The sequence below is a fragment of the Myceligenerans pegani genome, from assembly GCF_014892515.1.
Classification (GTDB): domain Bacteria; phylum Actinomycetota; class Actinomycetes; order Actinomycetales; family Cellulomonadaceae; genus Myceligenerans; species Myceligenerans pegani.
The window spans coordinates 1-57671 of the sequence record NZ_JADBGR010000096.1 but is presented as its reverse complement, the minus strand read 5'-3'; the positions used below and the strand labels follow the sequence as shown (position 1 = coordinate 57671).

Genomic DNA, 57671 nt, shown 5'->3' with positions numbered 1-57671 from the left:
GAGTTCGTGCTGCCCGTGCACCGCAACCCGGTGGTCCGGGAGGCGGTCCTGCCGCACCTCGACGGCGCCGCGAACATCACCGTGACGGAACCCCTCGCCTACGGCGAGTTCACGCACCTGCTGTCGCTGTCGTCGCTCGTCCTCACGGACTCCGGCGGGCTCCAGGAGGAGGCGCCGTCGCTCGGCATCCCCGTGCTGGTGATGCGCGACAACACCGAGCGCCCCGAGGCCGTCGAGGCCGGTACGGCGCGCATCATCGGCACCGAACCGGAGCGCCTGGTGGCCGAGGTCGGTGCGCTCCTGACGGACGATACGCTGTACGCCGCCATGGCGCAGGCGGTCAACCCCTACGGGGACGGGCGCTCCGCACCCCGCGTCCTCGACGCGATCGCGCGCATGCTCGCTCCCCCGGTCCTCGCCGCACCGCCGGCGATCGCCGCCTCCGAGAGTTCCGTCGCTACTGCAGAGAGTTGGGCATGAACAGCAAGACGCGGGTCTTCATCTGGGGCTCGTGCGTGTCCCGGGACACGTTCGAGCACATGGATCCGAACCAGTACGAGCTGGTCGCCTACGTGGCGCGGCAGTCCGCGCTGAGCGCGACCACCCGGCCCGTGGAGCAGATCGCCGCACCCCAGCTGGCGTCGCGGTTCCAGCAGCGGATGGTCTCCGGGGACTTCGGCTCGAACCTGCGGCCCACCCTGGCCGAGCAGGCCGCCACCACGGACGTGCTCCTGGTGGATCTCACCGACGAGCGGCTGGGCGTGTACCTGCTTCCCGACGGGACCGTGGTGACGCGCTCCGTGGAACTCATCGAGTCCGGGATGGACCAGACCGTCGCCCAGAACGCGCAGCACCTTCCGTTCGGGACGCAGCAGCACTACGAGTACTGGTCGGGGGCGATCCAGGCGGCCGGCGACGCGATCCGGCAGACGATGCCGGGTGTGACGGTGGCGTTGCTCGACATCCCGTGGGCCGAGTGGAGCGAGTCGGGGCAACGGACCCCGGACTCGTTCGGAGTGACCGCGGCCCAGGCGAATCCGGTCTTCCGCCCGTACGTGGAGACCGCCGTGCAGGCCCTCGGGGCGCACCTGGTCTCGATCGACCCGTCACACGTCTCGTCCGGTCCGACGCACCCCTGGGGGGAGGCACCGTTCCACTACTCGGAGAACGTGTACGTGGAGGCGGTACGCAGCCTCACGGGCGCCGCGGGACGGGTCGTGTGGGGTCCGGGCGCCGCCGACGACCGCGGCGGGGACGCCGCCACAGCCCGGCCGACCAGCACACCCACCCGGGCTCAGGCCGTCGAGCCCCGCGCGCCGGGCAGCGAGCCGACAGCGGCCCCGAAGCAGCTCCAGCGGCTGCAAGGCGGGCCGAACTTCCTGCTCGCGGGCACCATGCGGAGCGCGACGACGTGGCTCCAGAAACAGCTCTCGTACCACCCGGACATCTTCGTCACCTCCGGGGGCAGGGCGAGCAACTTCTTCAACAACCAGAAGCGCGTCGAGGACCCGAAGGAGGTCGAAGCCTACCTCGCGGAGTTCGCGAAGGCGTCCGCGAGCTACCGCCGCGGCGAGCGGTCGACGATGTACTTCTGGGAGGGGCTCGGCGATCCGCGGTCGCCACGCCGCGCGGCGACCGCGGCCAACGTCGCGCAGATGGTCGATCCCAACGCCCCGATCGTGCTGTCGCTTCGCGACCCCGTGTCGCGCGCCGTCTCCGGGTACTGGGCCGCCGTGTCGAACGGTCAGCTCGATCTGTCCCGGACGATCTTCCGGGCACCGCCCTCGATGGGACTCATCGATCTCGGACACTACCGGCGTCATTACGAGAGCTGGGCGGCTGCCGTGGGACCCGAGCGCATCGACGTCGTGCTCTACGACGACATCGTGGACGACCCCCGCAAGACCGTGGCTCAGCTCCTGCGCGTTCTCGAGGTCGACGAGACCGCCGAGTTCTGGTCGAAGGCGACGCTCGAGAAGCGGGAGAACCACAAGCCGTGGACAGCGGCGATGAAGAAGTCCGGTCAGGTGTCGCCGCAGGAGATCGCGTTCCTCCTCGAACTCTACGAGGACGACATCGCCTTCATGGAACACCTGCTCGGCAGGCGCCTCGATGCCTGGCGCGACATCAAGAAGCTCGTCGCCGCGAACACGAAGTAGCCGCACGTCGATCGCGCCCCGGGGCCGGCGGGTTCCCGGGGCGCATCGACATCAGGCCTCGGGTAGCGAGTCGAAGTCGGGAACCCTGAACGAACCGACCTCTTCCGCCAGGACGTCGAGCTCGGCGAAGGACTTCACCGAATCGGCCGCGAGCAGACCCACGAGGTGCATCAGCGGCTGGACGTGCCCGGGCATCATCGTGTTCGCGTCGAACGACCACAGGCGCTCCATGTCGACGACGCCGTCGAGGACGGCGGGTGTCCTGCTCTCGATCGCGGTCCGGACCTCATCGAGCCTCACCTGGAGCTTCATCCCGATCGGGCGCCGTGCCAGCGGCTTGGTCCCTTCCGACCAGACGTAGGGCTCCGTCTGCGGCACCTCGGCGTCGGTGACGTCCCGCAGCTCAGGATCCCAGGTCTGCTCGGCGAACGGAATCTCCAGCAGGCGCTTGTCCGCCCGCCGGAGCATCTCGAAGTGGAACTCTTCCAGGGAGCGCGACCGGGGACCGGAGTTGTACGTGTACCGGAGCACTGCATCCGTCGGGAAGATGTAGGGGGCGAACGACGTCGAGTTGGCGATGTGCCAGGTCCGGGCGACCCAGCGCTTGAAGCGGAACTCGATCCGGTGCTTGGACGGAATCTGGTTGATGTCGTCGACGACCTCGAGCTGCGCGCCGTAGTAGTCGAGGAACTCGGCCTCGGAGCTCGCACGTGCCTCGTCGGTGAGGATCTTGCACACGTCCCAGTTCGCGAGGTGGACCCGGAACCAGTGCAGGAGCTCCTTGGAGGTCGCGAACGATCGCTTGCCCGCGATGTTCCGGAGCCCGCCCTCCTGCCCGCTGACCGAGATACCCGGGCGGGGCGTCCCGCCCGTGAGATCCATGGGACTCATCTCTCCCTCGGTGAGGAAGACGTGCCTCGGGTACCGCGGGGTCAGCGTGCGGGAGGCGGGCGCGCTCGGCGCCGTTGCGGCGTGCGTGACGCGGAACCGGTGCTTCGTCTCGAGGCCCAGGGCCCGGGCGACGTCGCCGGCGCTCGAGATCTCCGGGCTACCCTCGACGCCCCAGGTCAGAAGGCCGTCGATGTGGTCGGCGTGACCGGCAGCGTGCAGCATCGCGAGAACGAGCCGGCTGTCCTTTCCACCGGACAGCGGAACCTCCAGGGGGAAGCTGTCCGTCGAGCGGAAGACCCCGGTCAACGCGCGGAGCCGGTCGAACGCGTCGTCCCAGAACGCCGTGCGATCCGTCAGGTACTGCCGGCGCAACCCCTCGTCGAAGAAGAGGTCGTGGTCACGGCGGTGCACGACGGGACGCCCGCCGACGGGTCGGTACACCACCGCGCCCTGCTCGAGGACGTCCACCCCCTCGAACATCGAGTGCCGGTTCAGGGAGATGGACGCGCTGAGGACGGAACGCGCGAAGTCGGGACTCAGGTCGAACCTCGTCGAGAGCCGGCGGCCGTAGGCAGCGACCGACGCGCGGGACGCCAGGACGAACCTGCCGGCCTCGGAGGCGTGGTAGAGCGGCATCGATCCGGCGCTGTTCCGCCAGACGCGGAACTCGCCGTCCGGGCGGGCGCTGCACGCCGTGAACTCGCCGTCCAGGGAGTCGCCCGGATCGAAGCTCACGTCCGAGACGTTCAGCAAGGGCCGGGCCGTGTCCAGGTCGATGAGCCAGCCGTCGAAGAACCGCAGACCCTCGTCGCCCCGCAACACGCGATCGGCCGGCTTGATCGGCGGAGCGTCGCGGCCCCACAGCAGGACGGCCACCGCCCCGTCCTTCGCGTACCACGCGCGATAGTAGTTGCCGGGTGCGGGCAGCAGTGCCGCGACCTCCTTGCGGACGCGTTCCTCGGACTGCTTGAGCTCCGCGACTCCGTCACGGTCCCAGACGATCAGAAAATCAAGCACGGGCTCCTCCGAGATTGTCGTCGCGGCATCGGGACGCGATATCGGTCATGCCGGCCCCAGTACATCTCGGACCTGCGCGGACAGGTCGTCGTAGTATTCCGGGACGTAGTGATAGGGCGCCAACCCCCATTTGTGCCCGGCGTCCGCACGGCACGTCTCGGCGGCGGGCTGGACGAATCGACACCGCTCGCCCAGGGCGGATCCGAGCAGGTCGTACGCCCGAGCGAGCCACTCGTTGGGCCGACGCACGTACGCGGGCTCCTCAAGCGGTGTGCCGTCCGCGTCACGGGTGGCCCACATCGCGCGGTGAACGACGACGATCTGATCCGGCGGGAGCAGATCTGCGAGACGCCTGGCCGCGGCGGCGAACGGCCCAGCGGGATCGAGGTCGTCGCCGTCGTCGACCCGCACGAACTCGGACATGTCGATGCCGGAATCCTTCAGGTAAGGCGATCCGGTGACAAATCCGTGACGTGATCTGAGCAGGGGAAAGCGCTCGTCGATCAGGTCGATGACGATCGGATGGTCGACCCTGGGAAGCACCGACGCGACCCGCTTGGTGAGGTCGTCGCGGACCACTCGGCGCCGGAACCCGGACTCGAGCCTGAGGTCCGCCGCTCCGAGAGGCGTGGCCTCCGAAACGATGCTCCGGATCTTGGTACGCGAAAAGTAGTGCCGGGGCCTGGGCAGCGGGTCCGTACCGATCTCGCTGGCGTCACGCGTCACGCACGACCCGACGAGGCTGAAGACCGGGCTGTCACTCATGCGGGATCTCCCATCATGGTCTTCACCCGCGCGAGGAGCGCTTCCTCGCCGAAGCGACGCCTCACCGCGTCGACCGCACGACGGCTCTGCTCGGCATACGCGTCCTCGTCGGACCAGATGCGCTCGTAGAGGGACCGAGCGCCGTCCGGCTCGGTGTAGAGCGCCCCGTCCCCGAACGTGGACTCCATGTAGGGCGGCAGGATCACGACGAGCCCGGCCGCCATCGCCTCGAGCGTCGCCATGCCGAACGACTCGTACAGTTCCGCCCCGTGGAAGTACGCCCAGATATCGATCTCGTCCAGGAAATCGCGCACCTGCTTCGTGCCGTACGGATACACCGTCCAGCTGTCACCGAGCGGACCGCCCCGGCGCTTCCGCGCCCAGTCGGCCCCACCGAGCACGCGGATCTCGTACGACCCGTCCGTCGGGTAGACAAGCTCGAACGTCTCGCTCGCCGGCCACTTGTGCGCGTGGTCCCGCGAGTGACGGCCGAGCACGGGGGCCCTGGCTGGATCGCTCTTCCGGGAAGCTCCGACCTCGACCTGCGTGACGCCGCTCCAGTCCGACGCCGCGAGGTTCTCGGGTGCGACCAGGCCTGTCAGCAGGGTACGGATCAGCCCGGACTCGGGCGCCACACGGGGCCGAACGCCGAAGACGGCCTCGGCCGTGCCCTGCACCGTACGGATGTCATACGTCGAGCCGGTGCGGTCGGGCTCGAACGGCGCGTGGTTGACGATCACGACAGCGGCGTCCGTCGTGACACGGGACCGGACCGGCTCGGCGAACTGCATGGTCGTGGGGTGCCGGACGATCGTCAGGCCGGCCCGGACCTCGTCCAGAAGCGAGATGACGACGGCGCGCGGGTGTCCGGCGAGCTGGAGCGCCCGCGGGTGCAACAGGTTCTTCGTCCCGAGAATCGGCGACTCGATCTGGAGGAGCCCGACCCGGTAGCCGTGCCGCAACAGGATCTCGATCTCGTTGCAGGCAAGGGTGGAGTTGCCGCCGGCGAACCGGAAGTCGGTGGCGTACACGATGTCCACGTCGACGCGGCCCTGAGCGGCACGCGATCCCAGCATGTTCGTCGCGACGGCGAACGGGCGGTCGTCCCGGTCGTCCGGACCGACGAAGGGCGTGACCGACCGGCTCGCGCACTCCGCGTGCCACCGCCGGTAGGCATCCGCGTACCAGCGGCGGCGCGGATCGAGATACCCGCGGCTGATCTCGCCCGACGTCAGCGACGCCGCCCGCTCGCGCAGGAACGAGAGCGGTGCGGTGCCCACGCTCGGCACCCTGTGGCCGGACCAGAGCTGGATACGATCGATCATCTCGGCGTCGGCGCCCCGATTGACGACATCCCAGTACCCGATCTCGTCGAAGACCTCACGCCGGACCATCAATGACGAGTAGTTCCGCTGCGAGAACACCGGGTTGTCGTTGATCCGCGTGAACATCAGCGCGTCCGTCGCACGCGACAACAGCGACGTGTTGGCCGGGAGCTCCGGGTTCCGTTCGAGATGCGCCACCTGCATCTCGAGCTTGCGCGGGTGCGACCAGTCGTCGTCGTCGTGAACGGTGATGTACGCGCCCCTGGCGTGGGTGGACACCGCCACGTTGCGGGCCTTGTACGAACCGAGGTTCTCCGGGAGGTGATGCACGCGGATCCGGTCGTCCCTCGCCCTCCAGCCTCCGATCCGCTCCGCCGCGTCCGGCGACGACGCGTCGTCCATGATCAGAAGCTCGAAGTTCTCGTACGACTGCGCGAGCAGCGACTCGACGGCGGTCTCGATCCGGGGGCCAGGCTCGAAGGTCGGCATGATGACCGACACCAGCGGCCCTCCGGCGACGAGGCTCGCCGGCGCGCAGACGATTCTGTCGAACGGCGCGCCCGGACCCGGCGCGACAGAGATTCCCTCGAGGCCATCGGCGGCCATCGCGGAATTGACGTGCGCGAGCCACTCCGCGATCGCGACGCCGTCCTCGTCACCCGCCGCGGTGAACGGGTTGACGGCGTTGGCACGCAACAGGAACGGCTGTACGCGAGAGAGCCGGGCGGCACGAACAGGACGCATCCACCGTTCCAGATCTTCCGGGCGTCGCTGGGAAGCCAGCAGCTCCGGAAGGACGAGCCTGTCGAGCGGACGGACCCGGCTCATACCATGCCCCGTGAACAACGCCTCGAGCATGACGGACGCGTCGAACGTCTCCTGGACATCGCGTGCCTGGTTGGCGACGACCATGCAGAACCCGACGAACGGCCCGATCTCGACTCCCGCGAAGAACCGCTTCACGACACCGTCGTCGCCCAGAGCATGAAGCGTCTTCACCGTATGGATGAGGCCGCCCGCGTCGTGGAGACCACGTGTGGCGGCCCGGGCGAGGGTGTCCCAGGCCTGCCGGGTCCGGTTGCGGAGAGTGTAGGTCGTCAGGGTCGCGGTCCGTCCGCCGTACTCGGCATCGATGCCGATCCGGCCGAGATCTGGCGCAGAGCTCACCTGACACCGACCGTGCCGACGTTCGCGGCATCCTCGTCGCGGCTTCCGGTTCGCTCGAGCAGCGTCTCGAGGACGCTCTCGGTGTACCGCTGCCGCCGAGCCAGCCAGTCGAACTGGGCGGCGGTCCTCGCCACCTGGGCCTCGACGCTGCCGTCCAGGCCGGTCGGGGCTGCGGGCGCCCCCGGGCCTCGCAGTTCCTCGGCCTCGATGATGTCGTCGAGACGGCGGCCGAGAGCGTTCAGGTGCTCCCGCACCGTGGCGTACCGTTCCGATTCGGCGTCGCTCGTCTCGTCCAGTACCCGCCTGATCCGCTTCACGAGACCTTCCATCCCGGTCAGCGTCGCGGCGACGCCATCGGTCGTGTCGCTCGTGCCGTGACCCAGGCGGCGGAGCTCGGCCCCGCGCTGCTCCAGCCGGCGTAGCGCGGCGAACACCTCGCGGTTGTGCGCAAGACTCCTCGCCTGTGCGAGACGGATCGACGCGATCGCGCCGTACATGCCGAGACCCAGGACACCGAGTGCTGCGGGGAGGAAGCTCCGTGTCCCGAACGAGATCCCCACCAGGGTGGCGAAGGCGACGAGGACGACGATCGAGGACGCGACGAGAAGGCGTGGAAGACGCTTCATGATTTTCCCTTGAGGTCTGGGGCCGGAACGGGGGTCAGAGGGCGGCGACAGGTCGTTCACCGACGGCCTCGACCCGGTCGATGAACGCCTTGGCCGCGAAACGGGACTGCGCGAACTCGAGCGCGCGGGCGCTCTGGGCGGCGTAGGCCTCCGGATCGGCCCAGAGCCGGTCCAGGGTCTGCTGCACCTCGTCCGGCGCACAGTAGACCGCGCCGTCGCCGAAGGTCGGTTCCATGTACTCGGGGAGAACGACGACCAGCCCGGCGGCCATGGCCTCGGCGGTGGCCATCCCGAACGACTCGAAGAGTTCCGGCGCGTGGAAGTAGACCCAGAAGTCGAGCTCGTCCAGGAATTCGGCCACGTCCCGCGAACCGAACGGCCACACCGTCCAGTGCTCGGCCGGCTTGCCCAGTCGTTCCGCCGCCGACGCGGCGCCGCCGAGGACGCGCACGTCCCGGCTGCCGTCGATCGGGTACACCTGCTTGATGACCTCCCGCGACGGCCACTTCAGCGCCTGGTCCCGGCTGTGCCTGCCGATGACGAACGGCCGTCCCGGTTCGGCGTGCCGAAGGCGGCCGCCCTCCGACTGCACGATCCCGTTCCAGTCGAACGAGATCAGCTGACCCGGATCGACCATCTCGCCGAGCAGCTCCCGGATGAGGCCCGACTCCGGTGCGACCGAGGGCGTGACGCCGAAGACGGCGGCGGCGTTCGACACCGCCGTGGAGATGTCGTACACGGAGCCCGTGAGCCCCGTCTCGTACGGCGGGTGATTCGCCACCACCAGGACGCGCGCCGTGTCGATGGAGCTACGGACCGGGTTGACGTACTGGAGCACCGAGGGATGCCGGACGATCGACAGCGGTGCACGCACCTGGTCGAGCAACGAGAGCGCCTGGACGCGTCCGGCGCTCAGGAGCACGATGACGTCGGGATGAAGAACGTTCCTGGGTCCGAGCAGGGGCGAGTCCATCTGGACGAGGCCCACGCGATAGCCGTTGTCCACGAGTGCGGTGATCTCCCGGACGGCGACGGAGCTGTTGCCGCCGGGGAACCGGAAGTCCGTGGCGTAGACGACGTCGGTCTCGACGACGCCGAGCCGGTCCCTTCCGCCCAGGAGACCGACGGGAGCCGCGAACGGCCGATCGTCCCGCACGTCGGGACCGACCCACAAGGGCTCACCGGCGGCCAGGCGCTCGGCATGCGCCGCCCGGGTCAGCCGCTGGTACCACGTGCGACGAGGGTCGACATAGCCCTTGAAGATCTCGCCCGCGGTCAGCGACGCGGACCGGACCCTCAGGAAGGACGCCGGCGCGATCCCCACCGCCGGCACCGGCTCGCCGCTCCACGCGGCGATCCGGTCGCGCATCTCCGCGTCGGCGCTCCGGTTGACGACGTCCCAGTAGCCCAGGGTCTCCAGCACCGACCTCCGGATCATCAGCGACGAGAAGTTCGGCTGCGTGAAGACCGGGTTGTTGTTGATTCTCGTGAACATGAGGTCGGGCGTCGCACGGCTGAGCATCGACATGTTCGCCGGGACGTCCGGGTGCTCGAGAAGATGCTGGACCTGCCGCTCGATCTTCCGCGGGTGCGACCAGTCGTCGTCGTCGTGCACCGTGACGAATTCGCCCGAGGCGTAGGCCTCGAGTGCGACGTTGCGTGCCTTGTACGACCCTCGGTTCTCGGGCAGGTGAACCACCGTGACCCGGGGATCCTGCTCGGCGATGAGGTCCAGGCGCGCCGCTCCCTCCGGCGGCGAGCAGTCGTCCATCAGCAGGACTTCCAGGTTCCGGTACGACTGGTCCAGGACCGAGCGGATCGCCGTCTCGATCCGCTCGTCGGGGTCGAACGTCGGCATGATGACGGTGACGAGCGGACCGTCCGCCACGTCGGTCGACGCACGGCAGACGATGCGGTCCATCAGCGGACCATCACCGGGCCGGACGGCGATCGTCTCGAGCCCGTCGGCGCGGAACACCTCGTTGACCTGGGCGATCCAGTCGTCGGCCGCATCCGTCGCCGCGGCTTCGGGCGTCTCTGCCGCGCGCGACGTCCTGAGCGCGTTCGCGCGCAGGAGATTCCCCTGCACCGCGTCCACCGCGTCGAGGTCGAAGGTGCGAATCATCGAGCCGAGTTCCGCGGAGCGCCCGCTCTCCGCGAGCAGTTCCAGGAACACGAGCCTGTTGTGCCGGTCGAGAGCGGAGGCGTGGCGCCCCCTGACGACGGCCCGATAGAGGACGATCGCGTCGTGCCGATCGGTGGGGCGCAGTTCCTGCTGCGCGATCACCTTGGCCAGCGAAGCGAGCGGCCTGGGCGCCAGGCTCGACAGCAGGCTCTTCGCCCAGCGCACGTGGGGGCGCTTCAGTGCGAGTTTCACGGCGACCACGAGGGACGTCGCATCGAACCGGTGACCGCTGGCCGCACGTGCCAGGACGTCGCGAGCGCGCTCGGAGCGGTTCTGGAGCGCGAAGGTCTCGATCAGCCCTGGCCCTGCCGCGGCGACCCGCCGAGCGTACTCGTTGTCGGGGCCGAGCCGGTCGATCGTCCTCGATCCCTGGGCCGAACTGCCCGGGCCTCCACGCCTGACGATGTCCACCAGGGCGGAACTCCGCGCGTCCGCGGCACGGAGATAGCTGGTCTGCTTCCTCTGCTCGCCGCGCACGGCCCACAACACCCTGCGGTTCATCAGTCCCGTGGCGGCCACGCCGAGGGCGACGAGTCCCAGCAGGGGATCGGCCCAGTCACCGGACCTCAGCGCGGACGCCACGAGCGCGGCCAGCACCGCCGCGCTTCCGACGACGGCGAGCGCGCGCAGAACGAACTGTCTCATGATCTCCATTCACCCACCGGGTCGTACGTCTTCTGCCGAAGGCCCTTCCATGCGCGGTTGTCCGCGATCGCCCCGGCGATCCTCCGCGCGGCCGCGCGGGCGCCGTCGTCCGCGCTGACCTCGCTCAGCCGCGCCGTCATCCGCGACCGCTCGCCCGCCTCCGACAGCGTCCGGATCGCGGCGGCGATCTCGTCACGCCGACGGACCACCAGGCCGAGCCCGGCCTCGGCAGCCCTGGTTGCCCGGAGCTGCTGGTCGTCGGCGAGCATGTTCGCGTCCGCGACGTACACCGCGGGCTGGCCGTGCCGGAGATTCTCGTGCACCGTGTTGTAACCGGCGGACGTCACGCTGAACTCGAACGCATCGAGGAACACCGACATCGGGTACTCGCGCACCGTCCGGATGCCGTCGGGTCCACGGGTCTCCGCCGAGAGGGGAGAGCGAAAGACGACGGGCTCCCAGTCCGCGCCGAGCGCCGTGACAGCGTCCACCACGGCCCGTTCGAGGTCGCTCCGGCTGCCGAGCGCACCCGATCCGAGCTGGACGAGGACATGCTTCTTGCCCTCCTCGAGGCCCAGCTCGTCGATCGCCGTGGTGCGGGACAGCACCTCGCTCCGCCGGACCCCGACGATCGGTGCGACGACATGCAGCCCGGCATCCTCGTCGCCCAGGGGAGACGCCACATGGTCGGGCACGAGGGGGCGCTCGGCCGGAAGGATCACGGCCTGGGCCACGTCACGCCATGCGCGCAGCTGGTCGCGCGGGACGGCATCCTTCCAGAGCCCTCGGCACACCCAGACCAGCGGAATCCCGAACTCCGCGGTCGCCTCGTGGACCCCACGGAAGATCTGGATACCGTCGAACACGACCGCGGACGGAGAGATCCGTCGGAGCTGTTCGCGCATCACCGAGGCGAACCGCCGATTCCACTCCCCCCACGACAGCCCGGAGACAGCCTGACTCTCGACGTAGACGGTCGGCCGACCACGACGCGCGGCGATCTCGGCGGCGGTCGAGAGCGAGAGGAAATGGCTCTCGAAGTCCTCGTCTCCTGCTCGCGCTATCGCGAGCAATCGGGTCAGGTGCCCCATTCCGGAGCCGTTGCTCGTGACGAACAGGACTCTCGGTCTCTGTCCGTCCGGCGTCCCTGGTCGTTCGTTCCCGCCGACGCGTCGTTCGTTCCCGCCGACGCGTCGGTCGTCCCCGCCGGCATGGCGCGTCGCCACGGCGCTCGCCTCGGCCGCGGCCCTGCCCTGTTCGGCGACGGTCCTCAGCCGCTCGAGTGCCGTGTCCTGCTCCGCGAGTCGGCGTGCCACCGAGCGAACGACGCGTTGCGTCTCCAGGATGCGCTCGCGGTCGGATCCGACGCGCCGTATGGCGCGCGACTGGAACTCGGCGGACCACACCACGGCGACCGCGACGAAGAGCGCGCCGGCGCTCAACGCCGGAACGTCTCCCCCGATCAGCACGGTGACCAGGAGCGCGGCGAGCGCCGCGACGTAGATCACGTGGCGCCGTGCGAGCAGGCGCCGCACGAAGGGCGATACGCCGGTCACGCGGCACGACCCGACGTCATCCCGCGCGTGTCCACCAGACGCCGCCCACCGAGGCGGCCGAGCATCCCACGGAAGGCCGCGTGATCGACCAGCAGCACCTGCACGTCGCCGCTGTCCAGGGCCTCCTCGGCCGACACGAGCCGGACGTTGGCGAGATTCTGAAGCTCCTCCGGCAGCGCGTCCACGTGCGGCTCCACGACGAGCACGGTCGCCTGCGGGAACGTGGCCGCGGTCTCGGCGACGATCTCCACCGCCGGTGACTCACGCAGGTCGTCGATGTTCGCCTTGAACGCCAGGCCCCAGGCCGCGATCACGGGCGTCTCGACCCCGGCCACGGCGTCGAGCACCTTGTGCAGCACCCAGCGAGGCTTCCCGTCGTTCACCTCGCGGGCGGCCCGGATCAGCCGCGTGTCCCCGGGCGCCGCGTCGATGACGAACCACGGGTCCACGGCGATGCAGTGCCCGCCGACGCCCGGGCCGGGCTGCAGGATGTTCACGCGCGGGTGGTGGTTCGCGAGCCGGATCAGCTCCCACACGTCGACCCCGAGCCGGTCCGCGACGATCGAGAGCTCGTTCGCGAACGCGATGTTGACGTCGCGGAAGGAGTTCTCCACGAGCTTCGCGAGCTCGGCCGTGACGGCGTCGGTGAGGAGGATCTCGCCCTCGCAGAACGTCTGGTACAGGTCCCGCGCTCGCTCGGCCGCCTCGCGCGTGAGGCCGCCGACGATCCGGTCGTTGGTGACGAGCTCGGTCATGATCTTGCCGGGCAGCACCCGCTCCGGGCAGTGCGCCACGTGGATCGCGGGTCTCCCGTCGGCGCCGTCCAGCGAGAGGTCCGCACGCACCTCGAGGATCCACTCCGCCATCCGGCGCGTCGCCCCCGGCGGCGACGTCGACTCCAGGATCACGAGCTCACCGCCGCTCAGCTGCGGCGCCAGCGCCCGGGCGGCGGCCTCGATGTAGGTCAGGTCGGGCTCGTGATCCCCGCGGAAGGGGGTCGGGACGGCCACGATGAAGGCGTCGGCCCGCTCCGGCGCGGCGACCGCCCGCAGCTTCCCCGCGGAGACCACGCGGTCGACGTAGCCCGCCAGGTCGGGCTCCACGAACGGGACCTCGCCCCGGTTCACCGCCTCCACGGTGTCCGGGTTGATGTCCACGCCGGTCACCGACAGTCCGCCGTCCGCGAGGATCGCCGCGGTGGGCAGGCCGATGTAGCCGAGTCCGATGACCCCGACAGTGCTGAATCCCATGAGAACCTCAGAAGACGACGTGCTCGTCGGCACGCCCGTAGAACGTGACCTCGCCGCTCGCCTGCAGCTCGGTGTCGGACACACGCCAGGAATGACCGCCGGCGGCGGATCGCATCTGGACGAAGTTGAAGCGGTCGGTGGAGTACACCCGTCCCCCGGCGCTCGTCACGCGCTCCAGGAATCCGGTGTCCTCGCCCCGCGAGACCTCCGGGAAGCGCGCCCTCCGCGCCACGTCGGCGCCGGCCACGATGGTCGGGCCCATGACCCGGTCGGTGTACCGGTGCTCCCGGTCCGCGAACCGCAGGAGGGTCAGGTCCGGCCCGGACAGATACATGTAGTGCGCCTGCTTGCCCACGACGTCGGCGCGGGAGTAGTCGAGGGCGTACAGCTGGTCGGACAGGTAGTGGGGCCCGTACCGGTCGTCGTCGTCGATCTTCGCGACGACGTCGCCGTCCGCGACGTCGAGCAGCAGGTTGAGGCAGCCGCCCAGCGGGACGTCCGCGCCGGCCGTGACCAGCGTGAGGTTGTCCACCCCCGCGTCCTTCGCACGGGCCGCGATGTCGTCCTCGTCCATCTCGAAGCCGTGCGCGAGCAGCGCGATCTGCAGGTCCACCTCGCGCTGCGCGCCCAGGCCGGCGAGCACGTGGTCGAGCTGGTGGGGGCGGTTCGTGGACACGAGCGCGGTCACGCTCGGCCGCGGGGGCGTAGCCGACGGCGCGAGGCCGACGTCGTGCAGGACGGCCCGGGCCCGCGCCGAGTACGTGTGCTCACGCCAGATCCGCCGCTGCCCCTTGTGCACCGCGCGGTCCCGCAGTTCCTTCGAGTTCGCGAGTGCGCGGATCGTCGCGGACGCCTCCGCGCGGTCCTCCGCGACGAACACCTCGTCGCCGGGGAAGAACTTCCCCACCGCGGCGCTCGGGGCGGACACCACGGGCGTGCCGCAGGCGGTGATCTCGAAGATCCTGCGCGCGCACATGCTCGGGGAGTCCACCACCGAGTTCACGTTGAGGAAGACCTTGTACTCCCGGTACGCCGTCAGCATCCGGTCGTAGTCCAGCGAGCCCACCACGCGCTCGGCGAACGGCGACGGGAACTGGTACTTCTCGTCCCGGCCGCGGAACCGCGAGAAGATCTCGAGTCCGCGCTCCATTCTCGGCGACGCGTCGACGGCGGCGCCCAGCAGCATGTCCATCTGCTCGCGTCGCTCGGGGTACTTGTGCGCGAAGTACATCCCCGCGAACGCGACGTCCCGCTCCGGGCCGCGGCCGTGCAGCCGGACCGGGTTGTGAATGACCGGCTGGGCGGCGAACGGCAGCACGCCCACCCGGTCGTGGCCCAGCGCCTCGGCGTACGCCGGGACCCGGCCCACATCCGTCGTGTACACGCGGTCGAACAGCCGTGTCGCGTCCAGGAAATCGTCGAAATGGACGGGGTCTTCCTTGTTCCAGAAGACCGTCGGCACGCCGGCGTCCCGGCACGCGGAAACGAGCTCCACGAACGCCGGCCGGGGCGCCGAGGCACCCGTCAGGTGGTACTGCCACGCCCCGCCGTTGCCATTCCACGCCGACTCCACGAACAACAGATCCAGCCCGGCAGACAACTCCTCACGCCACGAATTCGGCGTCAGCACCACCTGCTGCCATTCGGGGCCGAACGCCCGCAACGAGAAATCATCGAGAATCACCCCGACACGCAAGGTGGCGACATCGGATCGTCGCGGCGCACGTGCCGTCGCGTCGGCGACCGGCCAGGGATCGAACGTCAGCCCGGCCCTCGTCCTCCGCGCGCCACCACGCCCCGCGAAGGGCAGTCGCTGTCGGCGCAGGTGGGTCCGGAGCTGTGCGATCCCGCCCTTGCGGAGGTGCCACAACGATCGCCGGAGCGCCGCGAAACCGCTCTCACCCTGCTGATTCGTCACGCCTGTCGCCTATGGTCCGGGGGATCTGGCACCCTCGAAACGGCACTGGGGGGCGGCCTATCGAGTCTCGGGATGCGTTCTTGCCGGATCGATGCTAACGGCCCGTCGATGGGCGACCGGCACATCCGCGGGTGAAATCGGCGCCCAATTCTCCGAGCCCGCGTCGCCCGAAGTGACCAGGACCACGTGGTGTCGACGTCCGTGAGAGGATCCGGTATATGCGTGGAATCATCCTGGCCGGCGGGTCCGGAACGCGGTTGCACCCGATCACCCTCGGCGTCAGCAAGCAGCTCGTCCCGGTCTACGACAAGCCGATGGTCTATTACCCCCTGTCCACGCTCATCCTCGCGGGTATCCAGGACATCCTGGTCATCACCACCCCGCACGAGGCGGATCAGTTCCAGCGGCTGCTCGGCGATGGCTCACAGTTCGGCATCAACCTGGAGTACACGGTCCAGGCCTCGCCGGACGGCCTCGCGCAGGCGTTCGTCCTGGGCGAGGAATTCATCGGCACGGACACGGCGGCGCTCGTGCTCGGCGACAACATCTTCTACGGCCCTGGGCTCGGCTCCCAGCTGACCCGCTTCTCCGACATCGACGGCGGTGCGGTGTTCGCCTACCGCGTCGCGGACCCCACGGCGTACGGCGTCGTCGAGTTCGACGACGGCGGCCGCGCGCTCTCACTCGAGGAGAAACCCGCCCGGCCGAGGTCGAACTACGCGGTGCCCGGCCTGTACTTCTACGACAACGACGTGGTGGAGATCGCCAAGGGCCTGACACCGTCCGCACGCGGCGAGTACGAGATCACGGACGTCAACCGCCACTACCTGGAGCGAGGCAAGCTCCAGGTCGAGGTCCTGCCCCGTGGCACGGCCTGGCTCGATACCGGCACCTTCGACTCGCTGCTGGAGGCGTCGGACTTCGTCCGCACGATCGAGCGGCGCCAGGGCCTCAAGATCGGCTCGCCGGAGGAGGTCGCGTGGCGCCGCGGCTTCCTGAACGACGACGAGCTCCGCGCCCGAGCGGAGAAGCTCACCAAGTCGGGCTACGGCAAGTACCTGCTGGGACTCCTCGACGAATAGCCGGCGCGGGCGACCAGCAGCCGCTACTACCCCAGTACCTCCGCAGCCGCGGCGTCCCAGCGCTCGGCCCAGTCGCCGATCGGTGTGACGCCCACCGCCTCCAGGGCGGCATGGCCGAGCACCGAGTAGGCAGGGCGAGGGGCCGGCCGCGGGAAGGCCTCGCTCGTGGTCGGCTCCAGCTTCACCTCGGCCCCCGACGACACGACGATCCGCTCGGTGAAGCCGAACCACGACACGGCACCCGACGACGTGCCGTGGTAGGTGCCGGCCGGCGCGTCCGCGGCGACGAGCCGCACGATCAGCTCCGCGAGGTCCCGGGTCCACGTGGGCTGTCCCACCTGGTCGTCCACGACACTCAGCCGGTCCTTCTCGGTCGCCAGGCGCGCCATCGTCTTCGGGAAGCAGCCCCCGCCCGCGCCGTACAGCCACGCCGTGCGCACGATCAGCGAGCCGGGCGCCTCGGCCCGCACGGCCCACTCCCCCGCCGCCTTGGTCCGCCCGTAGGCCGATCGCGGCGCGACCGCAGCGTCCTCCGCGTAGGGGACCGTGGCGGCGCCGTCGAACACGTAGTCGGTGGAGACGTGGACGAGCCGGGCGCCCGCCGTCGTACAGGCCTGGGCGAGGTTCGCGGCGCCCACGGCGTTCACGGCGAACGCCTCCGCCTCGTGGGTCTCGGCGTCGTCGACGGCGGTCCAGGCGGCGCAGTTCACGACAACGTCGTAGCCCTGGACCGCCCGCGCGGTCACGGCGGGATCGAGGAGATCCAGCCCGGTGCCCCGGCCGGCCCCGGCCACCTCATGATCTGCCGCGCGCGCGGCGTCGACCATGTCCTGTCCGAGCATCCCGGCGCCCCCGACGACCAGCCACCGTTCCCGCACGCCGCTCTCCTGTTCCATACGTAGGATCCTAGGGTCCGACACGCGGCTCGCGCCCGTTTCCCCGCACCTCTGTGGACAAGGGACGCTCGGCCGCCGTCGGACCGTCATGTGGCCCCGCCTCGAGGAGAGAACCCATGCAGTACCGCGAACTGTCCGTGCCCGGCGCGTTCGAGATCACCCCGAAGCAGTTCGGGGACGCCCGGGGCCTCTTCCTGGAGGCGTTCAAGGCGGGCCCGTTCGTGGACGCCGTCGGGCATCCGTTCGACCTGCAGCAGGCCAACTGCTCCGTCTCCGCGGCCGGGGTGCTGCGCGGCATCCACTTCGCGGACATCCCGCCCAGCCAGGCCAAGTACGTCCAGTGCCTGCGCGGCGCGGTGCTCGACGTCGTCGTCGACATCCGCGTCGGGTCGCCGACCTTCGGCCGATGGGACAGCGTCCTGCTCGACGACGTCGACCGCCGCTCCATCTACCTGTCCGAGGGACTCGGCCACGCCTTCATGTCCCTGGAGGACAACTCCACGGTCATGTACCTCTGCTCGGCGGGCTACGCCCCGGACCGCGAGCACGGCATCCACCCCCTGGACCCGACCGTCGCCATCGCCTGGCCGACAACCACCCGAGACGGCGCCCCCCTCACCCCCCAACTCTCACCCAAGGACGAGGCAGCCCCCACCCTCGCCGAAGCCGAGGCCCAAGGACTGCTCCCCACCATGGAAGCCGTCAGCAGCTACCTCGCGACCAGGCGAGACGAGGCGAAGTACGCGCGTACCGGCCAGTGAAACCACACCCTCGCCCCCGGACCGACCCCCACGAGCCCCCTCACTGGCCGGTACGCGCGTACTTCGCCTCCGTAGCCGCCTTCGCCGGCCTCCACCAGGCCTCGTTCGCGCGATACCAGTCGATCGTCGCCGCCAGCCCGTCCTTGAACTCCGTGTACCGCGGCGCCCACCCGAGTTCGTCCCGCAGCCGGGTCGCGTCGATCGCGTAGCGCAGGTCGTGCCCGGGGCGGTCGGCGACATGGTCGAAGTCGTCGGGCTCGCGGCCGAACAGTTCCAGCAGGGTCCGTACGACCTCCAGGTTGTTCCTCTCGCCGTCGGCGCCGATCAGGTAGGTCTCACCGATCCGGCCCTTGTCGATGATGGTCCAGACGGCGGCGTTGTGGTCCTCCACGTGGATCCAGTCCCGCACGTTGAGGCCGGCGCCGTACAGGCGCGGACGGAGGCCGTCGATCAGGTTGGTGATCTGGCGCGGGATGAACTTCTCGACGTGCTGGTACGGGCCGTAGTTGTTGGAGCAGTTCGAGATCGTGGCGGCCACCCCGAAGGACCGCACCCAGGCGCGCACGAGCAGGTCGGAGCCCGCCTTGGTGGACGAGTAGGGCGACGACGGGTTGTACGGGGTCTCGGGAGTGAACTTCGCCGGGTCGTCGAGCTCGAGGTCCCCGTAGACCTCGTCCGTCGAGATGTGGTGGAACCGGGTGCCGTGCTTCCGCACGGCCTCCAGCAGCGTGAACGTGCCGACGAGGTTGGTCTGCACGAAGGGGGACGGATCGTCGAGCGAGTTGTCGTTGTGCGACTCGGCCGCGAAGTGGACGACGACGTCGGACTCGCCGACCAGCCGGTCCACCAGGGCGACGTCGGTGATCGACCCCTCGACGAGCGTCACCCGTTCCGCGACCGACGCGAGCGAGCCGCGGTCGCCCGCGTAGGTGAGCGCGTCGAGGACGGTGACCTCGGCGTCCGGGCGTTCCCGGACGGTTTGCTGGACGAAGTTCGCTCCGATGAAGCCGGCGCCGCCGGTGACCAGGACCCTCACGCTGCGAGTATCTCAGTCGCGCCCGTAGATGTCGCGGGTGTAGACCTTCTCCGCGACGTCGTCGAGAACCTCGGTGCGCCGGTTGGCGATGATCACGTCCGCGCGGGCCTTGAACTCGTCGAGGTCCTTGATGACCTCGGAGTGGTAGAACTCGTCGTCGTCCAGCGTCGGCTCGTACACCACGACCTCGACGCCCTTGGCCTTGATCCGCTTCATGATGCCCTGGATGGCCGAGGCGCGGAAGTTGTCGCTGCCCGACTTCATGACGAGTCGGTACACGCCCACGATCTGCGGGTCGCGCCTGAGGATGTCGGCGGCGACGAAATCCTTGCGCGTGGTGTTCGCGTCGACCACGGCCTGGATGAGGTTCTGCGGCACCTCGGAGTAGTTCGCCAGCAGCTGCTTGGTGTCCTTGGGCAGGCAGTAGCCGCCGTACCCGAACGACGGGTTGTTGTAGTGCGAGCCGATCCGCGGGTCCAGGCCCACGCCCTCGATGACCTGGGCGGTGTCGAGGCCGTGCGTGGCGGCGTAGCTGTCCAGCTCGTTGAAGTACGCGACCCGCAGCGCCAGGTAGGTGTTGGCGAACAGCTTGATCGCCTCGGCCTCGGTGGCGTCGGTCAGCAGCACGGGCACGTCCTTGGTGACCGCGCCCTCCAGCAGGAGGTCCGCGAAACGCTTGCCGCGCTCGGAGCGGTCGCCCACCACGATCCGGGACGGGTGCAGGTTGTCGTACAGGGCGCGGCCCTCGCGGAGGAACTCCGGGGAGAACACGATCGACGCGTCGGGGTACTCGGAGCGCATCCGCTCGGTGAAGCCCACGGGGATGGTCGACTTGATGACGATCGTCGCGCCCGGCGCGACGCTCAGCACGTCCTTGATCACGAACTCGACCGACGAGGTGTCGAAGAAGTTCGTCACCTCGTCGTAGTTCGTCGGTGTGGCGACGACGACGACCTCCGCGCCCTCGTAGGCGGCGTGCGCGTCCAGCGTCGCGGTGAGGTTCAGCTCCCGGTCGCGCAGATACTCCTCGAGCTCGGCGTCGACGATCGGCGAGCGCCGTTCGTTCACCAGTGCGACCTTGGTCTCGTCGAGGTCGACGGCCCACACCTCGTGATTCTGGGCGATCAGGACTGCGTTCGACAGGCCGACGTATCCGGTACCGACAACGGCGATCTTCATGCGGCCCATAGTACGGGCTGGGTACGAAGGGACCTCCCGGCTTCACCCGAGGACCAGGAGCTCCCCGCAGGGGCTTCTCACCGTGCGCTCCCGGCGAGCACGGTGTCCAGCACGGCGAACCAGCGCTCGGGGACGACGTCGTCGAACGGCGCCTCGCCGTCGAGCACGGCGGCGAGCAGCGTCTGCGCGTCCGCCTCGACGCGCGCGACGAGTTCGTCGGGGTACCCGTACCGCACGCGGTGCTCGGCGAACTCGTCCCGGTCGTCGACGAACGCGCGGCCACGAGGGTCGAGGTGGCCGGCGTGGAAGCCGATCACGTCGAGGTCGAGGTCGACCATGGTCACCTCGAAGGCGCGCGCTCCGTTCCGGCGTCGCCCTGCGGGCACGCCGCGCCACTCCGGAACGGTCGTGAGGTCGGTGTACACGCGGGTGCCGTAGGGATGGTCCTGGTCCCCGGGATAGAACGCGGGCGTCCAGCCGGCGTCCGGGAAGTACCCGACGCCGCGGGTGCGCGCCCGGTACCCGAGTCCCGGGCGCGCGAACCGGGTGCCGGCGGGGTACCCGACCCAGATCCCGTGCTCGTCGGTCCCGAGGTACACGGCGTCGAACTGCCAGTGCGGGCTGCCGTCCCACTTGGTGTAACGCGCTCGGACGGGTTCGCCGGGGATGCTGGGTCGCTGCGTCACGCGGCGACCCTATCGGGTGTGGTCAGCCGGCCAGCGCCGCGTCGTCCTGCTCGATCGCGGCGCGCCAGGCGGGCTTCTCCGCGCGCCAGCCCTCGTCGTCGCGCCCCTTCTTCCAGTAGCCCGACGCCGACAGCAGCTCGCGCGGGACGCCGAGCTCCGCCCGGGCCCAGCGGCGCAGGTCGCGCACGCAGCCGGCCTCGCCGTGCAGGAAGGCGTGCGGGACGCCGGCGGGCAGCCCACCCGACTCGTGGGCGGTCCGGACCGTGTGGAAGAGCCCGAGGCCGCGGTCGCGGTACACCCAGGTGACGTGCAGGTCGCCGTCGGACACCAGCTCCTGCTGCTCCTCGGGTCCGGCGACCTCGATGAACACGTGCGCCCGGGCCGAGCGCGGCAGGGTCTCGCAAGCCGCCGCGATCGCGGGCAGCGCGGACTCGTCACCCACCAGCAGGTGCCAGGTGGCGTCGGCGGACGGCGCGTAATCGCCGCCCGGGCCGAGGAACGACACCTCCTCGCCCGGCCGCACCCGGCCGGCCCACGGCCCTCCGTACCCCTCGCCGTGCTCGACGACGTCGACGTCCCAGCCCTCGTCGTGCACCCGGCGGATCGTGTAGGTCCGGACCAGCGGGCGCGCCCCGGGTGCGGGCGGCGGGCCGAGCACGATCTTGATGTACCGGTCCGTGAACGGCCCGGGATCGACGGCGGCGAGCGCGTCGCCGCCCAGCGTCACCCGGACCATGTGCGGCGTGAGACGCCGGACGGCCGTGACCGTGGCGGTGACGGGGGTGCTGCGCGGCTTCCGGGCGGTAGGGATCTCAGCGATCTGCGACATAGTGAGGCAAGCCTAACCTCTTTTCCTGAGCGGCGGGTGTGCGAGCCGTCCACCCCACGACGGGCCCGCGGAACAGCTAGGTTGGTCGGCATGACACACCTCGGCGCCGAGACCATCCAGGCGCTGCCCAAGGTCCTGCTCCACGACCACCTCGACGGCGGTCTGCGACCCGGCACCGTCAGCGAGCTCGCCGACGCCGTCGGTCACGTGCTCCCCGCCGAACCCGCGGGGCTCGCGGACTGGTTCGCGACGGCGGGCGACTCCCACTCGCTGGTCCGCTACCTCGAGACGTTCACCCACACGGTCGCCGTCATGCAGACCGCGGACGCCCTGGAACGCGTCGCCCGCGAGGCGGTCCTCGACCTCGCCGCCGACGGCGTCGTGCACGCCGAGCTGCGCTGGGCACCCGAGCAGCACCTCGAGCGCGGGCTGACCATGACCGAGGCCGTGGAGGCCGTGCAGACCGGGATCGACGACGGCGTCGCACGTGCCGCCGCCGACGGCCACACGATCCGCGCCGGGCAGATCCTCACCGCCATGCGGCAGGCCGACCGCTGGACGGAGGTCGCCGACCTGGCGATCGCCCTGGCCGGAGACGGGATCCTCGGCTGCGACCTCGCCGGGCCCGAGGACGGCTTCCCGCCCGGCCGGCACGACCAGGTGTGGCGGCACCTCGCCTCGCACCAGGTCCCGGTGACGATCCACGCCGGCGAGGCGGCCGGCGTCGACTCCGTCGCCGAGGCGCTGCACACCGGACAGGCCCTGCGGCTCGGACACGGCGTCCGGATCGCCGACGACATCACGTTCGGCACCCACGGGGCCCCCGCCGAGCTCGGGCCCGTCGCCCACTGGGTCCGCGACCAGCAGATCCCGCTCGAGGTCTGCCCGGTCTCGAACACGCAGACCGGAGCCGCCGGGTCCATCGCGACGCACCCGATCACGCGCCTCAAGGAACTCGACTTCGCCGTGACGCTCAACACGGACAACCGCCTGATGTCCCGCACGTCCATGACACGCGAGATGATGCTCCTGAACACCGAAGCCGGGTGGACCCTCGACGACCTGCTCGACGTCACCGTGGCCGCCGCGTGGAGCGCCTTCGTGCACCACGACGAGCGGCGCACGCTGGTCGAGCAGGTGATCGTGCCCGGCTTCCAGAAGATCGAAAGGGCACAGCTCTGACGACGGGCTCCGCCACAGCGCGGAGCCCACGGAGCCGTGCGGAACGGAGCAACGATGACCCTGGATCGCGCGGCGCTCGCCGCCACCGTCGACCACACCCTCCTCAAGCCGGAGGCGACGGCCGACGACGTCACCGCGCTCGTCGAGGAGGGCGCCCGGCTCGGCGTGTTCTCCGTGTGCGTGTCGCCGACGTTCGTGGCCCACGCGCGCGAGGTCGCGGCCGGGCGGGTCAAGGTCGCCACCGTGTGCGGGTTCCCGTCGGGGAAGCACGTCAGCGAGGTGAAGGCGGCCGAGGCCGCCCGTTCGGTGTCCGACGGCGCGGACGAGGTCGACATGGTGATCGACGTCGGCGCCGCGCGCGCCGGGCTGTTCGACGACGTCCGGGCCGACATCGCCGCCGTCCGCGCCGCCGTCCCCGAAGGACGCCTGCTCAAGGTGATCATCGAGTCCGCCGCCCTGAGCGACGACCAGATCGTCGCCGCGTGCGAGGCCGCCGAGGCGGCCGGCGCGGACTTCGTGAAGACCTCCACCGGCTTCCACCCGACGGGCGGCGCCTCCGTGGAGGCCGTCTCGCTCATGGCGAAGACCGTCGGCGGGCGACTCGGCATCAAGGCGTCCGGCGGCATCCGGGACCTCGACGCGGCGCTCCGGATGATCGACGCCGGGGCGACGCGGCTGGGCCTGTCGGGCACGGCCGCGGTGCTGGACGGGTACGACGGCGCGACCGCCGTGGCGTCGTCGGACACGAACGCCTACTGAACGCACAGCGGCTCCCTCCGATCGGCGGGGGCCGCCTCGGCGGGTTCAGGCGACGCGGTCGAGGATCAGCTTTCCCGGGGTGGCCGCGGCCGTCGCCTCCGAGGTCCCGTCCGGGGCCACCTCCCACGCACCGTCCAGGGACTGCCGGGCGCGCTCGAACCGCTCGGGGGTGTCCGTGTGCAGCGTCATCAAGGGCTGCCCGGCCGTGATCCGGTCGCCCGGCTTCGCATGCAACTGGACGCCCGCGGCCGCCTGCACCGGGTCCTCCTTGCGGGCGCGCCCCGCCCCGAGCCGCCAGGCGGCGACTCCCACGGCGTAGGCGTCGAGGCGCGTCAGCACGCCGTCCTCTCCGGCCACGACCGTCTCGGTCTCCTTCGCGACGGCGAGCTTCGCGTCCGGGTCGCCGCCCTGCGCCGCGATCATGCGCCGCCACGTGTCCATGGCGCGACCGTCGGCGAGCGCTGCCCGCACCTCGTCCTCGCCGGCGGGCCTCCCGGCGCCCGCGAGCATCTCGACCGCGAGCGCCACGGTCAGCTCGACGACGTCCGTGGGGCCGCCGCCGGCGAGCACCTCCACCGACTCGGTCACCTCCAGCGCGTTCCCGGCGGTCAGCCCGAGCGGCACGGACATGTCGGTCAGCAGCGCCACCGTGCGGACGCCGGCGTCGGTGCCGAGGTCCACCATGGTCCGGGCGAGCTCGCGCGCCTGCGGGAGGGACTTCATGAAGGCGCCGGAGCCCACCTTGACGTCCAGCACGAGCGCGCCGGTGCCCTCGGCGATCTTCTTCGACATGATGGAGCTCGCGATGAGCGGGACGGACTCCACGGTCGCCGTGACGTCGCGCAGCGCGTAGAGCTTGCGGTCCGCGGGCGCGAGCCCCGATCCGGCGGCGCAGATGACCGCGCCGACGTCCTCGAGCTGGGCCAGGGTCTCGTCGTTGGAGAGCGCCGCCCGCCAGCCGGGGATCGCCTCGAGCTTGTCGAGCGTGCCGCCGGTGTGCCCGAGCCCGCGGCCGGAGAGCTGCGGCACGGCGACGCCGAACGTCGCGACCAGCGGCGCCAGGGGCAGCGTGATCTTGTCCCCGACGCCGCCGGTGGAGTGCTTGTCGGCGGTGGGCCGCGACAGGCCGGAGAAGTCCAGCCGTTCGCCGGACGCGATCATCGCGCCGGTCCAGCGGGCGACCTCCGTGCGCGACATCCCGTTCAGGTAGATCGCCATGGCCAGCGCGGACATCTGGTAGTCGGTCACCACGCCGCGCGTGTAGGCGTCGACGACCCAGTCGATCTGGGGTCCGGACAGCGCGAGGCCGTCCCGCTTGGCGCGGATCACGTCCACGGCGTCGAAGTGCTCGGTCGTCATGAGGGTTCCTCTCCGTGGGCCGCGCTGCCAAGGTCTCGTGTGCGCGGCGCGGCAGCACCCGCGTCGCCGGCGGCAGCGTCACCGGCGGCCGACCGGCCGTCCCTCACCCGGGCCAGGTCCTCGGGCCCGAACGCCTGCGGCAGCACCTGGTCCATGGGCAGCACGCCACGCGGGGTCTCGACCAACAGCTCGGGCCCGCCGTGCTCCCACAGGAGCTGGCGGCAGCGGCCGCACGCCATGATGACCCGCCCGTCGGCATCGGTGCAGGTGAACGCCACGAGCCGGCCCCCGCCGGACATCATCAGCGCGCTCACGAGCGAGCACTCGGCGCACAGCGTGACGCCGTACGCGGCGTTCTCCACGTTGGCACCGGTCAGCAGCCGCCCGTCGTCGGCCAGGGCGGCCGCCCCGACGGGAAACCCGGAATACGGCGCGTACGCGTACCGCAGGGCGTCGCGCGCCGCCTCACGCAAGGCCTCCCAGTCGGGGTGCACGACGGCGGTCGTGGTGGCGTCCGTCGCGGGCGTGCGATCCGCGTGTCCGCCGTCGTCGGTGGTGCTCATCGGTCAGCCCTTCACGTAGGGCTGGCCGTTCGCGGCCGGGGGCCGGGAACGGCCGACGAGCCCGGCGACCGCGAACAGCGTCACGACGTACGGGAGCATGAGCATGAACTGACTGGGCACCACCTCACCCACGACGCCCAGGATGCTCTGCAGGTTCAGTGCGAACCCGAACAGGAGGCCTGCCATCGCCGCCCGCAGTGGGTCCCACTTCCCGAAGATCATCGCCGCCAGGGCGATGAAGCCCGCGCCCGCGGTCATGTTCAGGCCGAACTGGCCTACCGCGACGGTCGTGTAGAACGCACCGCCGAGCCCGGCGCACGCACCCCCGATGAGCAGCGCACGGTAGCGGGTGCCCTCGACGTTGACGCCGACGGTGTCCGCGGCCTTCGGATGCTCACCGACGGCCCGCAGCCGCAGTCCCCAGCGGGTGCGGTACAGCGCGAACCACACGCCGGCGACGACGAGGTACATCAGGTAGATGAGCGGGGCCTGGTCGAACAGCACCGGCCCGATCACCGGGATGTCGTTGAGCAGCGGAATGGTCCAGGTGCTGAACCGCGGTGCGGAGTTCAGCGTCGCGGCGTTCGGCACGAGCACCTGCGAGTAGAAGAACGACGTCAGCCCGAGAACCAGCACGTTCAGCACCACGCCGACGATGATCTGGTTGACCCGGTGCGTGACGGTGAAGAGCGCGAGCACCAGTGCCACGAGCACGCCGGCCAGCAGGGCGGCCAGCACGCCGGCGAACGGCGACCCCGTGATCGAGCCGGCGATCGCGCCCGTGAAGGCCGCCGCCAGCATCTGCCCCTCGATCGCGATGTTGATGACGCCGGACCGCTCGCCGATCACGCCGCTCAGCGAGCCGTAGATCAGCGGCACGGCGGCCAGCAGCGAGCCGGACAGGAGGCTCACGATCGGCAGGGTGCCGGAGCTGCCGGCGCCGGCCCACGCGAGGAACCCGACGAGGAAGACGACGCCGAACACCACGATCACCCAGATCGGTGTCCTCCGGTTCGCCTGCGTACGGACCACGGAGAATGCCGCGACCAGCGCCATGATCACCAGGCATGCCCACGCCAGCGGCATCGCCGGGATCTCCAGCACCGGGATCTGGATCGCGTCGGCGTCCCGCGACAGGGCGAACCTCGTGTCGCCCTCGCGCGGCACGGTGACGAGCAGCAGGGCGAAGAGCGCGCCGACGACGATCAGGCCGCCCGCGGCCTTCCACCCCACCTGCGTCACGTGGCGCTTCTCGATGGTGTCCGACGGCGTGCCCGGCGCGCCCGGAGCCTCGACTGCGGCGCTCACGCTGCCGCCTCCTTCTTGATCGTGCGGGCCCTTCGCGGGGTACGACGACGCTCCGGGTCCGGCAACCTGAAGATCGCGCGCACCAGCGGCGGTGCCGCGATGAACAGCACGATCAGGGACTGCACGACGAGCACGATGTCGTTCGGCACGCCCTCGGACGCCTGCATCGCCGTACCACCGGCCTTGAACGCCCCGAACAGTATCCCGGCGGCGAGCACGCCCCACGGGTTGGAGCCGCCCAGCAGGGCGACCGTGATCGCATCGAAGCCGATGCCGGCGTCGATGTCCCCGCCGAAGCCGGTGGTGACCTGGCCCAGCACCTGCGAGGCGCCGGCCACGCCGACCAGGCCGCCGGCCACGAGCATGACCTTGACCGTGGCCCAGGGGACGTCGATGCCGGCCACGCGCGCGGCGCGCGGGTTCGCTCCGACCGCGCGGAACGCGAACCCCTGCGAGGACCGGTTCAGCAGCCACCAGACGAAGACCACGGCGCCCAGCGCCAGGACGAAGCCCCAGTGCAGGTTGTACCGCTCCCCGAGCAGGGCGGGAAGCTGCGCCGACTCCGGCGTGGCCGGGGTCTTCGGGTTGGACGACCCGGGGGCCTGCAGCAGCCCGGGCGTCGCCAGGAAGTAGGCCAGCAGGTAGAACGCGATCCAGTTGAGCATGATCGTGACGATCACCTCGTGCGCGCCGGTGCGGGCCTTGAGCACGCCCGCGATCCCGGCCCACACCGCGCCGCCGGCGATACCCGCGACGACGGCGAGCAGCGTGTGCACCCCGAACGGGAGGCCGGTCACGCCGAAGGCCACCCAGCCGGCGGCGGCTGCGGCGATGAGCATCTGCCCCTGACCACCGATGTTGAGCAGGCCGGCCCGGAACGCCAGCGCCACGCCCAGGCCCGCCGTGATGAGCGGCGTCGCGTAGTTGAGCGTCTCGGTGAGCGGCCGGATCTGGGCCGCCAGGCCGTCGGCGCGCGGGTTGAACACCGCGCCGCGGAACAGCGCCGAGTACGCGCCGCCGATGGCGTCGCCCAGCGCGACGAACGTGTCGGCGGGACGCGCGAAGAAGTAGCCCGCGGCGGCGGTCACGCGCTCGTCCGTGAACGCGATCATGACCGATCCGACGACCACGGCGAGGAGGATCGCCCCGGCGGCGACCGTCCACGGGTGGCTCATCGTCTGCTGCAGCGCGTGGGCCAGGCGGTCGGCGGTGTCCTCGCCGTGCTCGAGCCCCGCGGGTGCCCCCTGCTCGCGGGCGGCCTCCTGCTCCAGTTCCTCGGCGAGGCCGGGCTCCGTCTCCGGCCGGGGTTCCGTGCCGGACTCCCCGCCCTGGCGGCTGTGCTGGCTCACGCGGCCTCTCCTTCCTGCTGCGGCGGGATCCCCGCCATCATCAGCCCGAGGGTGTCGCGCGGCGTCGTCGCCGGCACGATCCCCACCACTCGACCGCGGTACATGACCATGATCCGGTCGGCCAGCGCGGTCGCCTCGTCGAGCTCGGTCGAGACGACGACGACGGGCACGCCCGCGTCGCGCGTGGCCACGATCTGCTTGTGGATGAACTCGATCGAGCCGACGTCGACGCCGCGCGTCGGCTGCGCCGCCACGAACAGCCGCAGGTCGCGCTTCAGCTCGCGGGCGAGGACCACCTTCTGCTGGTTGCCGCCGGAGAGCCGGCCCACCGGGGTGTCGATCCCCAGGGTGCGCACGTCGTACTCCGCCACGGCGGTGCGCGCGAAGTCGTCGCGGTAGGCGAGCTGCAGCGAACCCGACCGCACGAACGGCGGCCCGTCGGAGCGGTCCAGCATGAGGTTCTCCGCGATGGTGAACTCCCCCACCAGGCCGTCGTACGTGCGGTCCTCCGGCACGAAGCCGACGCCGCGGTCGAGCACCTTGCGCACGCTCAGGCCGGTCAGTTCCTCGCCGTCGAGCGTGATGCTCCCGGACACGTCCTCCTGCAGGCCGAGCAGCGCCTCGGTGAGCTCGGTCTGACCGTTGCCCTGCACGCCCGCGACGACGAGCACCTCGCCGCCGCGCACCTCGAACGACACGTCGTCGACCACGACCGCACCGGCCTCGTCGACCACCTGCAGGCTGTCGACCCGCAGCATGCCCTCGGAGTACCGAGGCTCGTCCTTGCGCACGGTCAGCTCGACGGCGCGGCCCACCATGAGCGACGCGAGGTCGGCGTCCGACGCCGTCGGGTCCGCCTCGCCGACCACCTTGCCGTGCCGCACCACCGTGATGCGGTCCGCCACCTCTCGGACCTCCCGCAGCTTGTGGGTGATGAAGACGATCGCGGCCCCCGAGTCCCGGAGCTGGCGCATGATCGCCATCAGCTCGTCGGTCTCCTGGGGCGTGAGGACCGCCGTCGGCTCGTCGAAGACCAGGACGTCGGCATTGCGCGACAGCGCCTTGATGATCTCGACGCGCTGCTGCACGCCCACCGGCAGGTCCTCGATCAGGGCGTCCGGGTCGACATGGAAGCCGAACCGGTCGGAGATCTCCCGGACCTGCCGCCGTGCCGACTCGAGGTCGAGCACGCCGCCGCGGACCGGCTCGTGACCGAGCATCACGTTCTCCGCCACGCTGAACACCGGTACGAGCATGAAGTGCTGGTGCACCATTCCGATGCCGGCCGCCATCGCGTCGCCCGGGCCCGAGAAGTGCTGGACCTCGCCGTCCAGCAGGATGTCGCCCTCGTCGGCGTCGTAGAGCCCGTACAGCACGTTCATCAGGGTCGACTTGCCCGCGCCGTTCTCGCCGAGCAGGCAGTGGATCTCACCCGGCTCGACCGTCAGGTCGATGTGGTCGTTCGCGACCAGCGCCCCGAAGCGCTTCGTGATACCCCGCAGCTCCAGCCGCATGTTCTTCCTCCCCGTGGCGTGAAGTCGCCGCGTACCTCGCTACCCGTCCCATTGACGCACTCCGGGGCCGCGAGCGGCAAACGCGCGCGGCCCCGGAGCGACGATCGTCACTCGGCCAGGTAGGACTTCACCTCGACCTCGCCGGCGATGATCGACTGACGCAACGCGTCGACCTCGGCCATCAGCTCCGGGTCGACGTCGTCCTCGAAGTTGTGCAGCGGGGCGAGCCCCACGCCGTCGTTCTCGAGCGTGCCGATGTACGGCGTCGGATCGAACGAGCCGGCCGCCGCCTGCTCCACGGCCTCCTGCGTCGAGACGTCCATGCCCTTGAGGATGGAGGTCAGGACCAGGTCCTGCGTGGCCGGGTCGGTCTCGTACAGGTCGGCGTCCACGCCGATCAGCGCGATGTCCTTGCCCGAGTCCTCGATGGCGTCGATCGCGGACTGGTAGATGGGTCCGCCCACCGGAAGGAGCACGTCGACGCCCTGACCGATGACGTTCGTCGCGGTGTTCTTGGCGTCGTTGTTGGCGGCGAAACCACCGGTGAACACGCCCGTCTCGCCGTTCCAGCCGACCACCTCGACGTCGGCGTCCTTGACCTCGTTGTAGTGGTCGACGCCCTGCTTGAAGCCGTCCATGAAGATCGTCACGGTCGGGAACTCCATGCCGCCGAACGTGCCGACCTTGCCGGTCTCGGAGTAGCCCGCCGCGAGGTAGCCGGCGAGAAACGCCGCCTCGGCCGTGTTGTACAGCAGCGGCTTGATGTTCTCCGCGTCCGTCTCGCCGTCCTGGTCGGCGTCCGCCGGGTCGTCGATGAGGATGTAGTTGATGTCCGGGTTCGCGGTGGCCGACTCGATGGTGGCCGCCGACAGCGCGAAGCCGACGGTCACGATGGCGTCGCACCCCTCGTCGACCAGCGACTGGACGTTGCCCTGATACTCGGTCTCGGAGTTCGACTCGACCTGTCGGACCTCCGCCCCGATCGCCGTCGCCGCGGCCTGCACGCCCTCGTAGCTGAGCTGGTTGAAGCTCTTGTCGTCGAATCCGCCCTCGTCGGAGACGATGCACGGCAGGAAGTCGCTGGCGGCCTCGTTGCCGCCGGTCTCCTCGGGGGCCGCCCCGCAAGCCGAGAGTGCGAGTGCCGCAGCACCGGTCAGCGCGGTGAGCGCTACAGCCTTCTTCACCTGTTGCTCCTCGATGGGTTCGTTCGGGCCTCGGTAAGACCCCGTCATGCACCGAGATTATCCAGCGCCCGCGACGCAACGCGTATCGAGCCGGTTACGACGACAAGTCGTTACCGAAGCGTCACCGAGACGGGGTGGACCGCGTGAGGACCGTCACTCAGCGGGCCGCGTACTGGGCGAGCATCCTCACCCCGACGCCGATGGCGCGCTCGTCCACCACGAGGTCGCCCTGGTGGATGTCGTAGGTCCGCCCGCCGGGGGTCCGCGTGCCGAGCCGAGCCATGGTGCCGCGCACCTTCGTCAGGTACCAGCCGAAGTCCTCCCCGCCCATCGACTGCTCGGTCAGGACGATGGCGTCCGGCCCGACCGCCTCGCGGATCGCCTCCTCCAGCGCGGTGGTCTCGGCCGCGTCGTTGTCGACGGGCGGCACGCCACGGGTGTGGTGCACGGTGACCTCGACGTCGTACGGCTTGACGACCTGTTCGACGACGTCCCGCACGAGCTCGCCCGCGTTCTTCCACGCGGCCACGTCGAGGCAGCGCAACGTGCCCTTGACCGTGCCGGTGGACGGGATGACGTTGGGCATGCTGCCCGCCTGCACGGTGCCCCAGGTCAGGTTGACGCCGGAGCGGGGATCGAGCCGCCGCCCCAGCGCCGCCGGCACCTGCGTGATCACCTGGCCCAGCGCGAAGACGACGTCGCCGGTCAGATGCGGGCGCGACGTGTGCCCGCCGGGGGACGAGACGGTCACCGAGACCGCGTCGGCCGCCGACGTGATCGAGCCGATCCGGGTTCCGACGGTGCCGACGTCGATCTTCGGGTCGCAGTGCACGGCGGCGATGCGGTCCACGCCGTCGAGCTCCGACGTCCCGAGGATGTCCAGCGCGCCGCCGGGCATGACCTCCTCGGCGGGCTGGAAGAACAGCCGCACGCCGCGGGTCAGCAGGCCCTCGGCGGCGAGCCGGGCGAGCACGAGGCCGGCGCCGAGCACGGTGGTGGTGTGCACGTCGTGGCCGCACGCGTGCGCGACGCCGGGCGCCGTGGAGGCGAACTCGACCCCGCTGGTGTCCTGCAGCGGGAGGGCGTCCAGGTCCGCGCGCAGGCCGGTGCGGGGCCCGTCGCCGGGACCGACGTCGCACACCAGGCCGGTGCCCTCCAGGAGCCGCGGGCTCAGGCCGGCGGCGCGCAGGCGCTCGGCCACGACCGCCGTGGTCCGTGACTCCCGGCGCGAGAGCTCCGGGTGGGCGTGCACGTCCCGCCGGAACGCGATCAGCTCGTTCTCCAGCTCGCCCGCGAGCTCGACCACGCGCTGCGCGACGACGGCACGTGTGCCCCGGGACGGGGCGGTCGAAACGATCTGATCCAGCTCTGCGACGCTCACGGCGGGTTGGGTAGATGTCACCTGCCCCACTGTAACGGGGGTCACACCGCCGCGCGCTCCCGCGTCCCACGATCTGGGACCGGCATGTGGACAATTCTTCCCGGGGGCGCGGGCGGCTCGGCAATCCCCTCCGCCGGGGCGGGTGGGCGCCTCGCGCGGCTACAGCAGGCCGTCCAGGTCCCGCGCCCGGACGCCGTCGACCACCTGCTTCACCTGCTGCGCCCGCGCACGGGTCGTGACCAGCAGGGCGTCGGGCGTGTCCACGACGACGACGTCGTCCAGGCCGAGCACACTCACCAGGCGGCCGCTCGCCGGGACGACCACCGACCCCGCGCTGTCGATCCGCAGCACGTCGCCGGTGTCACCGAGCACCTTCGAGCCCTCGTCGTCGTCCGACGGCAGGAGCGCGGCGAGGGAGTTGAAGTCGCCGACGTCGTCCCATCCGAACGTCCCGGGGACGACGGCGACGCCGCCCGCGTCCGCGACCGGCTCGGCGATCGCGTGGTCGATGGCGATCTTCTCCAGGCCGGGCCAGACCTCGGCGAGCACACGGTCGCGGTCGCCGGTGTCCCAGGCCTTCGCGATGGCGCACAGCCCGGCGTGCAGCTCGGGACGCTGCTCGGCGAGGTGACCCAGGAGCACGGACGTCCGCACGACGAACATCCCGGCGTTCCAGCGGTACTCGCCCGAGGCGATGTACTCGCGGGCGGTCGCGGCGTCCGGCTTCTCGGTGAAGCCGCGCACGTGCTGTGCGCTGGGCGCGCCCTCGACGCCGAGGGTGCCGTCCGACCGGATGTAGCCGAACGCGACGGACGGCCGCGAGGCCGCGATGCCGATGGTGGTGACGTAGCCGGCCCTGGCCGCGGCGACGGCCTCACGGACCGCGTTTTCGAAGGCCGGCTGCCCCGAGATCACGTGGTCCGCGGCGAACGACCCGATCACGACGTCGCCGTGGCGCTCGGCCAGGACGGCGGCGGCGAGTCCGATGGCCGCCATCGAGTCCCGCGGCGAGGGTTCCGCCAGGACGTTCTCCGCGCCGAGGCCCGGCAGCTGCGCCCGGCAGGCGGCCACGTGGTGGGTGCCGGTGACCAGCACGATCCCGTCCGCGCCGGTCAGCGGGCTCAGGCGGTCGACCGTGGCCTGCAGGAGCGTGCGGCCCGAGCCGGTCAGGTCGTGCAGGAACTTCGGCGACCTCCTGCGGGACAGGGGCCAGAGCCGGGTTCCCGCCCCGCCCGCGGGGATCACGGCGTGGAATCCTTCGATGGGTCCGACGGCGGTCTCGGCGGCACTGCTGGTGCCCGCGGGATTGCTCATGGGAAGCAGCATAGTGACGTCGATTCGGGAGGCGACATCTCCTCTGTGCGATCAATCACAAATCGACCATCTCACGTGCCGGAACCACATCCCCCGGACGATTGATGCGACCGGGTGTCACTACAGTGGGAGGCGCCTGCCTCATACGTTCACCGGAAAGCCATAGGAGGCTCCCGAAGTGCCCACCGCACAAGGCGGCACGCTCTATCGCGGCCGCGAAGGCATGTGGTCCTGGGTCGCGCACCGCGTGACCGGATTCGCGATCTTCTTCTTCCTGCTCGTCCACGTCACGGACACAGCGCTGGTACGCGTGTCGCCCGAGGCCTACAACGCAGTGATCGGCACGTACCAGACGCCGATCATGGGACTCGGCGAGGTGGGCCTCGTGGCCGCGATCGTCTTCCACGCGTTCAACGGCATCCGGATCATGCTCGTGGACTTCCTCGCCAACGGGCCCCGCTACCAGCGGGTCATGCTCTGGATCGTCCTCGGTCTCTTCGTCGTGACGATGGCGGGCTTCCTGCCGCGTCACCTCATGAACGTCTTCGGAGGCCACTGATGAGCGGCGCGACACACGGAACCCCGGCGGTGGCCGAGCGGGTGGGCACGCTCGACGCGCCTCGCTCCCCCTACGTGCGCAAGAGGACGACGCGGGGCAACTACGAGCTGTACTCCTGGGTGTTCATGCGGGCGTCCGGCGTGGTCCTCGTGGTGCTGGTGTTCGGGCACCTGTTCGTGAACCTCATGGTCGGCGAGGGCGTGAAGGCGATCGACTTCGCGTTCGTCGGCGGCAAGTGGTCGAGCCCGTTCTGGCAGATCTGGGACCTGCTGATGCTCTGGCTGGCGATGATCCACGGCACGAACGGCCTGCGCACGATCATCAACGACTACGCGGAGCGCGACGTGACGCGCGGCGTCCTCAAGGGGCTGCTGTACCTGGCCTTCACGATCGTGGTGGTGCTCGGCACGCTCGTCATCTTCACGTTCGAACCGTGCCCCGTGGGCGCGGACCCCGAGCTGCTCGCCTCGTTCTGCACCGCCTAGGAGAGAGTCTTGATCACCCACCAGTACGACGTCGTGATCGTCGGTGCGGGCGGCGCGGGCATGCGCGCCGCACTCGAGTCCTCGAAGGAGGCTCGCACCGCGGTCATCTCCAAGCTGTACCCCACCCGCTCCCACACCGGTGCCGCCCAGGGCGGCATGTGCGCCTCGCTCGCGAACGTCGAGGAGGACAACTGGGAGTGGCACACGTTCGACACCATCAAGGGTGGCGACTACCTGGTCGACCAGGACGCGGCCGAGATCATGGCCAAGGAGGCCATCGACGCGGTCTTCGACCTGGAACGCATGGGCCTGCCGTTCAACCGCACGCCCGAGGGCAAGATCGACCAGCGCCGGTTCGGCGGGCACACCCGCAACCACGGTGAGGCCGCGGTGCGCCGCGCCTGCTACGCCGCGGACCGCACGGGCCACATGATCCTGCAGACGCTGTACCAGAACTGCGTGAAGCAGGACGTGGAGTTCTTCAACGAGTTCTACGTGCTCGACCTCATCACGGACCGCGACCTGGCCACCGAGGACGTCGAGGAGGGCGCCGAGGTCAACGCGACCGGCGTCGTCGCCTACGACCTCGCGACCGGCGAGATCCACGTCTTCCAGGCCAAGGCCATCGTGTTCGCCACAGGCGGCGCCGGGAAGATCTTCAAGACGACGTCGAACGCGCACACCCTGACGGGTGACGGCATGGCGCTCGCCTACCGCCGCGGCCTCCCCCTGGAGGACATGGAGTTCTTCCAGTTCCACCCGACGGGGCTGGCCGGGCTCGGCATCCTCCTGTCGGAGGCGGCCCGCGGCGAGGGCGGCATCCTGCGCAACGCCGACGGCGAGCGGTTCATGGAGCGCTACGCCCCGACGATCAAGGACCTGGCGCCGCGCGACATCGTCGCCCGGTCGATGGCCAACGAGGTGCGCGAGGGCCGCGGCGCGGGCCCGAACAAGGACTACGTGCTGCTCGACCTGACCCACCTGGAACCCGCGCACATCGACGCGAAGCTGCCGGACATCACCGAGTTCGCGCGGACCTACCTCGGCATCGAGCCGTACACCGAGCCGGTGCCCGTCTACCCGACGGCGCACTACGCGATGGGCGGCGTGCCGACCAACGTGGCGGGCGAGGTGCTGCGCAACGGGCACGACGTCGTCAAGGGCCTGTACGCGGCCGGCGAGGTCGCGTGCGTCTCGGTGCACGGTTCGAACCGCCTCGGCACCAACTCGCTGCTCGACATCAACGTCTTCGGCAAGCGGTCCGGGCGGTCGGCGGCGGCGTACGCGAAGACGGCGTCGTTCATCGACCTGCCCGAGAACCCGGCGGCGGCCGTCGAGGCACAGCTCACGGAGCTCCGGGAGCGGCCCGACGGCGAGCGCATCGCGGACATCCGCCGCGCCCTGCAGGAGACGATGGACGCGAACGCCCAGGTGTTCCGGACCGGGGAGTCGCTGAACCAGGCGCTGTCCGACATCCGCGAGCTGCGCAAGCGGTACCAGAACGCCTCCGTGCAGGACAAGGGCAAGATGTTCAACACGGACCTCCTCGAGGCCGTCGAGCTGGGCTTCCTGCTCGACATCGCGGAGGTCACGGTGGTCGGCGCGCTGAACCGGAAGGAGTCGCGCGGCGGGCACTACCGCGAGGACTACCCGCAGCGCGACGACGCCCACTACATGCAGCACACGATGGCGTACCGGCGGCCCACCGCCGCGGCCGACGAGGCCGACGGGCACATCGCGGGCTACTTCGATCACGTCGAGGAGTTCGACGGCTACAAGGTGGTGCTGGGCTCCAAGACGGTGACCCAGACCCGGTACGAGCCGATGGAGCGGAAGTACTGATGACTGCTGTGATGGAAAAGGCTGACGCGCAGCCGAAGGCGGGCGAGATCCCGAGCTTCGACGTGACGATCAAGGTTCGCCGGTTCAACCCGGAGGGTGACGCGGCCGGCGAGTCGCACTGGGACGAGTTCCGCATCACCGCGTACGGCACGGATCGCGTGCTGGACGCGCTGCACAAGATCAAGTGGGAGCACGACGGGTCGCTCACGTTCCGCCGGTCCTGCGCGCACGGCGTGTGCGGGTCGGACGCGATGCGGATCAACGGCCGCAACCGCCTGGCGTGCAAGACGCTGCTGAAGGACATCAACCCGCAACGGCCCATCACGGTGGAGCCCATCAAGGGCCTGCCCGTGGTGAAGGACCTGGTCGTGGACATGGAGCCGTTCTTCGCGTCGTACCGGGAGATCATGCCGTTCCTCATCACGAAGGGTAACGAGCCCACCAAGGAGCGCATCCAGTCCGCCGAGCAGCGCGAGCGGTTCGACGACACGACGAAGTGCATCCTGTGCGCCGCGTGCACGTCGAGCTGCCCGGTGTTCTGGACCGACGGCCAGTACTTCGGCCCGGCGGCGATCGTGAACGCGCACCGGTTCATCTTCGACAGCCGCGACGAGGGCGCCCAGCAGCGCCTGGAGATCCTCAACGACAAGGAGGGCGTGTGGCGCTGCCGCACGACCTTCAACTGCACGGAGGCGTGCCCCCGGGGCATCGAGGTCACCAAGGCGATCCAGGAGGTCAAGCGCGCGATGATCACGCGTGCGTTCTGAGACCGTGTCACCGGTTGCGTGAACCGCTCGCCGTGAGGCGGGACAGGCCGTCTCCCCGTCGTGGGGAGACGGCCTGGCTCATGCCCGGGTCGTCGCCGCGGCCCGGGGCCCGGTCCCGCCGTCGGCGCGGGCGCCGTTCGCCTCCGCCGCCCAGGCGCAGGACAGGAGCAGGGCCCGGGCCACGAGGTTGACCAGGATCAGGACGGCGGCCAGCACCGCGAAGCCCGCCAGGAGCGCGTTGCGGGAGGCCAGCTCCACGACGAGCGAGCTCCCGGCCCAGCGCAGCAGGCCCGTCGCGACGCCCACCGCGAGGGCCGCCGTGACCAGCTCGCGCCTCGGGATGCGCACGCCCGCCACGTACCGGATCACGCCCGCGACGACCGCGGCGTCGACGACCACCCCGGCGACGATCCCCAGCACCTGCACGACGGCGCGACTGGCGCCCCCGAGCCCGATCAGGTCCAGGAGCCACGGCGCGGCCGTGCTCACCACGACGCCGACGGCCGCCGCCACGAGGACCCCGGCGAGCAGCAGGAGGAAGCCCACGAGCTGGAGCAGGCGCGCGACCACGACGTTCGGGCCGTCGTCGGGCAGGTCGAACATGGAACGCACCGCGACGCGCAGCGCCCCCATGAACCTGGTCGCCGACCACAGCAGCACCACCGCCGCGACGACCGACGTCAGGTTGAACGCGTTCGCCAGCATGAGGTCGTCCGGCTGGATCATCCCGCCCGACCCGGTGTCGATGAGCCCGGGGACCCACTGGTCCACCTGGTCCAGCACCGCGTCCTGGAGCTCGGCGTCACGTCCCAGCACGGCGGAGAACGTGGTGTACCCGATCGTCAGGGCGGCGAACAGGGAGAACAGCGACGTGTAGGCCATGCCGCCGCACAGCACGCTCCCGCCACGCTCCGAGTAGCGCGCGAGGGCCCGCCCTGGCCGGGACTCCTGCCACCGCCGCCAGAGCTCCTTCGCCTGGCGCACGACCTGGCGTACGACCTCGCGCACGACCGGGTCAGCGCCCCAGCCCGAACTCGCACTGCGGGCGCCACACGCCGTCGTCCCCGTGCTCGTACTGCCAGAAGCTGGTCACCTCGAACCGCGCCTCGAAGTCGCGCAGCGCCTCGTATGCCTTGTCGAGGCGGTCGTCCGGCACCTCGTGCGCGATCGTCACGTGCGGGTGGTAGTTGAACCGCAGGTCCTGGGCCAGCATCCCCGTGCGCACCCGCGACTCGATCGTCTCGCACTCGGCGATCCCCTGCGCGAGCGCGACGAACACCACCGGCGACACCGGCCGGAACGTCGCGGTCCCGCGCAGGTGCACCTCGAACGGCCGGACCGAGGCGGCGACGTGGTCCAGGTGGTCCCGCACCTTGTCCAGGTCGGACTGGTCGATGACGGTGGGGCCCAGGAGCGTGATGTGCGGCGGGATCAGGTCCGCGAGCGGGTCGCCCGCCGCCGACCGCGCGGCGGCGAGCCGGCCCGCGTACGGCTCCGGCACGGCCACCGCGATCCCGATGCGTACCTGCCCGGGCGCACGGTCCGGGATGTTCACCGGACGCCCGTGGCGCGCGCCGGGAGGAGCCCGAACCTGTCCTTGATGCGTTCCAGCACCGGCTGCGCGATCGCGCGGGCCCGGTCGGCGCCGTCGGCCAGGACGGCGTCGAGCTGGGCGGGGTCGTCCAGGTAGCCGTTCGCCCGCGCCTGGAACGGCTCCAGGAAGGCGACGACGGCGTCGGCCAGGTCCACCTTGAGGTGGCCGTAGCCGCGGCCGTCGTACTCGGCGGCGATCTCGTCCGTGCCGCGGCCGGTGACCGCGGAGAAGATGGTCAGCAGGTTGGAGATGCCCGGTTTCTCGTCCGGGTCGAACCGCACGCCGTAGGTCTCGTCCGCGTCGGTCACGGCCGACCTGATCTTCTTGGCGGCCCGCTTCACGTCCTCGAGCAGCAGGAGCGAGCCCTTGCCCGCCTCCGACTTGCTCATCTTCGCGGTGGGCTCCTGCAGGTCGTAGATCTTGGCGACGTCCTTGACGATGTGCGCGTCCGGGACGACGGCGGTCCCCTCGCCGTAGCGCGCGTTCAGCCGCTCGGCCAGGTCACGCGACAGCTCCAGGTGCTGGCGCTGGTCCTCGCCGACGGGCACGAGCGCGGCGTCGTACAGCAGGATGTCCGCCGCCATGAGCACGGGGTAGGTGAACAGGCCGACCGTGGTGCCGTCGGTGCCCTGCTTCGCCGCCTTGTCCTTGAACTGCGTCATCCGGCTCGCCTCGCCGAAACCCGTCTGGCAGGACAGCAGCCAGGCCAGCTCGGTGTGCTCGGGCACGTGCGACTGCACCAGCAGGATCGAGCGCTCCGGGTCCACGCCGCCGGCCAGGTACTGCGCGGCGGTGCGGCGCGTCCGCTCGCGCAGCACCGCGGGGTCCGGGTGGACGGTGAGCGCGTGCAGGTCCACCACGCAGTAGAGCGCCTCGTACGAGTCCTGCAGCGCCACCCATTGCTGCAACGCGCCGATGTAGTTCCCGATGGTCAGCGAGTCGTGGGTGGGCTGCATCCCGGAGAAGATGCGCTGCTTGACGGGACGGTCGGCCACGGCCGTGGGTCCCGCTGCAACCTGAGTTTCGGACGGCATGAGGAACATTCTGGCAGGCCGGGACCCGAGGGGACGAATCTCGTGCGAGCGCGTCAGGTCGCCTCGTCGTCGTAGGGAGCCCGGCCGCCGGGCGGCGTCGTCCCGCTCGCGGTCTCGCGGGCCGTGCGCCGGGCGAGATCGCCGTCGAGCGGCGTGTCGTCCAGGAGGGCGTCGCGCACGATCTTGCGCGGGTCGTACTGCCGCGGGTCGAGCTTCGACCAGTCGACGTCGCGGAACTCGGGCCCGAGTTCCTCGTCCACCCTGCTCCGCGCGTCGGTGAGGTATCCGCGGGCCCTGCGTACGGCACGGCCCAGCTGCTCGGCATAGCCAGGCAGCCGCTCGGGGCCGATGAGCACGACCGCGAGTATCACGATGAGACCGAGCTCCCACCCGTTGATCCCGAACACGCGCCACAGCCTACCCGCGCGACCTGCGGGCCCTAGCCGCTCGTCTTCTCGTCGAGCACGACGCGCACCTCGCGGCCCTCGCCCTCGGTCTCGCCGCCGGGGCGGACCCGGAGGGTCACGGCGTCCCCCGGCGCGAGGGCGCGGATCGCGACGATCAGCTCGTCGGACCGGGACACCGGCCGGCCGTCGATGGCGAGGATCACGTCGCCGGGTGCGATCCCGGCCCGGTCGGCGGGACCGTCCGGGGTGACCGGGGGCTGGCCGCCCTGGGCCGTGGTCGCGACCCGGACGCCCTCGCCCTGGTAGGTCTGGTCGAGCAGCACGCCGATGACGGGGAACGTGGCCTCGCCGCTCTCGATGAGCTGTTCCGCGGTGCGCCGCGCCTGGTTGGACGGGATCGCGAAGCCGAGCCCGATGTTGCCCGTCGCCGTGAGCGAGCCGGGCGCCTGCGCGATCGCCGAGTTGATCCCGATCACCTCGCCCGCGGAGTTCAGCAGCGGGCCGCCCGAGTTGCCGGGGTTGATGGCGGCGTCGGTCTGGATCGCGTCGATGAACGCGGTGGCGGACTGCTCGCCGGCCTGCACCGGGCGGTGCAGGGCGGAGACGATGCCGGTGGTCACGGTGGCGTCCAGCCCGAGCGGCGAGCCGGCGGCCAGGACGGAGTCACCCACGACGACGGCGTCGGAGTCGCCCAGGACCAGCGGTGTGAGCCCGGTCTCGTCGACCTTGAGCACCGCGAGGTCGTAGTCCGGGGTGGCGCCGACGATCTCCGCCTGCTTCTCGTGCCCGTCCGAGAACGTGACGAAGACCGGCGCACCGGACGCCGTCGCGTCCGCGACGACGTGGTTGTTGGTGAGGATGTAGCCGTCGGCCTTGAGGACCATGCCCGACCCGGTGGCCTCGCCCTCGGCGCCGCGCACGGCGATGGAGACGACGCTGGGCAGCGCGTCGGCCGCGATCGCCGCGACGGAACCCTCCGGCCGTTCGACCGGCGTGCTGCCGACCGCCTCGGGGAGGGCGGCGTCGGCCGGCCGCGCGTCGTCCTCGCGCGCGTCCATCACGGCCGACCCGCCGATACCACCCACGAGGCCGGCGAGCAGGGCCAGCGTCGCCACGAGCGTGAGCGATCCGCCCCCGAGACCACGCGAGCGCCGCTCGGCGGGCGGGGGTGGCGGGGGCGGGGGAACCGGGCCGGGACCGGGCGGCGACACGGGCTGCACCGTGGTGAGCGGGGGGAGCCGGGTGGTCGGCTGCTCCCGCTCACCCCCGCCGTGCCCCGGCCGGCCGGCGTCCGGCCCGGGAGCAGCTCCCGCGGGCGCCGTCGGCGCGGACGGCGGCGGCAGCGGCCGTGACGCGGGCGTCGGTGGTGCGAAGGGGTTGTCGTCGCTCATGGACTGCTGATCGCTCCCGTAGCCGTACTCCACCCGCGTGCGATGCGGGACAGGACCCCGGCATCGTAATCACGGGCCGGGAAGGATGCCACGAGTTCGGCGAGCATGTCCTCGGGCAGATCGGCCACGACGTCGACCACCACGTCGTCCGACTGCCATGCCAGGTGAGCGGGGGTGCGGGAGAGCACCTGGACCGAGCCGTCCCCGGCCAGCCTGCCGAGCTGCTCGCGGACGACGGCGTGCCCCGACTCGCCCGACAGGTCGATCTCGAGGATCTGTCCCTCGTCGCCGACGAGCCGCACCGCCGTGACCTCCAGCCCCTCCGGCAGGTCCGACGGCGCCGCCCAGCCCTCCGAGCCCACCCAGCCGAGCGCGGCGGCGCTGCGCTGCTCGGGGATCGCGCCCGCCGGGGCGAGTCCGGCGAGGACGTCCGTGCCGGCCGCCCGTTCGTCAGGTCCCGTCCGGGCGAGCATCGTCATCGCGTCGGCCGCGGAGACGCCGGGCGTCACCTGCGGGCTCTGGCCCAGCCCGAACAGCACCAGGCCGAGTGCGCCCACGCTGCCCGCGCCGAGCGCGAGGAACCGGGCCGTGCGGCGCCGGCCCGTGGGGACGTGCCCGCTCAGGCGCACGCCGTCGACCAGCCCGGGCAGCGGGGTCGCACCCCACGTGGGACGACGAGGGCTGCGCAGCGGGTCGTCGTCCGTGCCCGGGATGGAGGCCTGGAGCGCGATGAGCCGCGCGGTCAGCGCGGGGTCGGGCCGGACGTCGTCCGTGGCGGAGGCCAGCAGGCGGCGCGACCGCCGCGCGTCGTCGAGCTCGCGCGCGCACGCGCGGCAGACGGCGACGTGCTCCAGCGCCTCCTCGGTCTGGCTCGCGTCGAGCTGCCCGTCCGCCAGCGCCGAGATCCAGGATCCGAGGTGCGGCGTCATGCCGTGCCCCCGGGCTCACCCGCACGCACCGCGTCGGGCGACCGGTGCTCCAGGGCCTCACGGAGCTGGGCACGCGCCCGGTGGATGCGCGAGCGCACGGTGCCCAGCTTCACGTTCAGGGTCTTGGCGATCTCCTCGTAGCTCAGGCCCTCGATGTCGCACAGCACGACGGCCGCCCGGTACTCGGGGCGCAGCTCGTCGAGCGCACGCTGCACGTCGTGCCCGAGGTTGGCGTGCTCGAACTCGCGCTCGGGCCGGCCCTGCTCGCCGGTGGCCGCCACGGCGCCGTCGTCGTCTCCCATCGCCTCCATGCGGATCCGCTTGCGACGGCGCGCCATGTCGAGGAACAGGTTCGTCGTGATGCGGTGCAGCCAGCCCTCGAACGTGCCGGGCGTGTAGCTCGACAGGGAGCGGAAGACGCGGATGAAGGTCTCCTGCGTGAGATCTTCCGCATCCTGCTGGTTACCGGTGAGGCGGTAGGCGAGCCGGTAGACGCGCGCGGAATGCTCCCGCACGATCTCCTCCCAGGTGGGAGGCTGCCAGGGCTCGGCCGAGGCCTGGCCCTCGGGTGCCGCCTTCGACGTACTCACAAGACTCATCGTCCCTCACAACGCCCGGGAGTCTCCAGTCGTTCCCGTGACACCGGTAGCCTGGCCCCCGAACTCACCTGGAGGATGTCATCAGCGCAGCCACGGAGCACACGGGCGGCCGCAACGCGAAGGCCGCGGCCTGGATGTACAGCGAGTCGTTCGTCCCCGAGGACGACGTGCTGCTGCGTGCCCGCGAACGTGCCGCCGACCTCGGCTGCCCGTCGGTGCTCCCCGGGACGGGGGCCCTGCTGAGGGTACTGGCCGCGTCGATGCGCGCGCGTGCGGTGGTGGAGGTGGGTACCGGCGCCGGCGTCGCGGCGCTGTGGCTGCTGCGCGGCATGCCCGACGACGGCCAGCTCACCACCATCGACCGAGAGGTGGAGCACCAGCGGGCGGCCCGCGAGTCCTTCGCCGAGGACGGCGTGGACCCGCGCCGCACGCGCATCATTCCCGGACGCGCCGACGAGGTGCTGCCCCGGCTCACGGACGGCCACTACGACCTGGTGCTCGTGGGAGCCGAGCCGTACGCCTATCCGGAGTACGTGGAGCAGGCCCTGCGGCTGCTCCGCCCGGGCGGGCTGCTCGCCGTCGACGACGCCCTGCACCGGGACCGTGTCGCGGACCCGACCCGCCGCGACGAGATCACGACGATCGTGCGGGAGGTGGGCCGCGCGCTGCGCACCGACGACCGCGTCATGCCCGCCATGGTCCCCAGCGGGGACGGCCTGCTGCTCGCGGTGCGGCGCTGATTCCCCGCCGGGTGCTCAGCCGACGACGCCCTTGAGAGCCTCGCCGAGTTCCGTCGCCTCGGTGGCGTTGAGCTCGACGACCAGCCGACCGCCGCCCTCGAGCGGAACACGCATGACGATGCCGCGCCCCTCCTTGGTGACCTCCATCGGCCCGTCACCCGTACGCGGCTTCATCGCAGCCATGTGTGGCTCTCCCATTCCGTTGTCCGTTACCGTGTGCTTCGTCCTCCGCCGACGTCGCCGTGTGACAGAGGGCACCGGCCCATTCTAGTCGAATTCGAGCCTCCTTCTTCACACTTCCGTTTCCTCCCGGAACCGCCCCACCGTGCGGCTCGACCGCGATCTCCGTGGTCAGCCGAGGCCCCGCAGGGCGGCCGCGGGCGGGGCCTCGTCGCGCAGTGCGGCCACCATGTCGAGGACCCGCCGGGTGGCACGCACGTCGTGCACGCGGAACACCCGCGCGCCCAGCCACGCCGCCACCGCCGTCGCCGCGAGCGTGCCCTCCAGGCGCTCGTCCGGCGGCAGGTCGAGCGTCTCGCCCACGAAGTCCTTCCGGCTCAGCGCCATGAGCAGGGGGAAGTGGAGGTCCGCGAGCGCCGCGGTGCGGCGCAGCAGGTGCAGGGAGTGCCAGGTGTTCTTCCCGAAGTCGTGCGTCGGGTCCACGACGACGGACGACGGCGGCACCCCGGCGGACACGGCGCGCTCGGCGGCCGCCCGTAGTGTGGCCAGCACGTCGTCGAGGACCGCGTCCCGGGGATCGTCGAGGCCGGTCCCGGACGGATACTCCACGCGGTAGGGATCCGTCCTCGGGGTCGCGCCGCCGGTGTGCGAGCAGACGACCCCCACGCCCGCCGCGCCGGCCACCTCGACGAGTGCCGGGTCGTGACCCGCCCAGGTGTCGTTGATCAGGTCCGCACCGGCGTCGACGGCGGCGCGGGCCACGCCGGCCCGCCACGTGTCCACCGAGACCAGGAGCTCGGGCAGTTCCCGCCGCACCCGCGCGACGAGGGGCACCACGCGAGCGATCTCCTCGGCCTCGTCCACGGCGGGACCGACGCCGGCGCGCACTCCCCCGACGTCGAGGATCTCCGCGCCGTGCGCGAGGGCCTGTTCGGCGGCGCGGAGCGCGGCGTCGTCGTCGGGCAGCCGCGCGCGGGCGAAGAACGAGTCGGTGGTGCGGTTGACCACGGCCATGACGACGGGCCGCGCGGCGCCGCCGGTTCGACCGAGTTCGCGGCCGCGCAGCACGAGCGGGGGCGACCCCGCCGGTATGCCGGCCGTGGCAGGGCGCTCTCCGGTTCGGCTCACGCGGGATCCGCGACGGCCTGTTCCTCGGCCGCCAGTGCCGCCTGGGCGCGCTTCTCGTCGGCGAGGACGGCGCCCTTCTCGATGACGTGCTCGACCGCCGTGGCGGGGTCGTCCGTGACGTGCAGGAGGTCGAGGTCGTGGGTCGAGATCATCCCGCGGTCCAGGACGGCGGTGCGGACCCAGTCGAGGAGGCCGCCCCAGTAGTCGGACCCGAACAGGACGAGCGGGAAGCTGGTGACCTTGTGCGTCTGCACGAGGGTGACGGCCTCGAAGAGCTCGTCGAAGGTGCCGAACCCGCCGGGCATCACGATGAAGCCCTGGGCGTACTTGACGAACATCGTCTTGCGCGCGAAGAAGTAGCGGAAGTTGATGCCGAGGTTGACGTGTTCGTTCACGCCCTGCTCGAACGGCAGCTCGATGCCGAGGCCGATGGACACGCCGCCGGCGTCGCGGGCGCCCTTGTTCGCGGCCTCCATGATGCCGGGGCCGCCGCCGGTGATGACGGCGTAGCCGGCCTCGACGAGGAGGCGGCCGACCTCCTCGGCCCGGCCGTAGTCGGGGTGGTCGGGCTTCGTCCGGGCGCTGCCGAACACGGAGACGGCCGGGCCGATCTCGGCCAGGGCGCCGAAGCCCTCCACGAACTCGGACTGGATCCGCATCACGCGCCACGGATCGGAGTGCACCCAGTCGGCCTGCTCGCCTTTGGCGAGCAGGCGCTGGTCGGTGGTTTCCAGGGGGATCTGGTTCCCGCGCAGCAGCACGGGGCCCTTCCGGTACCCCCGCCCCTGCTGCGGCACTCCGTCGTCGCTCATACGGGCAAACCTATCCCGCCTGCCTGACAACGACGACGGCACGGACGACGGCGCGGCGGAGGGTACGGAGGAGGGTACGGGCCGCGGTCAGCCGAGGAGCCAGGCGCGCAGGGCGTCCCGGCACGCGGACAGTTCGGCGACGTGGAGCCGTTCGTCGTCCTTGTGGGCGAGGAGGGCGTCGCCGGGGCCGAAGTTGACCGCGGGGATGCCGAGGCCGGCGAAGCGGGCGACGTCCGTCCAGCCGTACTTCGGCTGGGGTTCGCCGCCGGTGACCGCGAGCACCGCCGCCGCGAAGTCCTTGGCCATCGGGGCGTCGAGTCCGGGGCGAGCGCCCGGCGAGGAGTCGGTGACGGTCACGTCGTAGCCGTCGAAGACCTCGCGCAGGTGCCGCTCGGCCTCCGCCTCGCTGCGCGACGGCGCGAAGCGGTAGTTCACCTCGACGACGCATTCGTCGGGCACGACGTTGCCCGCGATCCCGCCGCGGATCCCCACGGCGTTGAGCCCCTCGCGGTAGTCGAGGCCCTCGACCGCGACGGTGCGCGGCTCGTACCGGGCGAGCCGGGCGAGCAGGTCGGCGGCGCCGTGGATGGCGTTCACGCCGGTCCAGGACCGGGCGGAGTGGGCGGCGACGCCGCGGGTGCGGACCTCGACGCGCATCGTGCCGTTGCAGCCGCCCTCGATCCCGGCGTTGCTCGGCTCGCCGAGGATGGCGAAGTCGGCGTCGAGCAGGCCGGGGTGGTTGCGCGCGAGCCTGCCGAGGCCGTTGCGCGCCGCCTCGACCTCCTCGTGGTCGTAGAACACCCAGGTGACGTCGACGGCGGGGACCTTGCCCGGCGTCCCGAGCTCGCAGGCGAGCGCGAGGGCGACCGCGACGCCGCCCTTCATGTCCACCGTGCCGCGGCCCCAGAGGACGCGGTCGTCGCGCCGGGTTCCCTCCGGTGGCGAGTCGTCGCGCCGGGCCTGCGGCCGCGATCCGGCGCCGCCGCCCGGTCGATCGGGTTGCGCCTCGAGCCGCGTCGGGAGGTTGTCCGCGACCGGCACGGTGTCGATGTGACCGGCGACGACGACGCGGCGGTCACGGCCGAACGACGTCCGCGCGACGACGGCGTCCGCGTCCCGGTGCACCTCGAGGTGCGGGCGGGCGCGCAGCGTCGCCTCGATCGCGTCCGCGAGGGCGGCCTCGTCGCCGGAGACGGAGGGAATGTCGCAGATCGCGGCGGTGAGACCCACGAGGTCGGAACCGGGCGCCAGGAGGGATTCGTCGAATGCGGTCACAGGGCAGAGGCTATGCGCCGCCCCGCGGAGACGCCGCACCCGCCCGGCACGGCGCGCACCGGGACGCGAGGCGGGCGTTCGGGTTGTGGACGACGACGGACCCGCGCCGGAGCGCTGACCTAAGCTGGGCGCCATGACGTCGACCGCGCCCACCACCGCCTGGGGTCATGGCCTCGCCACGATCGCCGCTGACGGCAGCGTCCTGGACACCTGGTACCCGGCTCCCGCGCTCGGGGAGCCGCCGGCCGAGGGTTCCGCCGCGGCGGAACCGCCGTCGGACCTGGTCGCGCTGGAGGGGGACGACGACGCCCGCGGCGTCACCACCCGGGTCGTGACCGTCGTGGCCGACCTGACCACCGGTCCGAAGGACGCCTCCGACGGCTACCTGCGCCTCCACCTGCTCTCGCACCGGCTCGTGCGGCCGCACGGCGTGAACCTCGACGGCCTGTTCGGCGTGCTCGCCAACGTCGTGTGGACGAGCGCGGGACCGTGCGCCGTCGAGGGCTTCGAGGCCACCCGGCTGCGGCTGCGTGCGCGTGGCCCCGTCGCGGTGTACGGCGTGGACAAGTTCCCGCGCATGACCGACTACGTGCTGCCGTCCGGCGTGCGCATCGCCGACGCCGACCGCGTACGCCTCGGCGCCCACCTGGCGGAGGGCACCACCGTGATGCACGAGGGGTTCGTGAACTTCAACGCCGGCACGCTCGGCTCCTCCATGGTGGAGGGCCGCATCTCGGCGGGCGTCACGGTGGGCAACGGGTCCGACGTCGGCGGCGGCGCGTCGATCATGGGCACCCTGTCGGGCGGCGGCAGGGAGGTCATCTCGCTCGGTGAGCGCTGCCTGCTCGGCGCGAACTCCGGCCTGGGCATCCCGCTCGGCGACGACTGCGTGATCGAGGCCGGCCTGTACGTCACGGCGGGCACCAAGGTCACGCTGCGCGGCGGCATGACGGTCAAGGCGGTGGAGCTGTCCGGGCAGTCCAACCTGCTGTTCCGCCGCAACTCGACCACGGGCACGGTCGAGGTGATCGACCGGGCCGGTTCCGGCGTCGAGCTGAACGAGGCCCTGCACAAGAACTGACGCGACGAGGGTGCGGCGCGAGCCAGGGGCCGTGTTCCTTCCGCACCTCCCCGGTGTGCGGCACGGGGGCGCGTCATCACAAGACCCGACCATCGCATGGCGCGGAATCCCGGATTCCGCGTTCTAAACTGGGCCGTCTCGTTCGAGGCCACCCGGAAGGTTCGCATGGTCCTGCTCACCCGTTCGTCCGGCGACACCGCCGGCGACGGTGCTCCGACGCGGCGGCGGCGTCCGGTTCGCCGCGCCCTGAAGTACCTGGCCGCGACGGCGATCGTGGGCACCACCGCGACGGTGGGCGTCGTGCTGCTCCTGAACCACCTGTCGGGCACGGCGCCGCTGACCGAGCGGTGCGCCGCGGAGCTCGACGGCACGGACTGGTACCTGTCCCCCGTCCAGTCGGACAACGCGGCGCTGATCGCCCAGACGGCGGTCCGCCGTGGCCTGCCCGCCCGGGCCGCGACGATCGCCCTGGCCACGGCGCTCCAGGAGTCCAAGCTCGTCAACATCACGTACGGCGACCGTGACTCGCTCGGACTGTTCCAGCAGCGCCCGTCGCAGGGCTGGGGCACCGAGGAGGAGATCCTCGACCCGGTGTACTCCACGAACGCGTTCTACGACGGCCTGGTCCAGGTGGACGGCTACGAGAACATGGAGATCACCGACGCCGCGCAGGAGGTGCAGCGGTCGGCCTATCCCGAGGCGTACGCCCGGCACGAGGTCCGCTCCCGGGCCTGGGCGTCGAGCCTGACGGGCCACTCGCCCGCTTCCCTCACCTGCGAGATCGCCCCCGTCGAGGAGGAGTCCCTGCTGGCGCCCGCTCCCGCGACGGACGTCGTGGCCGGGCGGCTCGGACGCGACCTGGGGCTGGGGCCCTCGGGGACGTCGGCAACCGGCGCGGCGGTCGTCGAGGTCGACGCCACGCCGCTGACCCCCGGCGAGCCCGGGCGTGGCGGCTGGGCGGTGGCGCACTGGGCGGTCGCCACGGCCACCGCGACGAACGCCGTCGAGGTGCGGGTGGCGGACCAGGTCTGGACGCGGGAGAGCGCGGAATGGACCGCGTCCGGGGAGAGTCTCCCTGCCGGTCAGGTCCAGATCCTTCCGGCGGTCGCGGAGTAGTCGCGGAGTAGTCCCCGCGCCCGCCGCGGTGGCGTCGTCGTCCGTCGGAGAGAGCCCCGAGGCCGCACGTCCACGGCGGGACATGCGGCCTCGGGGCGGCGCGGGACGGGCTCCTGCTACAGGTGCAGCTCCGCCGATTCCTCGCCCAGCGACGTCAGGAGCGCGTGGCGGGCCTCGCGCCGGCGGCGCTGCTCCCCCGGCTCCGGGACGGGCGCGGCGGCCAGGAGGCGCTTCGTGTAGTCCTCACGAGGGTCGCGCAGCACGTCCTCCCGCGGACCCTGCTCCACGATCTCGCCGTTCTGCATGACCACGACGCGGTGCGCCAGCAGGTCGATGACGGCGAGGTCGTGGCTGACGAAGAGGCACGCGAACCGGTACCGCTCCTGCAGCGAGGTGAACATCTTCAGCACGCTGGCCTGCACGGACACGTCGAGGGCCGACGTCGGCTCGTCGGCCACGAGCAGCTCCGGCTCGAGCGTCAGCGCACGGGCGATACTGACGCGCTGGCGCTGCCCGCCCGACAGCTCGTGCGGGTACCGGTTGTAGACCGCGGGCGGCAGCTCGACGGCGTCGAGCAGTTCCATGACCTTCTCGCGGCGCGAGCGCGCGTCGCCCACCTGGTGGACCACGAGCGGCTCGGAGATGACGTCCCCGATCGGGAACCGCGGGTTGAGCGACGCCGCCGGGTCCTGGAAGACCACGCCGATACGCTTGCGCAGTTCCTTGAGCCTCTTGCCCCGCGTGGTCCGGAAGTCCTGCCCCAGGATGGACACCGAGCCCGACTTCGCCGGGATCAGCCCGAGCGCGCACTTGGCGATCGTCGACTTGCCGGAACCGGACTCGCCCACCAGCCCGACGATCTCGCCAGGGTCGACGTGGAAGGTCACGTCGTCGACGGCGCGGAACGCCGGCCTGCCGATCCGGTGGTACTCGATCACCAGGTTCCTCAGGTCGAGCGCGGAGACCTCGCCCGCCACCGGCTCCGCGGGCCGTGCGACGTCGCCGAACTGGCCCGGTCCCTCGCCGAGGTGCGGCACCGCGGCGAGCAGCCGCTTGGTGTACTCGTGCCGCGGGTGGTTGAGCACCTGGTCGACGGTGCCGGTCTCCACGAGGTCGCCCTTGAGCATGACGGCGACGCGGTCGGCCATGTCGGCCACGACACCCATGTTGTGGGTGATCAGCAGGATCGCCGTGTCCAGCTTCTCGGTGAGCGAGCGCAGCAGGTCGAGGATCTCGGCCTGCACGGTGACGTCGAGGGCCGTGGTGGGCTCGTCGGCGATGATCACCGTGGGGTCGCAGGAGATCGCCATCGCGATGACCACGCGCTGCCGCTGCCCGCCGGACAGCTCGTGCGGGTACTGCTTGAGCCGGCGCTCCGGCTCGGGGATGCCGACCATGCGCAGCAGCTCGGCGGCGCGGGCCTCGGCCTCCTTGCCGTAGGCGATGCCGTGCAGCTGCAGGCCCTCGGTGAGCTGGTCGCCGATGGTCAGCACGGGGTTGAGCGCCGTCATGGGCTCCTGGAACACCATGGCGACGTCGTTCCCGCGGAGCTTGCGCAGGCCGGCCTTGTCCAGCGAGCCGACGACCTTGCCGCCGACCCGGACCGTGCCACTGATCCGGGCGTTGCCCGGCAGCAGCCCGAGCGCGGTCGTCGAGGTCACCGACTTGCCGGAGCCGGACTCGCCCACGAGGGCGACGACCTCGCCCGGGCGTACGTCGAGGTCGATGCCCTTGACGGCGTCGACCTCGCCGAACTGGGTCTTGAACGTGACGCTCAGGCCCTCGAAGGAGAGCACGGCGTCCCCGGACGTCTCGGTCGCACCGGAGGTGGAGATGTCGAGTGTGGTCACGATGTCACTCCTTGGTGCTGGTCTGCCGGGGGTCGAACGCGTCGCGCAGACCGTCGCCGATGAAGTTCACGGAGAGGGCGATCGCGAGGATCATCAGGCCGGGCCACCAGAAGAGCCACGGCCGGGTGAGGAACGCGCCCTGGTACTCGGAGATCAGCGAACCCAGCGAGACGTCCGGCTTCTGCACGCCGAACCCGAGGAAGCTCAGGCCGGTCTCCAGCAGGATCGCCGTCGCGATGGTCAGGGTGGCCGAGACCGTGATCACGCCCACGGTGTTGGGCAGGATGTGCCGGACGATGATCCGGCCGGGGCTCGTGCCGACGGCACGAGCCGCCATGACGAAGTCCCGCTCACGCAGCGACAGCACCTCACCGCGCACGAGGCGCGCCAGGCTCGTCCAGACCAGCGCCCCCAGCGCGAGGATCAGCAGGTTGAGGCTGCCCTCCGTCATCCGCCCCAGTACGGCCGCGATCGCGAGCAGCGGGATGATGATGACGACATCCGTCAGCCGCATCAGCAGCGAGTCGACGATGCCGCGGAAGTACCCGGCGATCGCACCGATCAGGGTGCCGATCAGGGTGGAGATGATCCCGACGCCGAACGCGATGTACAAGGAGATCTGTGTCCCGCGCATGGTCAGCGCGAAGTAGTCCTTGCCGATGGTGTCCTGGCCGAACGGGTGCTCCCAGGTCGGGCCGCCGTCGCCGATCTTGTCGTACGCGGTGGCGATGTCCTTGTCCCACCAGCCCGGGATCGATCCGATCCCGATCGACGTGAACGACACGACGATGACGGCAGCCATCACCACCATGGCGACGATGGCGCCCCGATGGCGGAGGAAGCGCCGCAGCACGATCTGGTTGGCGCTGTAGGACTTGGCCTCGGGAAGCAGTTCTTCGACGTCCGCGGCGCCCGGCCCCGGCCCTGCGGCGTTCTGCTGTGTGTCACTCATGGGTGTTCTCCTCCCGATCGGCGGGTCAGCGCCGGATCCGCGGGTCGAGGGATGCGTACGCGAGGTCGGCGAGCAGGTTCATCACGACCACCGCCGTGCCGGTGACGAGGAAGAACGCCATGACCGGAGCTGGATCGACCTGCCGTAGTCCCGTGATGAACAGCTGTCCCATCCCCTGCCAGCCGAACACCGTCTCCGTGATCACCGCGCCACCGATCAGGGCGGCGAAGTCGAAGGCGACGATCGTGGTGATCGGGATGAGCGAGTTCCGGAAGGCGTGTTTGACCACGACCTCGCGTTCCGAGAGACCCTTGGCCCGCGCCGTGCGCACGTAGTCCTGGTTGAGCACCTCGAGCATCGACGATCGGGTGAACCGGGAGTGGGTCGCGATGGAGACGAGCGCGAGCAGGGCCGTCGGGAGGATGAGCTGGGTGCCGTAGTCGATGAGGCGCTCCCAGAAGTCCCCGGTGAAGTTCGGCGTCTGCGACCCGATCGTGGAGATCGGCCGGGACTTCAGCCCGAGGAAGGAGGCCCAGTAGCCCACCAGGATGTCCGCGACGACGACGAGCGACGTGAGCACCCCGGTCACTCCGGTGACCAGCATGACCTGCTTCTTGTTGTAACCGCCCCAGAGCCGGCCGATCAGCAGGGAGACCGCGATCGCGACCACGAACAGCCCGAACAGGCCCGGCCACGACGGGTCGGCGAGCAGGGGCGTGTACGCGAGGACGACGTAGGCGACGATGCCGACGACGGCGGTGGTCAGCGCGGCGTACAACGCCTTCCGGTTGCGGATGCCCGCGACGATCGCCGTGACCAGCACGGCGGCGCCGCACGCGGCGAGAAGTGCCATGAACGGCCCGGAGATCGGATCCCGGTACCAGTTCAGCAGGTTGAACAGGACCAGCACCCCGACGACGAAGGCGAACGTCGCCCCGCCCGTGACGAGCTTGCGCCGGGTGCTCCCGCCGAGGATCGCCGACAGGGCCACCGCGGCCACCGCCGCGACGAGGATGATCATCAACGGGCCGAGCTGACCGCCCGCGATCCAGTCGTTGAACCGGATCGCGCCGAACTCCTTGAGCAGGACCGCTGCCCAGAAGACGGGGAGCGAGAAGAAGAGGAAGGCCGCGAAGGTCACGCCGTAGTCGAACCCCGAGTACTGCCGGATCGCGGTGAGGATGCCCAGGGCCACGCCCACGACGATCGCGATCAGGGTGGCCGCGGTCACCAGCCGCAGCGTGGACTGGGCGGCCAGGCCGGTCATGAAGAGCACGTCCTGACCGCTGCGGTTGACCCCGAAGTCGCACGATCCCGTGAAGCAGCCCGCCACGCCGTCGAGCCAGATCCAGTACCGCTCGTACCACTCCAGGTCGAGATTCATCGTCGCGCTGCGGGCGTCCATGAGCTGCTGGACGTTGTCGGCGTTCGAACCGCGCAGATCGGCGAGCGGATCTCCCGAGTGCACCGTCAGCCAGAACATCAGCACCGACGAGAGCAACAGGACGACGACGGACGCGAGTGTGCGTCTCAGGATGAATGTGAACACGGGTTCGTGACCCTTCGCAGGCAGCCGCGGTGGGGCGGCATGGGGGTTGAGAGCGGAAGACATGCCTGCGGGGAAGGGAGCTCACACTCCCTTCCCCGCAGGTGGTGGGATCAGCGGCGGATCACTCCGCGCGCTGCCACTGCTCGGCGTTCCACGTGACGCCACCCTGGGTGGCCGTCTGGCGGACGTTGTTCACCGACGAGCTGGAGGCGACGACGCCCGGGTGGGCGTACAGCGGGATACCGAAGAGGGTGTCCCACAGCTCCTTCTCGATGATCTTCTGCTGCTCGGTGTGCACGGCCGGGTCGGTCGACGTCGAGAGCGTCTCCCAGGCCTCGTCGACCGTCTCGTTCGAGTACTCGCCGTAGTTCTGGCCGCCCGGCGTCGAGTAGATGTTCTCGCCCGAGGTGATCTGGCCCGAGCCGGCCCAGGCGAACAGCGCCACCTCGTAGTCGCCGTTACCCAGCTCCTCGTCGAAGAACGTGCCGGAGCCCGAGTCGACGATCTCGAAGCCGACCTCGTCGCACGACGCCTTGATCGCGGAGACCGTGTCGGTACGGCGCGGGTTCGGGTCGAGGTAACCGATGCGCACCTCGGTGCCCTCCTCCAGGCCCGACTCGGCGAACTTGGCCTGCGCGGCCTCGATGTCGACCTCGTCGTACCGGCCGTCGTAGGACGCGGAGGTGACCTCCTCGTAGGTGTCCTGGAACGGGAACACCTCGCGGGCGTTCATCACCACGGCGGTCGAGTCGACCGGCTTGATCAGGTCGTCCACGATCTTCTGGCGCGGCACGCACAGCGCGAACGCCTCGCGGGCGGCGAGGCCGCCCTCGTCGTCGGAGAAGATGCTGCCCTCACGGAAGTTGAAGTCGAGGTGCTCCCAGATGAGCGTCTGGCCGGTCTGCAGGGTGACCGAGTCGCCCAGCGCCTCGATCTGGTCGATCGTGTCGACGGTGGGGCCGTTCGGCTGGATCACGTCGAGGTCGCCGTTCTGCAGCGCCTGGATCTGGCCGTCCGAGGCGATCTGCCGGAAGGTCAGCGTCTCGGACGCCGGCGCCGGGCCCCAGTAGTCGGGGTTGGCGGTGAGCGTCACCGACTGGCCGGCGGACCAGCCACCCTCGGCGAACATGTACGGGCCGCTCGACGGGGTGAGCGCGGGGTCGGGCAGCTCACCCGGCTTGTCGAGGAGCCAGCCCTCGTTCCAGAACTCGGCGGCGTCCTCGAGCACGTCCGCGTCGAGGTTGTGGATGGCGTCCACCAGCTCCTCCGTCGTGACGCCGATCTGCTCGGCGACGACGTGGGCCGGGAGCGCCGGCCCGACCAGGATCTCCCAGTCGGCGTTCACCCGCTCGTAGTTGTAGGTGAACTGCTTGGCGTCGGCCGCGTCGGCCTCCGGGCCCGCCGGCACGTAGTCGCCCATGGTCAGGCCGGACACGTGGTTGAAGAGCGGTTCCTCGGTGGCGTCGTCGCTGACCGCGATGTCCGCGGTGATCGCCTGGGTCGCCCAGTCGAGCAGGTAGTCCGCGTAGGTGACCGGCGTCCCGTCGGACCAGGTCGCCTCGTCGCTGAGGGTGTACTGCACCTCGGTGTCCGACAGGGCCTCGTACGAGCCCCAGGCGTCGTCGTGGCAGATCGTGCCGTCGGTGCCGAAGTAGAAGAACGACCCCTGCATCCGGTCCAGGATCGCGCTGTTATAGGTCGAGTACGTGTCGGAGGTCAGCCCGTTGTAGGCGAAAAGCTCCTGCTCGTTCGCAACCTTGATGTCGCCTTCGGCGGTGGTGACGTCGCCGAGGTCAGCCTTGCAGGGGCCTTCGGCCTCCACCGAGCCGCCGTCCTCCGACCCGCCTTCGCCCTCGTCGCCGCCCAGCGGGCTCGAGCACGCCGAGAAGAGCAGCGCACCGCTGGCCACCGCCGCGATCGCGGCGCTCAGTCGCCTGATCTTCAATGTTCCTCCTCAAGGAAAATGACGCAGACCGCGGGCCGTCCGGCCCACGGCGAGGGCTCGTCACGCTCCCTCGCATGAAGTGGCCCACGTCATGGTTTCCGCTCACGTTACTCAGCCCGGACCGGGCCGTCGCCCGCCTGGTTCCCCAGGCCAACCGATCGTTACCGACTCGATATTGCCCGGTAGCGCGCCTGTTCACAAGCACCTCGCGACGAAACATTGCGGAAACACGCCAACCAGCACCTAAACGGGCGTGGCGGGATACCGCCACGCCTGACGGCATCCCGCCACCGGCCGATTTCGGTCCGATCAGGCCGGGTCGCTCACCCACCCGTGCGCCGTCGCGAGCGCCACGACCGCCTGCCGGGTGAGCACCACCTGCTCCGCGGTGAGGGTCGGCACACCGGCGAGCAGCATCTCGGTCACCTCGGCGGTGAGCTGGCGGCCGGTGACCGAGTCGCCGTCGTCGGCCCCGGTGTCGGGCAGCACGATCGTGGGCGCCGGGGTCCCGTTCGCCGGAGTCGCCGGAGCCGCCTGGGACTGGGCCACCGGCGTCGACACGAGCGTCACCTGCGACGCCTTCGGTCCCCTGTCCCCATCCTCCGTGTCGAACTCCACCACAGCCCCCACCACGAGCCTCCGCTTGTCGAACTCGAGATCGTTCACGTGCAGGAACACATCGTCCCCGCCCTCGTCCGGCGCGACGAATCCGTATCCGCGCACCTCGTCGTATCGGATCACCCGACCCTGGACCACTCTCATCACCTTCAGCCTCTGGACAACACTTCGACAGCGAGTCTATGACCAGGCGACAGGGTTCGCGCCAGCCATCCTGGCCGTGCGGTGACGCCGGTCGCGTCCGCCTCGAGTCCGTCACACCTCGCGCCGGGTCGTTGTCGGTGGGGGAAACGAGAGGAGAGAACCATGACCACCACACGTGTTCCCCCCGCCGAGATCACCGGCCTCTCCGGTGCCGTCATCAAGTGGGCCGCCAGGAAGAGGCTGGGCGCGGTGCCGGCGAGCCTCGGCGTCATGTGGCACAACCAGCGCGTGCTCAGATCGAGCATGGGCCTCGGCGGCAAGATCCAGAAGTGGGACGCCTGCGACGAGAGCCTCAAGACGTTCGCCCACATGGCGGTCGCCGCGCTGGTCGGCTGCAGCTGGTGCCTCGACTTCAACTACTTCGAGGCGCACAACCGGAACCTCGACATGGACAAGGCGCGCGAGGTGCCGCGCTGGCGGGAGTCCGACGTCTTCACCCAGCTCGAGCGCGACGTGCTCGCGTACGCGGAGGCGATGAGCCAGACCGAGCCGACCGTCACCGACGAGATGGTGGACTCCCTCCTGAAGCGGCTCGGGCCCGCCGCGCTCGTGGAGCTGACGTCGGTCATCGGCTTCGCGAACCTCACGACGCGGTCGAACGTCGCGCTCGGCATCGGGTCCGACGGCTTCGCGGCGGCGTGCGGCCTGAAGCCGCTCGCCGAGCCCACGAGTCACCCGCGCGCCGTGTGATCGCCCCGGGCCCGACGGCGGACGGCCCGCGCGGCGTC

Annotated in this window: 50 protein-coding genes and 1 pseudogene (1 of these 51 running past the window's edge); 14 read left to right on the top strand and 37 right to left on the bottom strand. The window is 70.9% G+C overall.

Going from position 1 to position 57671, the window contains the following annotated elements; genetic code table 11:
• Positions 1–480: the 3' end of a non-hydrolyzing UDP-N-acetylglucosamine 2-epimerase gene (gene wecB, locus IIE03_RS15635; RefSeq protein ID WP_225997837.1), read on the top strand. 714 nt of this gene lie to the left of the window's left edge; the window shows 480 of its 1194 coding nt (coding positions 715–1194); its start codon lies off the left edge, out of view; it ends in the stop codon at positions 478–480.
• Positions 477–2159 (top strand): DUF6270 domain-containing protein, encoded by a 1683-nt coding sequence (locus IIE03_RS15630; protein ID WP_192863684.1) that lies wholly within the window; start codon positions 477–479, stop codon positions 2157–2159. The genes wecB and IIE03_RS15630 overlap by 4 nt, the downstream gene beginning before the upstream one ends.
• A 51-nt stretch (positions 2160–2210) precedes the next feature.
• Here the strand turns inward: IIE03_RS15630 and IIE03_RS15625 are convergent, their stop codons facing one another.
• Genes IIE03_RS15625 through IIE03_RS15590 form a run of 8 tightly spaced genes read right to left on the bottom strand, consistent with a single transcriptional unit; the run spans position 2211 to position 15504 of the window.
• A complete protein-coding gene (locus tag IIE03_RS15625; protein WP_192863683.1) occupies positions 2211–4067 on the bottom strand; it encodes a hypothetical protein in 1857 nt (618 codons plus the stop codon).
• 45 nt (positions 4068–4112) lie between these two features.
• The gene (locus IIE03_RS15620; protein ID WP_225997836.1) at positions 4113–4832 is read right to left on the bottom strand and encodes a DUF6270 domain-containing protein; all 720 of its coding nucleotides are present in this window, start codon (positions 4830–4832) and stop codon (positions 4113–4115) included.
• Complete coding sequence (locus tag IIE03_RS15615; RefSeq protein ID WP_192863681.1) at positions 4829–7324, bottom strand: glycosyltransferase; 2496 nt, start codon at positions 7322–7324, stop codon at positions 4829–4831. The genes IIE03_RS15620 and IIE03_RS15615 overlap by 4 nt, the downstream gene beginning before the upstream one ends.
• Positions 7321–7950, bottom strand: a complete 630-nt coding sequence (locus tag IIE03_RS15610; RefSeq protein WP_192863680.1) for a hypothetical protein — start codon at positions 7948–7950, stop codon at positions 7321–7323. The genes IIE03_RS15615 and IIE03_RS15610 overlap by 4 nt, the downstream gene beginning before the upstream one ends.
• A gap of 34 nt (positions 7951–7984) precedes the next feature.
• Positions 7985–10780 (bottom strand): glycosyltransferase, encoded by a 2796-nt coding sequence (locus IIE03_RS15605; protein WP_192863679.1) that lies wholly within the window; start codon positions 10778–10780, stop codon positions 7985–7987.
• Positions 10777–12336 (bottom strand): glycosyltransferase, encoded by a 1560-nt coding sequence (locus IIE03_RS15600; RefSeq protein WP_192863678.1) that lies wholly within the window; start codon positions 12334–12336, stop codon positions 10777–10779. The genes IIE03_RS15605 and IIE03_RS15600 overlap by 4 nt, the downstream gene beginning before the upstream one ends.
• Complete coding sequence (gene wecC / locus IIE03_RS15595) at positions 12333–13586, bottom strand: UDP-N-acetyl-D-mannosamine dehydrogenase (RefSeq protein WP_192863677.1); 1254 nt, start codon at positions 13584–13586, stop codon at positions 12333–12335. The genes IIE03_RS15600 and wecC overlap by 4 nt, the downstream gene beginning before the upstream one ends.
• Positions 13587–13593: 7 nt before the next feature.
• On the bottom strand, positions 13594–15504 hold the full coding sequence (locus IIE03_RS15590; RefSeq protein WP_192863676.1) for a glycosyltransferase family protein: 1911 nt from the start codon (positions 15502–15504) through the stop codon (positions 13594–13596).
• Between the two features lie 218 nt (positions 15505–15722).
• On the opposite strand from IIE03_RS15590, the gene rfbA reads away from it, so the two are divergent.
• Positions 15723–16586 carry a glucose-1-phosphate thymidylyltransferase RfbA gene (gene rfbA / locus IIE03_RS15585; protein WP_192863675.1) on the top strand — a complete coding sequence of 288 codons (864 nt, stop codon included), beginning with the start codon at positions 15723–15725 and terminating at the stop codon, positions 16584–16586.
• Between the two features lie 26 nt (positions 16587–16612).
• Here rfbA and rfbD read toward each other — a convergent pair whose 3' ends face one another.
• The gene (rfbD, locus tag IIE03_RS15580; RefSeq protein WP_192863674.1) at positions 16613–17482 is read right to left on the bottom strand and encodes a dTDP-4-dehydrorhamnose reductase; all 870 of its coding nucleotides are present in this window, start codon (positions 17480–17482) and stop codon (positions 16613–16615) included.
• 116 nt (positions 17483–17598) lie between these two features.
• Between rfbD and rfbC the strand changes: the two genes are divergently transcribed.
• Positions 17599–18243: a dTDP-4-dehydrorhamnose 3,5-epimerase gene (gene rfbC, locus IIE03_RS15575; RefSeq protein WP_192863673.1), complete on the top strand. Its 645-nt coding sequence runs from the start codon at positions 17599–17601 to the stop codon at positions 18241–18243.
• Between the two features lie 40 nt (positions 18244–18283).
• Here rfbC and rfbB read toward each other — a convergent pair whose 3' ends face one another.
• From rfbB to IIE03_RS15555, 4 genes are all read right to left on the bottom strand, one after another.
• On the bottom strand, positions 18284–19279 hold the full coding sequence (gene rfbB, locus IIE03_RS15570) for a dTDP-glucose 4,6-dehydratase (protein ID WP_192863672.1): 996 nt from the start codon (positions 19277–19279) through the stop codon (positions 18284–18286).
• Positions 19280–19291: 12 nt separating this feature from the next.
• Complete coding sequence (locus IIE03_RS15565; protein ID WP_192863671.1) at positions 19292–20458, bottom strand: nucleotide sugar dehydrogenase; 1167 nt, start codon at positions 20456–20458, stop codon at positions 19292–19294.
• A 77-nt stretch (positions 20459–20535) separates the two neighbouring features.
• The gene (locus IIE03_RS26780) at positions 20536–21144 is read right to left on the bottom strand and encodes a DUF402 domain-containing protein (RefSeq protein WP_192863670.1); all 609 of its coding nucleotides are present in this window, start codon (positions 21142–21144) and stop codon (positions 20536–20538) included.
• 22 nt (positions 21145–21166) lie between these two features.
• Positions 21167–21973, bottom strand: a complete 807-nt coding sequence (locus IIE03_RS15555; RefSeq protein WP_192863669.1) for a siderophore-interacting protein — start codon at positions 21971–21973, stop codon at positions 21167–21169.
• A gap of 90 nt (positions 21974–22063) precedes the next feature.
• Between IIE03_RS15555 and IIE03_RS15550 the strand changes: the two genes are divergently transcribed.
• On the top strand, positions 22064–23155 hold the full coding sequence (locus tag IIE03_RS15550; RefSeq protein WP_192863668.1) for an adenosine deaminase: 1092 nt from the start codon (positions 22064–22066) through the stop codon (positions 23153–23155).
• Between the two features lie 54 nt (positions 23156–23209).
• A complete protein-coding gene (gene deoC, locus IIE03_RS15545; RefSeq protein ID WP_192863667.1) occupies positions 23210–23914 on the top strand; it encodes a deoxyribose-phosphate aldolase in 705 nt (234 codons plus the stop codon).
• 45 nt (positions 23915–23959) lie between these two features.
• On the opposite strand, the gene IIE03_RS15540 is transcribed toward deoC, so the two are convergent.
• The 8 genes and pseudogenes from IIE03_RS15540 to IIE03_RS15505 form a co-directional block, all read right to left on the bottom strand.
• Entirely contained in the window at positions 23960–25273 is a 1314-nt protein-coding gene (locus IIE03_RS15540) for a thymidine phosphorylase (RefSeq protein ID WP_192863666.1), read from the bottom strand.
• Positions 25274–25386: 113 nt separating this feature from the next.
• A pseudogene (locus tag IIE03_RS15535) lies at positions 25387–25836 on the bottom strand (cytidine deaminase); the annotation flags it as partial.
• Between the two features lie 3 nt (positions 25837–25839).
• Positions 25840–27144: an ABC transporter permease gene (locus IIE03_RS15530; RefSeq protein ID WP_192863664.1), complete on the bottom strand. Its 1305-nt coding sequence runs from the start codon at positions 27142–27144 to the stop codon at positions 25840–25842.
• Positions 27141–28493, bottom strand: a complete 1353-nt coding sequence (locus IIE03_RS15525) for an ABC transporter permease (protein ID WP_318843013.1) — start codon at positions 28491–28493, stop codon at positions 27141–27143. The genes IIE03_RS15530 and IIE03_RS15525 overlap by 4 nt, the downstream gene beginning before the upstream one ends.
• Positions 28490–30007 carry an ABC transporter ATP-binding protein gene (locus IIE03_RS15520; protein ID WP_192863663.1) on the bottom strand — a complete coding sequence of 506 codons (1518 nt, stop codon included), beginning with the start codon at positions 30005–30007 and terminating at the stop codon, positions 28490–28492. The genes IIE03_RS15525 and IIE03_RS15520 overlap by 4 nt, the downstream gene beginning before the upstream one ends.
• A 107-nt stretch (positions 30008–30114) precedes the next feature.
• Positions 30115–31191, bottom strand: coding sequence for a BMP family lipoprotein (locus tag IIE03_RS15515; RefSeq protein WP_192863662.1), 1077 nt, complete (start codon positions 31189–31191; stop codon positions 30115–30117).
• 157 nt (positions 31192–31348) lie between these two features.
• Positions 31349–32557 (bottom strand): amidohydrolase, encoded by a 1209-nt coding sequence (locus IIE03_RS15510; RefSeq protein ID WP_192863766.1) that lies wholly within the window; start codon positions 32555–32557, stop codon positions 31349–31351.
• A gap of 174 nt (positions 32558–32731) precedes the next feature.
• The gene (locus IIE03_RS15505; protein WP_192863661.1) at positions 32732–33886 is read right to left on the bottom strand and encodes a mannose-1-phosphate guanylyltransferase; all 1155 of its coding nucleotides are present in this window, start codon (positions 33884–33886) and stop codon (positions 32732–32734) included.
• A gap of 178 nt (positions 33887–34064) precedes the next feature.
• On the opposite strand from IIE03_RS15505, the gene sdhC reads away from it, so the two are divergent.
• The 4 genes from sdhC to IIE03_RS15485 are packed head-to-tail and all read left to right on the top strand — an operon-like array spanning position 34065 to position 37539.
• Complete coding sequence (gene sdhC, locus IIE03_RS15500; RefSeq protein WP_192863660.1) at positions 34065–34445, top strand: succinate dehydrogenase, cytochrome b556 subunit; 381 nt, start codon at positions 34065–34067, stop codon at positions 34443–34445.
• Positions 34445–34930, top strand: a complete 486-nt coding sequence (locus IIE03_RS15495) for a succinate dehydrogenase hydrophobic membrane anchor subunit (RefSeq protein ID WP_192863659.1) — start codon at positions 34445–34447, stop codon at positions 34928–34930. Before sdhC ends, IIE03_RS15495 begins: the two co-directional genes overlap by 1 nt.
• 9 nt (positions 34931–34939) lie before the next feature.
• Entirely contained in the window at positions 34940–36772 is a 1833-nt protein-coding gene (gene sdhA, locus IIE03_RS15490) for a succinate dehydrogenase flavoprotein subunit (RefSeq protein ID WP_192863658.1), read from the top strand.
• Entirely contained in the window at positions 36772–37539 is a 768-nt protein-coding gene (locus IIE03_RS15485; RefSeq protein ID WP_192863657.1) for a succinate dehydrogenase iron-sulfur subunit, read from the top strand. The genes sdhA and IIE03_RS15485 overlap by 1 nt, the downstream gene beginning before the upstream one ends.
• Positions 37540–37617: 78 nt before the next feature.
• Here the strand turns inward: IIE03_RS15485 and IIE03_RS15480 are convergent, their stop codons facing one another.
• The 7 genes from IIE03_RS15480 to sigE are packed head-to-tail and all read right to left on the bottom strand — an operon-like array spanning position 37618 to position 43493.
• Positions 37618–38547, bottom strand: coding sequence for a YihY/virulence factor BrkB family protein (locus IIE03_RS15480; RefSeq protein ID WP_318843012.1), 930 nt, complete (start codon positions 38545–38547; stop codon positions 37618–37620).
• Between the two features lie 7 nt (positions 38548–38554).
• Complete coding sequence (locus IIE03_RS15475; RefSeq protein ID WP_192863656.1) at positions 38555–39094, bottom strand: 2'-5' RNA ligase family protein; 540 nt, start codon at positions 39092–39094, stop codon at positions 38555–38557.
• On the bottom strand, positions 39091–40167 hold the full coding sequence (gene trpS / locus IIE03_RS15470; RefSeq protein WP_225997834.1) for a tryptophan--tRNA ligase: 1077 nt from the start codon (positions 40165–40167) through the stop codon (positions 39091–39093). Before trpS ends, IIE03_RS15475 begins: the two co-directional genes overlap by 4 nt.
• Before the next feature lie 53 nt (positions 40168–40220).
• Positions 40221–40574, bottom strand: a complete 354-nt coding sequence (locus IIE03_RS15465) for a twin-arginine translocase TatA/TatE family subunit (protein WP_192863654.1) — start codon at positions 40572–40574, stop codon at positions 40221–40223.
• 32 nt (positions 40575–40606) lie between these two features.
• On the bottom strand, positions 40607–41965 hold the full coding sequence (locus tag IIE03_RS15460; protein ID WP_192863653.1) for a S1C family serine protease: 1359 nt from the start codon (positions 41963–41965) through the stop codon (positions 40607–40609).
• Positions 41962–42894 carry an anti-sigma factor family protein gene (locus tag IIE03_RS15455; protein ID WP_192863652.1) on the bottom strand — a complete coding sequence of 311 codons (933 nt, stop codon included), beginning with the start codon at positions 42892–42894 and terminating at the stop codon, positions 41962–41964. Before IIE03_RS15455 ends, IIE03_RS15460 begins: the two co-directional genes overlap by 4 nt.
• On the bottom strand, positions 42891–43493 hold the full coding sequence (sigE, locus tag IIE03_RS15450) for an RNA polymerase sigma factor SigE (RefSeq protein WP_192863651.1): 603 nt from the start codon (positions 43491–43493) through the stop codon (positions 42891–42893). Before sigE ends, IIE03_RS15455 begins: the two co-directional genes overlap by 4 nt.
• 134 nt (positions 43494–43627) lie before the next feature.
• Between sigE and IIE03_RS15445 the strand changes: the two genes are divergently transcribed.
• Positions 43628–44233, top strand: coding sequence for an O-methyltransferase (locus tag IIE03_RS15445; RefSeq protein WP_192863650.1), 606 nt, complete (start codon positions 43628–43630; stop codon positions 44231–44233).
• A 15-nt stretch (positions 44234–44248) separates the two neighbouring features.
• On the opposite strand, the gene IIE03_RS15440 is transcribed toward IIE03_RS15445, so the two are convergent.
• The 4 genes from IIE03_RS15440 to dapE all read right to left on the bottom strand — a co-directional run bounded on the left by IIE03_RS15440 (position 44249) and on the right by dapE (position 47628).
• Complete coding sequence (locus IIE03_RS15440) at positions 44249–44416, bottom strand: DUF3117 domain-containing protein (protein ID WP_123815402.1); 168 nt, start codon at positions 44414–44416, stop codon at positions 44249–44251.
• A 168-nt stretch (positions 44417–44584) separates the two neighbouring features.
• Positions 44585–45541, bottom strand: coding sequence for a dihydropteroate synthase (folP, locus tag IIE03_RS15435; RefSeq protein WP_192863649.1), 957 nt, complete (start codon positions 45539–45541; stop codon positions 44585–44587).
• Positions 45538–46353, bottom strand: a complete 816-nt coding sequence (locus IIE03_RS15430; protein WP_192863648.1) for an LOG family protein — start codon at positions 46351–46353, stop codon at positions 45538–45540. The genes folP and IIE03_RS15430 overlap by 4 nt, the downstream gene beginning before the upstream one ends.
• 87 nt (positions 46354–46440) lie before the next feature.
• Complete coding sequence (gene dapE / locus IIE03_RS15425) at positions 46441–47628, bottom strand: succinyl-diaminopimelate desuccinylase (protein WP_318843011.1); 1188 nt, start codon at positions 47626–47628, stop codon at positions 46441–46443.
• A gap of 133 nt (positions 47629–47761) precedes the next feature.
• Between dapE and dapD the strand changes: the two genes are divergently transcribed.
• Both dapD and IIE03_RS15415 read left to right on the top strand, forming a co-directional pair.
• Positions 47762–48709, top strand: a complete 948-nt coding sequence (gene dapD / locus IIE03_RS15420) for a 2,3,4,5-tetrahydropyridine-2,6-dicarboxylate N-succinyltransferase (RefSeq protein WP_192863646.1) — start codon at positions 47762–47764, stop codon at positions 48707–48709.
• 165 nt (positions 48710–48874) lie between these two features.
• A complete protein-coding gene (locus tag IIE03_RS15415; protein WP_192863645.1) occupies positions 48875–49825 on the top strand; it encodes a hypothetical protein in 951 nt (316 codons plus the stop codon).
• A 116-nt stretch (positions 49826–49941) separates the two neighbouring features.
• Here the strand turns inward: IIE03_RS15415 and IIE03_RS15410 are convergent, their stop codons facing one another.
• The 5 genes from IIE03_RS15410 to IIE03_RS15390 form a co-directional block, all read right to left on the bottom strand.
• Positions 49942–51675: an ABC transporter ATP-binding protein gene (locus IIE03_RS15410; protein ID WP_192863644.1), complete on the bottom strand. Its 1734-nt coding sequence runs from the start codon at positions 51673–51675 to the stop codon at positions 49942–49944.
• A gap of 4 nt (positions 51676–51679) precedes the next feature.
• Positions 51680–52627 carry an ABC transporter permease gene (locus tag IIE03_RS15405; protein ID WP_192863643.1) on the bottom strand — a complete coding sequence of 316 codons (948 nt, stop codon included), beginning with the start codon at positions 52625–52627 and terminating at the stop codon, positions 51680–51682.
• Between the two features lie 25 nt (positions 52628–52652).
• Entirely contained in the window at positions 52653–54176 is a 1524-nt protein-coding gene (locus IIE03_RS15400; protein WP_192863642.1) for an ABC transporter permease, read from the bottom strand.
• A gap of 121 nt (positions 54177–54297) precedes the next feature.
• Positions 54298–56121, bottom strand: coding sequence for an ABC transporter substrate-binding protein (locus IIE03_RS15395; RefSeq protein WP_192863641.1), 1824 nt, complete (start codon positions 56119–56121; stop codon positions 54298–54300).
• 309 nt (positions 56122–56430) lie between these two features.
• A complete protein-coding gene (locus IIE03_RS15390) occupies positions 56431–56883 on the bottom strand; it encodes a cold shock domain-containing protein (RefSeq protein WP_225997833.1) in 453 nt (150 codons plus the stop codon).
• A gap of 162 nt (positions 56884–57045) precedes the next feature.
• On the opposite strand from IIE03_RS15390, the gene IIE03_RS15385 reads away from it, so the two are divergent.
• Positions 57046–57633 (top strand): carboxymuconolactone decarboxylase family protein, encoded by a 588-nt coding sequence (locus tag IIE03_RS15385; RefSeq protein WP_192863640.1) that lies wholly within the window; start codon positions 57046–57048, stop codon positions 57631–57633.
• The last annotated feature ends 38 nt before the right edge of the window (positions 57634–57671 follow it).

Coding starts and splice junctions, on each gene's coding strand:
- IIE03_RS15630 (WP_192863684.1), top strand. CDS start 477: ATGAACAGCAAGACGCGGGTCTTCATCTGGGGCTCGTGCGTGTCCCGG.
- IIE03_RS15620 (WP_225997836.1), bottom strand. CDS start 4,832: ATGAGTGACAGCCCGGTCTTCAGCCTCGTCGGGTCGTGCGTGACGCGT.
- IIE03_RS15610 (WP_192863680.1), bottom strand. CDS start 7,950: ATGAAGCGTCTTCCACGCCTTCTCGTCGCGTCCTCGATCGTCGTCCTC.
- IIE03_RS15605 (WP_192863679.1), bottom strand. CDS start 10,780: ATGAGACAGTTCGTTCTGCGCGCGCTCGCCGTCGTCGGAAGCGCGGCG.
- wecC (WP_192863677.1), bottom strand. CDS start 13,586: ATGGGATTCAGCACTGTCGGGGTCATCGGACTCGGCTACATCGGCCTG.
- rfbA (WP_192863675.1), top strand. CDS start 15,723: ATGCGTGGAATCATCCTGGCCGGCGGGTCCGGAACGCGGTTGCACCCG.
- rfbD (WP_192863674.1), bottom strand. CDS start 17,482: ATGGAACAGGAGAGCGGCGTGCGGGAACGGTGGCTGGTCGTCGGGGGC.
- rfbC (WP_192863673.1), top strand. CDS start 17,599: ATGCAGTACCGCGAACTGTCCGTGCCCGGCGCGTTCGAGATCACCCCG.
- IIE03_RS15565 (WP_192863671.1), bottom strand. CDS start 20,458: ATGAAGATCGCCGTTGTCGGTACCGGATACGTCGGCCTGTCGAACGCA.
- IIE03_RS15555 (WP_192863669.1), bottom strand. CDS start 21,973: ATGTCGCAGATCGCTGAGATCCCTACCGCCCGGAAGCCGCGCAGCACC.
- IIE03_RS15550 (WP_192863668.1), top strand. CDS start 22,064: ATGACACACCTCGGCGCCGAGACCATCCAGGCGCTGCCCAAGGTCCTG.
- deoC (WP_192863667.1), top strand. CDS start 23,210: ATGACCCTGGATCGCGCGGCGCTCGCCGCCACCGTCGACCACACCCTC.
- IIE03_RS15540 (WP_192863666.1), bottom strand. CDS start 25,273: ATGACGACCGAGCACTTCGACGCCGTGGACGTGATCCGCGCCAAGCGG.
- IIE03_RS15520 (WP_192863663.1), bottom strand. CDS start 30,007: ATGCGGCTGGAGCTGCGGGGTATCACGAAGCGCTTCGGGGCGCTGGTC.
- IIE03_RS15505 (WP_192863661.1), bottom strand. CDS start 33,886: ATGAGCAATCCCGCGGGCACCAGCAGTGCCGCCGAGACCGCCGTCGGA.
- IIE03_RS15495 (WP_192863659.1), top strand. CDS start 34,445: ATGAGCGGCGCGACACACGGAACCCCGGCGGTGGCCGAGCGGGTGGGC.
- IIE03_RS15485 (WP_192863657.1), top strand. CDS start 36,772: ATGACTGCTGTGATGGAAAAGGCTGACGCGCAGCCGAAGGCGGGCGAG.
- trpS (WP_225997834.1), bottom strand. CDS start 40,167: ATGCCGTCCGAAACTCAGGTTGCAGCGGGACCCACGGCCGTGGCCGAC.
- IIE03_RS15460 (WP_192863653.1), bottom strand. CDS start 41,965: ATGAGCGACGACAACCCCTTCGCACCACCGACGCCCGCGTCACGGCCG.
- IIE03_RS15455 (WP_192863652.1), bottom strand. CDS start 42,894: ATGACGCCGCACCTCGGATCCTGGATCTCGGCGCTGGCGGACGGGCAG.
- sigE (WP_192863651.1), bottom strand. CDS start 43,493: ATGAGTCTTGTGAGTACGTCGAAGGCGGCACCCGAGGGCCAGGCCTCG.
- IIE03_RS15445 (WP_192863650.1), top strand. CDS start 43,628: ATGTACAGCGAGTCGTTCGTCCCCGAGGACGACGTGCTGCTGCGTGCC.
- IIE03_RS15440 (WP_123815402.1), bottom strand. CDS start 44,416: ATGGCTGCGATGAAGCCGCGTACGGGTGACGGGCCGATGGAGGTCACC.
- IIE03_RS15430 (WP_192863648.1), bottom strand. CDS start 46,353: ATGAGCGACGACGGAGTGCCGCAGCAGGGGCGGGGGTACCGGAAGGGC.
- dapD (WP_192863646.1), top strand. CDS start 47,762: ATGACGTCGACCGCGCCCACCACCGCCTGGGGTCATGGCCTCGCCACG.
- IIE03_RS15415 (WP_192863645.1), top strand. CDS start 48,875: ATGGTCCTGCTCACCCGTTCGTCCGGCGACACCGCCGGCGACGGTGCT.
- IIE03_RS15405 (WP_192863643.1), bottom strand. CDS start 52,627: ATGAGTGACACACAGCAGAACGCCGCAGGGCCGGGGCCGGGCGCCGCG.
- IIE03_RS15390 (WP_225997833.1), bottom strand. CDS start 56,883: ATGAGAGTGGTCCAGGGTCGGGTGATCCGATACGACGAGGTGCGCGGA.
- IIE03_RS15385 (WP_192863640.1), top strand. CDS start 57,046: ATGACCACCACACGTGTTCCCCCCGCCGAGATCACCGGCCTCTCCGGT.